The organism is Pseudomonas sp. NPDC087814, assembly GCF_044742865.1.
GTDB lineage: Bacteria > Pseudomonadota > Gammaproteobacteria > Pseudomonadales > Pseudomonadaceae > Aquipseudomonas.
In genome coordinates this window covers 1-55132 of the sequence record NZ_JBIUVK010000037.1, presented here as the reverse complement: position 1 = coordinate 55132, position 55132 = coordinate 1, and the positions used below count along the sequence as shown (strand labels likewise).

General features: G+C 61.6%; 55 protein-coding genes and 1 pseudogene (1 of these 56 cut by a window edge). 24 read left to right on the top strand and 32 right to left on the bottom strand.

Annotated elements, in window-relative coordinates:
• The 5 genes from ACIOMR_RS22640 to ACIOMR_RS22620 form a co-directional block, all read left to right on the top strand.
• On the top strand, positions 1-616 hold the 3' portion of the coding sequence (locus tag ACIOMR_RS22640; protein ID WP_003217301.1) for a DUF2333 family protein. The gene continues 452 nt to the left of window position 1, outside the view; 616 of the gene's 1068 nt are visible here — the last part of the coding sequence; its start codon lies off the left edge, out of view; the stop codon is at positions 614-616.
• A 2-nt stretch (positions 617-618) separates the two neighbouring features.
• Positions 619-1155 (top strand): NUDIX hydrolase, encoded by a 537-nt coding sequence (locus ACIOMR_RS22635; RefSeq protein WP_008439015.1) that lies wholly within the window; start codon positions 619-621, stop codon positions 1153-1155.
• Positions 1156-1452: 297 nt separating this feature from the next.
• Positions 1453-1824 carry a translation initiation factor Sui1 gene (locus tag ACIOMR_RS22630; RefSeq protein WP_003217297.1) on the top strand — a complete coding sequence of 124 codons (372 nt, stop codon included), beginning with the start codon at positions 1453-1455 and terminating at the stop codon, positions 1822-1824.
• Positions 1825-2036: 212 nt separating this feature from the next.
• A complete protein-coding gene (gene speA, locus ACIOMR_RS22625; RefSeq protein ID WP_003217295.1) occupies positions 2037-3950 on the top strand; it encodes an arginine decarboxylase in 1914 nt (637 codons plus the stop codon).
• A gap of 181 nt (positions 3951-4131) precedes the next feature.
• Positions 4132-4995 (top strand): alpha/beta hydrolase, encoded by an 864-nt coding sequence (locus ACIOMR_RS22620; RefSeq protein WP_008439014.1) that lies wholly within the window; start codon positions 4132-4134, stop codon positions 4993-4995.
• Here ACIOMR_RS22620 and ACIOMR_RS22615 read toward each other — a convergent pair.
• The 3 genes from ACIOMR_RS22615 to ACIOMR_RS22605 form a co-directional block, all read right to left on the bottom strand.
• A complete protein-coding gene (locus ACIOMR_RS22615) occupies positions 4979-6325 on the bottom strand; it encodes an MATE family efflux transporter (RefSeq protein ID WP_177039731.1) in 1347 nt (448 codons plus the stop codon). The two genes, ACIOMR_RS22620 and ACIOMR_RS22615, sit on opposite strands and share 17 nt — an antisense overlap.
• Positions 6326-6489: 164 nt before the next feature.
• A complete protein-coding gene (locus tag ACIOMR_RS22610; protein WP_023659366.1) occupies positions 6490-6792 on the bottom strand; it encodes a DUF6124 family protein in 303 nt (100 codons plus the stop codon).
• Positions 6793-7086: 294 nt separating this feature from the next.
• Positions 7087-7377 carry a hypothetical protein gene (locus ACIOMR_RS22605; RefSeq protein ID WP_003212934.1) on the bottom strand — a complete coding sequence of 97 codons (291 nt, stop codon included), beginning with the start codon at positions 7375-7377 and terminating at the stop codon, positions 7087-7089.
• 162 nt (positions 7378-7539) lie between these two features.
• Between ACIOMR_RS22605 and ACIOMR_RS22600 the strand changes: the two genes are divergently transcribed.
• The 5 genes from ACIOMR_RS22600 to ACIOMR_RS22580 all read left to right on the top strand — a co-directional run bounded on the left by ACIOMR_RS22600 (position 7540) and on the right by ACIOMR_RS22580 (position 11975).
• Complete coding sequence (locus ACIOMR_RS22600) at positions 7540-7845, top strand: MazG-like family protein (RefSeq protein WP_401196466.1); 306 nt, start codon at positions 7540-7542, stop codon at positions 7843-7845.
• On the top strand, positions 7842-8591 hold the full coding sequence (locus tag ACIOMR_RS22595; RefSeq protein ID WP_003212930.1) for a methyltransferase domain-containing protein: 750 nt from the start codon (positions 7842-7844) through the stop codon (positions 8589-8591). The genes ACIOMR_RS22600 and ACIOMR_RS22595 overlap by 4 nt, the downstream gene beginning before the upstream one ends.
• A gap of 24 nt (positions 8592-8615) precedes the next feature.
• Positions 8616-9221 (top strand): DUF4136 domain-containing protein, encoded by a 606-nt coding sequence (locus ACIOMR_RS22590; protein WP_063033315.1) that lies wholly within the window; start codon positions 8616-8618, stop codon positions 9219-9221.
• A gap of 45 nt (positions 9222-9266) precedes the next feature.
• Positions 9267-9824, top strand: a complete 558-nt coding sequence (locus ACIOMR_RS22585; RefSeq protein ID WP_003212927.1) for a DUF4136 domain-containing protein — start codon at positions 9267-9269, stop codon at positions 9822-9824.
• Positions 9825-9953: 129 nt separating this feature from the next.
• Positions 9954-11975 carry a pilus assembly protein TadG-related protein gene (locus ACIOMR_RS22580; protein WP_401196462.1) on the top strand — a complete coding sequence of 674 codons (2022 nt, stop codon included), beginning with the start codon at positions 9954-9956 and terminating at the stop codon, positions 11973-11975.
• Here ACIOMR_RS22580 and ACIOMR_RS22575 read toward each other — a convergent pair.
• On the bottom strand, positions 11972-14719 hold the full coding sequence (locus ACIOMR_RS22575; protein WP_401196459.1) for an ATP-binding protein: 2748 nt from the start codon (positions 14717-14719) through the stop codon (positions 11972-11974). The genes ACIOMR_RS22580 and ACIOMR_RS22575 overlap by 4 nt on opposite strands.
• Positions 14716-15156, bottom strand: coding sequence for a TadE/TadG family type IV pilus assembly protein (locus ACIOMR_RS22570; RefSeq protein WP_003212919.1), 441 nt, complete (start codon positions 15154-15156; stop codon positions 14716-14718). Before ACIOMR_RS22570 ends, ACIOMR_RS22575 begins: the two co-directional genes overlap by 4 nt.
• Before the next feature lie 71 nt (positions 15157-15227).
• On the opposite strand from ACIOMR_RS22570, the gene ACIOMR_RS22565 reads away from it, so the two are divergent.
• Both ACIOMR_RS22565 and ACIOMR_RS22560 read left to right on the top strand, forming a co-directional pair.
• Positions 15228-15713: a prepilin peptidase gene (locus ACIOMR_RS22565; RefSeq protein WP_401196455.1), complete on the top strand. Its 486-nt coding sequence runs from the start codon at positions 15228-15230 to the stop codon at positions 15711-15713.
• A gap of 114 nt (positions 15714-15827) precedes the next feature.
• On the top strand, positions 15828-16616 hold the full coding sequence (locus ACIOMR_RS22560; RefSeq protein ID WP_003212915.1) for a response regulator transcription factor: 789 nt from the start codon (positions 15828-15830) through the stop codon (positions 16614-16616).
• On the opposite strand, the gene ACIOMR_RS22555 is transcribed toward ACIOMR_RS22560, so the two are convergent.
• Genes ACIOMR_RS22555 through cpaB form a run of 8 tightly spaced genes read right to left on the bottom strand, consistent with a single transcriptional unit; the run spans position 16613 to position 24058 of the window.
• On the bottom strand, positions 16613-16885 hold the full coding sequence (locus ACIOMR_RS22555) for a DUF3613 domain-containing protein (protein WP_177008343.1): 273 nt from the start codon (positions 16883-16885) through the stop codon (positions 16613-16615). The two genes, ACIOMR_RS22560 and ACIOMR_RS22555, sit on opposite strands and share 4 nt — an antisense overlap.
• Positions 16886-16907: 22 nt before the next feature.
• A complete protein-coding gene (locus tag ACIOMR_RS22550; RefSeq protein WP_032899853.1) occupies positions 16908-17630 on the bottom strand; it encodes a tetratricopeptide repeat protein in 723 nt (240 codons plus the stop codon).
• 11 nt (positions 17631-17641) lie between these two features.
• Positions 17642-18526, bottom strand: coding sequence for a type II secretion system F family protein (locus tag ACIOMR_RS22545; protein ID WP_087693099.1), 885 nt, complete (start codon positions 18524-18526; stop codon positions 17642-17644).
• A gap of 1 nt (position 18527) precedes the next feature.
• Positions 18528-19412, bottom strand: coding sequence for a type II secretion system F family protein (locus ACIOMR_RS22540; protein ID WP_003212908.1), 885 nt, complete (start codon positions 19410-19412; stop codon positions 18528-18530).
• A gap of 11 nt (positions 19413-19423) precedes the next feature.
• Positions 19424-20695, bottom strand: a complete 1272-nt coding sequence (locus tag ACIOMR_RS22535) for a CpaF family protein (RefSeq protein ID WP_008438997.1) — start codon at positions 20693-20695, stop codon at positions 19424-19426.
• Positions 20692-21882, bottom strand: coding sequence for a pilus assembly protein CpaE (locus tag ACIOMR_RS22530; RefSeq protein WP_008438996.1), 1191 nt, complete (start codon positions 21880-21882; stop codon positions 20692-20694). Before ACIOMR_RS22530 ends, ACIOMR_RS22535 begins: the two co-directional genes overlap by 4 nt.
• On the bottom strand, positions 21879-23102 hold the full coding sequence (locus tag ACIOMR_RS22525; protein ID WP_008438995.1) for a type II and III secretion system protein family protein: 1224 nt from the start codon (positions 23100-23102) through the stop codon (positions 21879-21881). The genes ACIOMR_RS22530 and ACIOMR_RS22525 overlap by 4 nt, the downstream gene beginning before the upstream one ends.
• A 20-nt stretch (positions 23103-23122) precedes the next feature.
• The gene (gene cpaB, locus ACIOMR_RS22520) at positions 23123-24058 is read right to left on the bottom strand and encodes a Flp pilus assembly protein CpaB (protein ID WP_087693096.1); all 936 of its coding nucleotides are present in this window, start codon (positions 24056-24058) and stop codon (positions 23123-23125) included.
• Between the two features lie 315 nt (positions 24059-24373).
• Between cpaB and ACIOMR_RS22515 the strand changes: the two genes are divergently transcribed.
• Both ACIOMR_RS22515 and ACIOMR_RS22510 read left to right on the top strand, forming a co-directional pair.
• Positions 24374-24565, top strand: coding sequence for a Flp family type IVb pilin (locus tag ACIOMR_RS22515; protein ID WP_177122504.1), 192 nt, complete (start codon positions 24374-24376; stop codon positions 24563-24565).
• A 64-nt stretch (positions 24566-24629) separates the two neighbouring features.
• A complete protein-coding gene (locus tag ACIOMR_RS22510) occupies positions 24630-25037 on the top strand; it encodes a response regulator (RefSeq protein ID WP_003212897.1) in 408 nt (135 codons plus the stop codon).
• A 115-nt stretch (positions 25038-25152) separates the two neighbouring features.
• Here ACIOMR_RS22510 and ACIOMR_RS22505 read toward each other — a convergent pair whose 3' ends face one another.
• The 4 genes from ACIOMR_RS22505 to ACIOMR_RS22490 form a co-directional block, all read right to left on the bottom strand.
• Positions 25153-26838: a ShlB/FhaC/HecB family hemolysin secretion/activation protein gene (locus ACIOMR_RS22505; protein WP_087693095.1), complete on the bottom strand. Its 1686-nt coding sequence runs from the start codon at positions 26836-26838 to the stop codon at positions 25153-25155.
• 175 nt (positions 26839-27013) lie between these two features.
• Positions 27014-28726, bottom strand: coding sequence for a collagen-like triple helix repeat-containing protein (locus ACIOMR_RS22500; protein WP_256347372.1), 1713 nt, complete (start codon positions 28724-28726; stop codon positions 27014-27016).
• A 292-nt stretch (positions 28727-29018) separates the two neighbouring features.
• Positions 29019-29867 carry a MaoC family dehydratase gene (locus ACIOMR_RS22495; RefSeq protein ID WP_003218642.1) on the bottom strand — a complete coding sequence of 283 codons (849 nt, stop codon included), beginning with the start codon at positions 29865-29867 and terminating at the stop codon, positions 29019-29021.
• Between the two features lie 2 nt (positions 29868-29869).
• Positions 29870-31222: a 3-oxoacyl-ACP reductase gene (locus ACIOMR_RS22490; RefSeq protein ID WP_177008349.1), complete on the bottom strand. Its 1353-nt coding sequence runs from the start codon at positions 31220-31222 to the stop codon at positions 29870-29872.
• 114 nt (positions 31223-31336) lie between these two features.
• Here ACIOMR_RS22490 and ACIOMR_RS22485 point away from each other — a divergent pair, with 114 nt between their 5' ends.
• Together ACIOMR_RS22485 and ACIOMR_RS22480 are read left to right on the top strand one after the other, a co-directional pair.
• Positions 31337-32614 (top strand): acetyl-CoA C-acetyltransferase, encoded by a 1278-nt coding sequence (locus tag ACIOMR_RS22485; protein WP_087693751.1) that lies wholly within the window; start codon positions 31337-31339, stop codon positions 32612-32614.
• Between the two features lie 151 nt (positions 32615-32765).
• On the top strand, positions 32766-33665 hold the full coding sequence (locus tag ACIOMR_RS22480; protein ID WP_008438985.1) for a PA4780 family RIO1-like protein kinase: 900 nt from the start codon (positions 32766-32768) through the stop codon (positions 33663-33665).
• A gap of 145 nt (positions 33666-33810) precedes the next feature.
• Here ACIOMR_RS22480 and ACIOMR_RS22475 read toward each other — a convergent pair.
• The 4 genes and pseudogenes from ACIOMR_RS22475 to ACIOMR_RS22460 form a co-directional block, all read right to left on the bottom strand.
• Positions 33811-34020, bottom strand: a pseudogene (locus tag ACIOMR_RS22475) (MerR family DNA-binding protein); the annotation flags it as partial.
• 213 nt (positions 34021-34233) lie between these two features.
• Positions 34234-34635 (bottom strand): Cu(I)-responsive transcriptional regulator, encoded by a 402-nt coding sequence (gene cueR, locus ACIOMR_RS22470; protein ID WP_177036399.1) that lies wholly within the window; start codon positions 34633-34635, stop codon positions 34234-34236.
• The gene (locus ACIOMR_RS22465; protein WP_177047675.1) at positions 34632-36833 is read right to left on the bottom strand and encodes a cation-translocating P-type ATPase; all 2202 of its coding nucleotides are present in this window, start codon (positions 36831-36833) and stop codon (positions 34632-34634) included. The genes cueR and ACIOMR_RS22465 overlap by 4 nt, the downstream gene beginning before the upstream one ends.
• A gap of 76 nt (positions 36834-36909) precedes the next feature.
• A complete protein-coding gene (locus tag ACIOMR_RS22460) occupies positions 36910-37290 on the bottom strand; it encodes a hypothetical protein (protein WP_087693477.1) in 381 nt (126 codons plus the stop codon).
• A 147-nt stretch (positions 37291-37437) separates the two neighbouring features.
• On the opposite strand from ACIOMR_RS22460, the gene ACIOMR_RS22455 reads away from it, so the two are divergent.
• Positions 37438-37638, top strand: a complete 201-nt coding sequence (locus tag ACIOMR_RS22455) for a heavy-metal-associated domain-containing protein (RefSeq protein ID WP_003211150.1) — start codon at positions 37438-37440, stop codon at positions 37636-37638.
• An 87-nt stretch (positions 37639-37725) separates the two neighbouring features.
• The gene (locus tag ACIOMR_RS22450) at positions 37726-38919 is read left to right on the top strand and encodes a multidrug effflux MFS transporter (RefSeq protein WP_087693476.1); all 1194 of its coding nucleotides are present in this window, start codon (positions 37726-37728) and stop codon (positions 38917-38919) included.
• Between the two features lie 6 nt (positions 38920-38925).
• Here ACIOMR_RS22450 and ACIOMR_RS22445 read toward each other — a convergent pair whose 3' ends face one another.
• From ACIOMR_RS22445 to ACIOMR_RS22435, 3 genes are all read right to left on the bottom strand, one after another.
• The gene (locus ACIOMR_RS22445; protein ID WP_003211153.1) at positions 38926-39105 is read right to left on the bottom strand and encodes a hypothetical protein; all 180 of its coding nucleotides are present in this window, start codon (positions 39103-39105) and stop codon (positions 38926-38928) included.
• A gap of 145 nt (positions 39106-39250) precedes the next feature.
• Positions 39251-40264 carry a zinc-binding alcohol dehydrogenase family protein gene (locus ACIOMR_RS22440; protein ID WP_003211156.1) on the bottom strand — a complete coding sequence of 338 codons (1014 nt, stop codon included), beginning with the start codon at positions 40262-40264 and terminating at the stop codon, positions 39251-39253.
• A gap of 27 nt (positions 40265-40291) precedes the next feature.
• Positions 40292-40585: a putative quinol monooxygenase gene (locus ACIOMR_RS22435; RefSeq protein ID WP_003211158.1), complete on the bottom strand. Its 294-nt coding sequence runs from the start codon at positions 40583-40585 to the stop codon at positions 40292-40294.
• Positions 40586-40702: 117 nt separating this feature from the next.
• On the opposite strand from ACIOMR_RS22435, the gene ACIOMR_RS22430 reads away from it, so the two are divergent.
• Together ACIOMR_RS22430 and ACIOMR_RS22425 are read left to right on the top strand one after the other, a co-directional pair.
• Positions 40703-41632, top strand: a complete 930-nt coding sequence (locus ACIOMR_RS22430) for a LysR family transcriptional regulator (RefSeq protein WP_087693475.1) — start codon at positions 40703-40705, stop codon at positions 41630-41632.
• Positions 41633-41770: 138 nt separating this feature from the next.
• Positions 41771-42463, top strand: a complete 693-nt coding sequence (locus ACIOMR_RS22425) for a helix-turn-helix transcriptional regulator (RefSeq protein WP_134325675.1) — start codon at positions 41771-41773, stop codon at positions 42461-42463.
• On the opposite strand, the gene ACIOMR_RS22420 is transcribed toward ACIOMR_RS22425, so the two are convergent.
• Positions 42460-43413: an adenosine deaminase gene (locus tag ACIOMR_RS22420; protein WP_008430770.1), complete on the bottom strand. Its 954-nt coding sequence runs from the start codon at positions 43411-43413 to the stop codon at positions 42460-42462. The genes ACIOMR_RS22425 and ACIOMR_RS22420 overlap by 4 nt on opposite strands.
• A gap of 194 nt (positions 43414-43607) precedes the next feature.
• On the opposite strand from ACIOMR_RS22420, the gene ACIOMR_RS22415 reads away from it, so the two are divergent.
• Positions 43608-44696, top strand: a complete 1089-nt coding sequence (locus tag ACIOMR_RS22415; protein ID WP_003211166.1) for a calcium:proton antiporter — start codon at positions 43608-43610, stop codon at positions 44694-44696.
• Positions 44697-44851: 155 nt separating this feature from the next.
• Here the strand turns inward: ACIOMR_RS22415 and ACIOMR_RS22410 are convergent, their stop codons facing one another.
• The 3 genes from ACIOMR_RS22410 to ACIOMR_RS22400 form a co-directional block, all read right to left on the bottom strand.
• Positions 44852-46210, bottom strand: coding sequence for an 8-oxoguanine deaminase (locus ACIOMR_RS22410; protein WP_214499691.1), 1359 nt, complete (start codon positions 46208-46210; stop codon positions 44852-44854).
• Between the two features lie 146 nt (positions 46211-46356).
• Complete coding sequence (locus ACIOMR_RS22405) at positions 46357-47043, bottom strand: SDR family oxidoreductase (RefSeq protein WP_003211169.1); 687 nt, start codon at positions 47041-47043, stop codon at positions 46357-46359.
• A gap of 26 nt (positions 47044-47069) precedes the next feature.
• On the bottom strand, positions 47070-47420 hold the full coding sequence (locus ACIOMR_RS22400; protein WP_102368021.1) for a MerR family transcriptional regulator: 351 nt from the start codon (positions 47418-47420) through the stop codon (positions 47070-47072).
• Between the two features lie 83 nt (positions 47421-47503).
• Between ACIOMR_RS22400 and ACIOMR_RS22395 the strand changes: the two genes are divergently transcribed.
• A complete protein-coding gene (locus ACIOMR_RS22395; protein ID WP_003211172.1) occupies positions 47504-47896 on the top strand; it encodes a hypothetical protein in 393 nt (130 codons plus the stop codon).
• Positions 47897-48198: 302 nt separating this feature from the next.
• On the opposite strand, the gene ACIOMR_RS22390 is transcribed toward ACIOMR_RS22395, so the two are convergent.
• The 4 genes from ACIOMR_RS22390 to ACIOMR_RS22375 all read right to left on the bottom strand — a co-directional run bounded on the left by ACIOMR_RS22390 (position 48199) and on the right by ACIOMR_RS22375 (position 51941).
• Complete coding sequence (locus ACIOMR_RS22390; RefSeq protein ID WP_102368022.1) at positions 48199-48780, bottom strand: YigZ family protein; 582 nt, start codon at positions 48778-48780, stop codon at positions 48199-48201.
• 12 nt (positions 48781-48792) lie between these two features.
• Positions 48793-49452, bottom strand: coding sequence for a TetR/AcrR family transcriptional regulator (locus tag ACIOMR_RS22385; RefSeq protein ID WP_003211175.1), 660 nt, complete (start codon positions 49450-49452; stop codon positions 48793-48795).
• 87 nt (positions 49453-49539) lie between these two features.
• A complete protein-coding gene (locus ACIOMR_RS22380; protein ID WP_401196431.1) occupies positions 49540-50934 on the bottom strand; it encodes a uracil-xanthine permease family protein in 1395 nt (464 codons plus the stop codon).
• 86 nt (positions 50935-51020) lie between these two features.
• Positions 51021-51941, bottom strand: a complete 921-nt coding sequence (locus ACIOMR_RS22375) for a LysR family transcriptional regulator (protein ID WP_087693467.1) — start codon at positions 51939-51941, stop codon at positions 51021-51023.
• 125 nt (positions 51942-52066) lie between these two features.
• Between ACIOMR_RS22375 and ACIOMR_RS22370 the strand changes: the two genes are divergently transcribed.
• The gene (locus ACIOMR_RS22370; RefSeq protein WP_008430786.1) at positions 52067-53416 is read left to right on the top strand and encodes an aspartate aminotransferase family protein; all 1350 of its coding nucleotides are present in this window, start codon (positions 52067-52069) and stop codon (positions 53414-53416) included.
• A 39-nt stretch (positions 53417-53455) separates the two neighbouring features.
• Entirely contained in the window at positions 53456-54949 is a 1494-nt protein-coding gene (locus ACIOMR_RS22365) for a CoA-acylating methylmalonate-semialdehyde dehydrogenase (RefSeq protein WP_003211182.1), read from the top strand.
• Positions 54950-55132: the final 183 nt, after the last annotated feature.

Here is a 55132-nt window from a genome sequence, read left to right as displayed (position 1 = left end):
GGCCAAGGCCGAACCGCGCTTCAACTTCGACAACAAGAGCTGGGTGCTGCCGTCCAGCGAGTCGGAATACCAGGAAGGCATCAATTCCCTGAGCCGCTACGAAGCGCGCTTGTCCGACCCGAATCAAAAAGGCGCGCTGTTCTATGCACGTGCCGACAACCTCAACAACTGGCTGGGTGATGTGGCGACCCGCCTGGGTTCGCTGTCGCAACGGCTGTCGGCCAGTGTGGGCCGGGTCAAGCTCAACACCGCGCTGAAAACCGAAGCGCTGGCGCCGGGTGAAGTGCCGCAGGTCGACGAAGAAGTGGTGGAAACCCCATGGATGCAGATCGACAACGTGTTCTACGAAGCCCGCGGCCAGGCCTGGGCCCTGTCGCACCTGCTGCGCGCCATTGAAGTCGACTTCGCCGATGTGCTGGCCAAGAAGAACGCCACCGTCAGCGTGCGCCAGATCATTCGTGAGCTGGAAGCTTCGCAAGAGCCGGTATGGAGCCCGATGATTCTCAACGGCAGTGGCTTTGGCATCCTGGCCAACCATTCGCTGGTCATGGCCAACTATATTTCCCGGGCCAACGCTGCAGTGATCGACCTGCGTCAGCTCCTGAACCAGGGTTGATGATGGACGCTTCCACCAGGGAGGCAGCGCACCGCGCCGCCTCCGACGCCGAACTGATTGCCTGGGTCGACGAGCAGGACAACCTGCTCGGCAGCCTCGTACGTTCCGATCTGCGCCGGCGCGGGCTGATCGGGCGCTGCACCTTTATCTTCCTGTTCAACTCGGCCGGTGAGCTGTGTGTGCACCGGCGCACCCTGAGCAAAGCCATGTACCCGGGTTTCTGGGACACGGCGGCGGGCGGAATGGTGGCGGCCCACGAGTCCTATGCCGAATCGGCGGCCCGTGAGCTGGAAGAAGAGTTGGGCGTCAGCGGCGTCGAACTGACCGCCCACGATCACTTCTACTTCGAAGACGGCGACAGCCGGCTCTGGTGCACCTCGTTCTCGGCCGTGTGGGACGGGCCGCTGCGAATCCAGCCGGAAGAAGTCATGGAGGCGCGCTTTCTGCCCCTGGCGACGGTGCTTCAGGAGGCCGAGCAAAAGCCCTATTGCCCGGATGCCCAGGAAGGGTTGCGTCGTTATTTGGCCCTGCGTCGCTAAAGTTGCATAAATTGGCGCGATTTGGCTCTTAGCAAGGGGCGTTTTTGCCGTTACACTGCGCGACTTTTCAGGCTGAACCGCTGTTGTTCCACCCTGTAGGAGCGAGCTTGCTCGCGAAAAACGTAAGCACGACGCGTGCTGTCTGAAGGCCCGCGTTATCGTTGACGACCTTCGCGAGCAAGCTCGCTCCTACAGTGGTTTGAACATCGGCGGCTCAGTAGCGCTGCCCCTGCCTGAGTGGGGCTTCGCGGTCGATGATCCCATCGATCAGTCTTTGTCCTCCCAAGAGGATTGCCGGTGGCCAAAAAAGCCGCATCCTTCGCCGCCCTTGGTGGCCTGGTATTTTCCACCGACGCAGGTCGACACTGCCCGGACTGTCGCCAGCCCGTGGACGCTTGTACCTGCAAAACAACCCTGATTCCCGAAGGCGATGGTATTGCCCGCGTTCGTCGCGAGAGCAAGGGCCGTGGCGGCAAGACAGTGACCACCATCACTGGCGTGCCCCTGGCCGAAGAAGCCTTGAAGGAACTGGCCACCACGCTGAAAAAGCGCTGTGGCACCGGTGGCGCCCTGAAAGACGGCGTGATCGAGATCCAGGGCGACCACGTCGAGTTGCTGTTGGCCGAGCTGATCAAGCTGGGTTACAAGGCGAAGAAATCCGGCGGCTAGCAGCCTCTGTGAAAACCACCCCGATAGCCCGCTGGCTGAACGCGAACTGTCGTCTCCATGGTTTTCACAGAGCCTGTTCCTGACCGGTGTCTAAACTCTGTCCTGCAAGTGGGGTCTACCCCTCTCACAGGCAAATCGTCATTTTCATTCTTTAGACTGCGCCAGCCTCTGATCAGGCCGGTGCACTTCGACTTCATTTATAGGGGACTTCGATGTCCGTACGACGCACACGCAAAGACGATGGCAGCCAATGGACAGTTGCGGACAGCCGCAGTGTTTACGGGATTCGCCATTGGGGGGCCGGGTATTTCGCGATCAATGATGCCGGTCGCGTTGAAGTCCGTCCGAACGGCCCGAACAGCACGCCTGTGGACCTGTACGAGCAAGTCGACGAGCTGCGCAAAAGCGGCCTGTCCCTGCCGTTGCTGGTGCGCTTCCCCGACATCCTGCAAGACCGCGTGCGCCAGCTGACCGGCGCGTTCGACTCCAATATCGAGCGCCTGGAATACCAGAGCAAATACACCGCGCTGTACCCGATCAAGGTGAACCAGCAGGAAGCGGTGATCGAGAACATCATCGCCACCCAGGACGTGTCCATTGGCCTGGAAGCCGGCTCCAAGCCCGAGCTGCTGGCCGTGCTGGCCCTGGCGCCGAAAGGCGGCACCATCGTCTGCAACGGTTACAAGGACCGTGAGTTCATCCGCCTCGCGCTGATGGGCCAGAAGCTGGGCCACAACGTGTTCATCGTGATCGAGAAAGAATCCGAAGTCGGCCTGGTGATCGAAGAAGCCGCCAACCTCAAGGTCAAGCCGCAGGTGGGCCTGCGGGTGCGCCTGTCGTCCCTGGCGTCGAGCAAGTGGGCGGACACCGGCGGCGAGAAATCCAAATTCGGTCTGTCGGCGGCGCAATTGTTGTCGGTGGTCGAGCGCTTCCGCGCGGCGGGCCTGGACCAGGGCATCCGCCTGCTGCACTTCCACATGGGTTCGCAGATCGCCAACCTGGCCGACTACCAGCACGGGTTCAAGGAAGCCATTCGTTACTACGGCGAACTGCGCAACCTCGGCCTGCCGGTGGACCACATCGACGTGGGCGGCGGCCTGGGCGTGGACTACGACGGTACCCACTCGCGTAACGCCAGCTCGATCAACTACGACATGGACGACTACGCCGGCGTGGTCGTGGGCATGCTCAAGGAATTCTGCGATGCGCAGAGCCTGCCGCACCCGAACATCTTCTCCGAGAGCGGCCGTTCCCTGACCGCCCACCACGCCATGCTGGTGGTGCAAGTTACCGACGTCGAGAAGCACAACGACGACGTGCCGCTGATCGAGAACAAGGAAAGCCTGCCGGAAACCGTGCAATGGCTGGTGGACCTGCTGGGCCCGACCGACATTGAAATGGTCACCGAAACCTACTGGCGCGCCACTCACTACATGAGCGACGTGGCAACCCAGTACGCCGACGGCAAGATCACCCTGGCCGAGAAGGCCTTGGCTGAACAATGCTACTTCGCCGTCTGCCGCCGCCTGCACGACTCGCTGAAAGCCCGCCAGCGTTCCCACCGTCAGGTGCTGGACGAGCTCAACGACAAGCTGGCCGACAAGTACATCTGCAACTTCTCGGTCTTCCAGAGCCTGCCGGACACCTGGGCCATCGGCCAGGTGCTGCCGATATTGCCGCTGCATCGCCTCGACGAAGAGCCGTTGCGCCGTGCGGTGCTGCAGGATTTGACCTGCGACTCCGACGGCAAGATCAAGCAATACGTCGACGAGCAGAGCATCGAGACCAGCCTGCCGGTGCACGCTGTGAAAGAAGGCGAGGACTACCTGCTGGGGATCTTCCTGGTGGGTGCCTACCAGGAAATTCTTGGCGACATGCACAACCTGTTCGGTGACACCGACTCGGTGAACATCTACCAGCGTGACGACGGTTCGGTGTACAGCGCCGGGATCGAGACCCACGACACCATCGAAGACATGCTGCGCTACGTGCACTTGTCGCCGGAGGAGTTGATGACTCACTACCGTGACAAGTGCGCCAGCGCGAAGATCACGGCGGCGGAGCGGACTCAGTTCCTGGATGCGTTGCGTCTTGGTTTGACGCGTTCGTCGTACCTGTCCTCGTAAGGACACCGCTCCCAGGCTGCCAAAGATCTCAATGTGACAGAGATCCAGTGTGGGAGCGGGCTTGCTCGCGAAGGCGGTGTGTCAGTCGATACATGTGCAGACTGATACACCGCCTTCGCGAGCAAGCCCGCTCCCACATTTGGATCGCCGCAAGTCCTGCAGTTTTTATAGGGCCTGAATAATGTCGAAAAAGCTCCTGCAAGTGTTCACCCTGGCCATCGCGACGCTGCTCGCAGCCTGCTCCCCGATCAAAGTGCTCAACGCACTCACCCCCACCAGCACCTTCACCAAAACATCCGCCATCGCCTACGGCGATGACCCCCGCCAGAAACTCGATATCTACCGCCCCGTCACCGCCTTGCCCGACGCGCCCGTCGTGGTGTTTTTCTATGGCGGCAGCTGGAACAGCGGCTCAAGGGATGACTACGGTTTCGTCGGCGAAGCCCTGGCTTCGCGCGGCATCGTGGTGGTGATCGCCGACTACCGGCTTTACCCGCAAGTGCGCTACCCACTGTTTTTGCAGGACGGCGCCCAAGCAGTCGCGTGGGCGTATCAGCACAGTGCCGAATACGGCGGCGATCCCCGCAAGCTGTATGTGATGGGCCACAGTTCCGGTGCCTATAACGCGGCAATGCTGGCACTGGACCCGCAGTGGCTGGCCGGGGTTGGCCTGTCGCCGTCAGTCTTCAAGGGATGGATCGGCCTCGCCGGGCCGTATGATTTCCTGCCGATTGAAAACCGTGATGTGCGCCCGGTGTTCTTCTACCCGGACTCGCCGCCCGATTCCCAACCCATCAACCACGTGAGCCAAAGCGCACCCCCCAGCCTGTTGATTGCTTCGGTGGACGACAATCTGGTCAACCCCAAGCGCAACACCGGCGGGTTGGCGAAAAAGCTGCGAGCGGCGGGTGTGCCGGTGGAGGAGTTCTACTTCACCAAGACCAGCCACGCCACATTGGTGGCGTCGATGTCCCGGCCGCTGCGCTGGCTGGCGCCCGTGTTGGACCGGGTCACGGCGTTTATCACGTTCACGCCGGGCCAGTAAGCCAGCGGTCCTGCTTGTTCAGGCGCCAGGCAATTGCCCACAGCGTCAGGCTGCGCAGGGCCATGAACAGCAGGAAGGTTATCCACAACCCGTGGTTGCCAAGGCCCTGCAAGGCCCAGGCGAAGGGCAGCACAATCACCACCGTCAGCAGCATGCCGTTGCGCATTTCCCGGGCGCGGGTGGCGCCGATGAACAGGCCGTCCAGCAGGTAGCTCCACACGGCGATCAACGGCAGTACGGCGAGGTAGGGCAGGTAGATGTCGGCGGTTTCGCGCACGCTCGGGATATCGGTTTGCATGGCGATAAACAGGTGGCCGAACACGGCGAACAGGATCGCGAAGCCGATACTCGCCAGCAACGACCAACCACAGGCCACCACCAGCGAGCGGCGCAAGGCCTGGCGGTCGTGGGCGCCGATGGCGTGGCCGCACAAGGCTTCCACAGCGTGGGCCAGTCCGTCCAGGGCGTGGGCCGTCAGCAACAGACCATTGAGCAGCAGCGCGTTCGCCGCCACCGTGGCATCCCCCAAGCGAGCGCCCTGTACGGTGATCATGAAAAACACCGATTGCAGGGCCAGGCTGCGGATGAAGATATCGCGGTTCACCGCCAGCAGCGGGCGCCAGCTTTGCCACAGCTTGAGCGCGGCCCAGGCGATATGGCCGGGGTAGGCGCGCAGGGCTTTTTGGGTGAGGGCCAGGCCGAGCAGGGCGCCGGTCCATTCGGCGATCACCGAGGCGCGGGCCGAGCCGACCACACCCCAATCCAGACCCAGCACGAACCACAGGTTGAGCGCGATGTTCACGAGGTTGGTGGTCAGCAGAATCGCCAGCGGCGCGCGGGCGTTCTGGGTGCCAAGGAACCAGCCCACCAGCGCATAGCTGGCCAGCGCTGCGGGCAGGCCGAAGAGCCGGGTGTGGAAGAATTCGCGGGTCAGTTGGTTAAGTTCGGGCGAGGGCTGCATCCAGTCCAGCACCAGGCCGCTTAACGGAATGCCGATGCTGCCCAGCAACATCGCCAGGCCCAGCGCCAGCAGCAGTCCTTGCAACAGAATCTGCCGCAGCGCCGCGCCATCACCACGCCCGGCGGCCTGGGCGGCAAACCCGGTGGAGCCCATGCGCAGGAAACCCATGGCCCAGGCGAGGAAGGTGTACAGGCTGGCGCCAACGGCCACGGCGCCGAGTTGGTGGGCGTGGGGCAGGTGGCCGATGACCATGCTGTCCACCAGCGCCACCAGTGGTACGGAGATGTTCGACAGGATCATCGGCGCGGCGAGGGCCCACACGCGGCGGTGGGTAGGGCGGTCGCGCCAGTCGGTTAGCAGGGAAGTCATGCGGGCTCCTTTGGGGAGCGGTAGTGTAACTGTCCATTAGCTGCGCCGCAGGGCCAATGTGGGAGCGGGCTTGCTCGCGAAAGCGGTGTGTCAGTCGCCGGATGTATTGGCTGATCCACCGCTTTCGCGAGCAAGCCCGCTCCCACATTTTTGACCGCGTAGTGTCAGGTTTTGCGCGGGTGCAGGCATTCGATGGAGCGGTCGACGGTGGTCTTGGCAATTTCCAGCAAGTGCCAAACCGCCAGGATCTTCGCGCGCTGCGGGCTTTCCAGCAGTTCGCCGCAATCAAGCGCAGTCGCCGAGGCACTGCTGAGCAGGCTGGCGGTGTAGAGCAGGGAATCTTCGAAGCTCAGGTCTTCGTTGATGGTGTGGAAGCCTTGGGATGGCAGGTAATGTTCGAGGGCGCGATTGAAGGCGGCGCGGTCGTTGAGGAGGTCGCTGGGTGGATCGGGGACGAGCTTATGCATGGTGTAACTCCACTAGAAGGTAAGGAGCTGACACCCGCGCGACTAAACGAGGGTGGCGGCTGTACGCAGGTTAGTCGACCGGCTAGTGGAACCCGGCGCACCCGAAGGTGCCCTGCGCACAGCCGCCATGAAGCATGGCGACAACTTGCGCTCACTAATTCCGGGCGACTAAACCCGATCACTGATATGCAGTGAAGGGCCGAAGACTAGCCACCCATCCCAACAGGCACAAGGCCGAAAGATTGTCTCGGAAACGTCCCTCAAATTAAAGGGATTTACCCTGCTGGCCCTTTATTAATGCACCACCCAACTGAGCACCCACAGCCCGAGCATCAACCAGATAATCCCCATGATGATCGAAGCCCGCATAAACGCGCGCACCGCCGAGTACAACAGCATCAAGCCGATAATCAGCATGAGGATGCTGATGATCGAGGTGTCCATCCCCAAGGATCTGGACAGCCCGTCGACAAAGTCGCCGCCCGCGTGGGACAGGGTATTGAACAGCCCGCTGAACAACTCGACGATAAAGTGGATGATCTGGCCGATCTTGAGACCCAGCCATCCGAAAAAGTCTGTTTGCATGTGTGTGTCCTGATAAGACGGTGGGCGTAGCTGCCGAACCTGAGCCTTTGTTCGTTATTGGCCCAAGCTAGTTCCCTTCTAGCATAGAGGTTTACGGGCCGCAGGGATTCACTTGCCTTCGCGCGGCTTGCGCCCGAAGCTATACACCTTCAGGAGCCCCCCATGAACCTCGATCACCTCACCGAACGCCTGCACCGCATCCGCGATACCAACGACTGGAAGCAGTTCCACAGCCCCAAGAACCTGGCCATGGCCGCCAGCGTCGAAATGGCAGAGCTGGTGGAAATTTTCCAATGGTTGAGCGAAGACCAGTCGCGCGAGTTACCCGCCGACAAACTCGCCCATGCCGGCCAGGAAGTCGGTGACATCGTGCTGTACCTGCTGCTGTTGTGCAGTGAATTGGGGTTGGACATGGATCAGGTGGTAAAGGCCAAGCTGGCCGACAGCGAACGGCGGTTTGCCAAATGAGCGACCGTCATTTCGACCAGTTGGCCACCCGCTTTGCCGAGAAGATCTATGGCGGTGCCAAGGGCGCGATTCGCCTGGCGGTGCTGCAGGCCGACCTGATTGAAGCGCTGCCGGACCGCCCGCTGCGGGTACTGGATATCGGCGCGGGGCTGGGCCATATGTCGCTGTGGCTGGCCGAGCGCGGCCACGATGTAACCCTGGCCGAACCCGCCGAGCCGATGCTCGAAGGCGCGCGCCAGCGTTTCGCCGAAGCCGGGCAGACCGCCACCTTCATTCAGGCACCCTGGCAGGACCTGCTGGGCCAGCTCACCGAACCCTATGACCTGGTGCTGTGCCACGCCGTGCTGGAATGGCTGGCTGAACCCCATGCGATCCTGCCGGTGCTGCACCAGTTGACCGCGCCCGGTGGCTGGCTGTCGTTGGCTTTCTATAACCGCGACGCCTTGATTTACCGCAACCTGCTCAAAGGCCACTTCCGCAAAATGCGCAAGAACGACATGGCCGGTGAAAAGCAGAGCCTCACGCCGCAACAACCCCTGGACCCACGGGAGTTGGCGACGCAACTAGAGGGCCTGTGGCAGGTCGAAACCCAAAGTGGCGTGCGGGTGTTCCACGACTATATGCCGGTGGAGTTCCAGGCCCGCGCCGAGTTGCTGGATTTGTTGGAGATGGAGCTCGCACACCGTCGTCACCCAAGCTTTGCCGGACTTGGGCGTTATTTGCACTGGATCTGCCGTCCGGTTTAAGCGGCCCAGTCTGCGGAGGTCGAAATGAAGCGCTGTCTTGGACTGATCCTGCTGGGCCTGGGCCTGGCGGGTTGCCAAAGCCCCAACCCGTATGTGGCGGCGTCTGCCCCGATGCCGCCGGCGCCTGCCCAGGCGGCCAACACCTTTGATGCCAGCGCCTACCCGGCGCCGGTGCGCGACTACGGCGCCTACCGCAGTTGGGCCTGGCTCAACAACCAGCTGCCGGCGGGCTCGGCCTGGGCGGATTCGGCGCAGATTGCCGAGGCGGTCAGCGGCGCCCTCGACCAGCGCGGCCTGCGCCCCTTGCATGACAACCGCGCCCCCGACCTGCTGGTAAGCGCCGACGTGCGCCTGGAAAAACGCCTGCGCCAGGTCCAGGACGACTATGGCTACGGTTACGGCGGTTATAACCGCTACGGCAACGGCTACGGCATGTACAACAGTGTGCCGGTGGTACGCACTTATGAAGTGACGGTGGCCGTGGCGCGCATCAGCCTGTTCGACGCGCGCACCCGCCAGCCGGTATGGAGCACCAGCGCCGAAACCACGAGCCAGGGCAGCCTCAGCGAGCGCGCCGATTCGCTGCGTGAGGCGATGCAAAAGGCAATGACTGCCTACCCACCCAGTTAGCAGCTATTCTCATCTCAGGCCCGGATTGTCTTTTGGAGAAAAACCATGCTTCGTCGTATTGCTGCACTTGCTGTTGTTGTGTTGCTGGGCGGTTGCCAGACCAGCCAGGTCAACCATGATTTCGACGCCAGCCGGGACTTTGGCGCCTACCGCAGCTGGAGCTGGAAAGAACCCGCGCTGCAATACCGCCCGGATGACCCGCGGATCAAGAGTGACCTCACCGAACAGCGCATCCGCCAGGCCGTGGGCGAGCAGCTCGACCAGCGTGGCCTGCGTCCTGCGGCGCCGGGCACCAAGGCTGACCTGAATGTACAGACCTACCTGATCGTCGAAGACCGCCAGCAACAAGTCACCACCAATTACGGCGGCGCCTGGGGCGGCCCGTGGAATGGTTACTGGGGCGCGCCGATGTATAACGAAACCCGCAACATCACCTACAAGGTCGCGACCATCCAGATTGACTTGCTCGACGGCAAGGACGGCAAGCTGGTGTGGCGTGGCAGCGATGAGCAGATCCTCGCCAGCTCGCCTGAACCCCAAGACCGCAGTGCCGCTATTCGTGCCACGGTGACCAAGGTGCTTTCCAACTACCCGCCGCATTGATCGCCTGATCAGCCCTCCGCCAGTCGTCGATCTATGGCGACTGGCCTGCAGCCCCCGCCGCTCTTGACTACACTCCCAAGCAACACAGGAGAGTAAGCGCTCGGCAGTGTGCCGGCAAAGGAGTGCTCGATGTCTCTTCGACTTCGTTCCGGTCACCACGCCGGGCCTGCAAGGCAGCGCGGTGCGGTTGGCTTGGTGGCGGTCTTGACCCTGGGCATGGTGCTGGTATTCATGTTGCTGGTGGTTGATAGCAGCCGTTTGTACCTGGAAAAACGCCAGTTGCAGGGGATTGCCGATATGGCGGCACTGGAGGCAGTGCAGCGTAAGGGGGATTGCCTGCCCGCCACCAATACCGCGCCCACCTATGCCGGTGCCAGCGCAGTGCGCAACGGTTATGTCATCCCGCCAGCAAACGCCCTGATAGTGAAATGCGGCGTGCTGACCACCGGCGCCACCAACCAGCGGGTGTTCTCCGCAGACGCGACCAAGACCGATGCCATCCAGGTGACTGCCTCGCGCCCGATCATGACCAGCGTTGCCGGGGGGGTCTGGGCGTTGTTCAGTGGTAGCGGCTACAACTTCAACACCCAGTTGTCTGCCGTCGCGGTGGCGGCGCCGAAGATCCTGCCGCCTCAGGCGCAATTGACGATCAAATCGACCCTGGTCACTGTGGACTCGAGCAAATCAGCAGCACTGAACCTGTTGTTCGGCCAACTCTTGGGCGGCTCACTAAACCTGAGCGTGGCAGGCTGGCAGGGCCTGGTAGACACCAACATCAACTTGCTCAGCTACCTCAATCAGTTGGCGTTGAACGTGGGCGTCACGGCCGGAGCCTACGATCAACTGCTGACCAAGACGGTCAAGATCAGTCAACTGGTCGACGCAGCCATTACGGTGCTCAGTGCCGGAGGCAATACGGCCAGCGTGGCGGTCAGCGGTCTTACCAGTATCAACGCGATAATCGGCAACCTTGATGTCACCCTGGGCAGCCTGCTTCAGCTGCAAACGGGGGCGGTGTCGGCGGGGCTGAACACCAGCCTGAATGTGTTCCAGCTGGCCGAAGCCTTTGTGCAATTGGCCAATACCAAGAACGGGGTGGTGGCGACCATCCCGGTGAATATTCCGGGCCTGGTGAATGCAGGTGTTCAGGTCAAGGTGATTCAGCCACCGCAGTTGTCCGCTATTGGCGATCCGCGGTTTGCCGTGGATAAAACTTCAGCAACCCGCATTTACGTAAAAACGGCTCAGATCAGCGTCGGCCTGACGTTAGGGTTGCCACCGCTGGATTCTCCCGCGGTGCAGGCCGCCCTGAACGGCTTGGTCGGGCCGCTTTCGGACGTTTTGAACAACTTGTTGAGCTTGAACCTGGGAGGCACCATCAGTTCGGTGCTGTGTGTACTGGGTGGTTATTGCCAGATGACGAATTTGCAGGTGCTGTCGTCATCCTCAAACCCGCCGGCCGCCAGGATAGATGTGGTCCTTCAACTGGGCACGGCTGAAAGCTATGTCACCGGGTTTACCTGCGTCAGCGACGCTACCAAGACCCTGACCACCCAGACCAATGCCTCGATCGTTACCGTGCAAATTGGCCAGAGCCCGCAACTGATCAACGCGTTTAACAGCAACACCACCCTTAATCCGATTCCTCCAGTGCCGGTGGTGGATATCGGATCCATTACCTGTTTCAAACCCTTGCTGGGCCTGGGGCCTACCACTTGTGATCCGTCCACCCGCAAACCGTTTTACGGGGGTGGCCTGGGCTTGAGCGTCAACAGTCCGGTGGGCGCTGCGACAAGTGCCTTGCCCCCCCATACGTACCTCCAACCGCCGGAAATCAACCTGCCGCCGCAGTACTACGCCTCATCGACAGCCAGCCTTCTCAGCGCGATCAGTAACGCGTTGAGCGGTATCCAGTTCCAGGTCTACAAGCCAACGGGGTTCAATCTGCTGGGAGGGTTATTGACGACGGCGGGCACAGTGCTAAACGGGCTCAACAGCACCTTGGGCACCGTGATTGGCGGAGTGCTCAGCCCTATTCTGGACCCGGTGGTGAACAGCCTGTTGTCGAACCTTGGGGTTAACCTGAACGCGGTGGAAGTGGGCGCCAACCTCAGTTGCCGGCCGCATGGGCAAGCGGCCCTGGTGAATTAGGCTTCAACCACCGGCAACTCCACACAAAACTTCGCCCCATGTTCACTGTTGGCGACGCTCAACCGGCCGCCCATGTTCTCGACAATGCCGTAGCTCACTGACAACCCGAGGCCGGTGCCCACGCCAATCGGCTTGGTGGTGAAGAACGGTTCGAAAATCCGCTCCAGCAGCCGTGGGTCAATCCCGCCGCCGTTGTCCTCGACCCAGATGCGTACGTGGCGGCTGTCCTGCTCGATCTGCACCGAGATCCACGGTTGCAGGTCGCGGTCGTGTTCGCGTTTGCTCAGCAGGGCATCGCGGGCGTTGACCATCAGGTTGATCAGCACCTGCTCCAGCTGGTCGACATAGCCTTTGACCTGCACCGTCACGTCTAGCTGTGCCACGCGCAGGTCCACGCCTTTGCCGCGCATGCCTTCACTGAGCAGCGACAGGGTGCCTTCCACCGCCTGCGCCGGGTTGAAGGGCTGCTGTTCGACTTCCGAACGGCGGCCGAACACCCGCATGTGGTCTACCACGCGGGCTGCGCGCTGGACCTGGGAGTCGATACGCTGGAGTTTTTCCGTCAGGTAGTCGATCTGTGCATCGCCGTTGCTCAAGCGCTTGAGCACGTTGACGATGGCCATGCGCATCACATTCAACGGCTGGTTGATCTCATGGGCCAGGCCGGTGGCCATTTCGCCGAGGGTGGCCATTTTGGCGCTTTGGGTCAGTTGCTGCTGGGAGCGGCGCACTTCGGTGTTGTCGCGGCCCACGGCCTGCACTTCCTGCAATTGGCCCTGTTCGTCGAACACGCCCCGGTCCGACCACACCCACCAGGCATGTGTGCGCCCCGGCAGTTGCAGGCTGATTTCGGCGGTGCTCACCGGGAATTCCGGGGTGAGCTGGCGGATGCGCAGTACAAACGCCTCGTGTTGTTCGTCCGACAACCATTGGCTGAGGTTCATGCCCGGCAGCTGTCCAGGCAGGCATTCCATATAGTTGGCCAGGGGCGTGTTGCCGAAGGTCAGGGTCAGGTCCGGAAGGTAGCGGCAGATCATGGCCGGGGAGTCTTCCACGAGGATTCGATAGCGCTCCTCGCTTTCCTTGACCCGTTGCGCCGCCAGGGTCGTCTCGGTCACATCCAGCCACAGGCCCACGGCTTCCACGGGCAACCCGAGGTCGTCGCGCAGCAGCCGGGCTTCATCCAGCAGCCAGTGGTAATTGCCCTGTGTGTCGAGCACCCGGTAGCGACTGCGCACGCTGCCTTCGCGCAGCAGTTGGCGGGTACGGTCGAAGTAGAGGTCGCGGTCTTCGGGGTGGATCCACTGGTTCAGCGTCGCCGGGGTGAAGTCGGCCAGGGTGCGGCCAAGCAGCGGCAGCAAGCTGTCGCTGAAGAACACCGGTTGCAGCGTGCCCTCGACGTAGCGCTGCACATAGATCACAGCCGGGGAACTGGCGATCAGGTTATCCAGGCGTGCGTGGGCGGCGGCGGCCTGTTGCTCCTGGTTTTTTATGTCGCTGATGTCGAGCATGAAGCCCACCAGGCGGCGATGCTCACCCGAGCCCAACGCTTGCCCCTGCACGCGATACCAGATGGGGTTAAGCGCCGCGTCGGCACGTTGCAGGCGCACGCTGGTGGACAGCGGTTTGCCCAGGGTCTTCAGGTCTTGCAGGCGGCTGGCGAGTTCTTCCCGGTCGGCAGGGTGAATCAGCTTGAGCCACATGGGTAGCGACAGCTGTGTGATGGCCTCGCCTTGGCTCAGGGTGTGCAGCAGCGGTGGGGCGAGTTCGAGGTCTTCAGTGTGTGGGGACAGCTCCCACCAGCCGGTGCCGAGCAATCCTTGCAGCGCGTCGAGGCGTTCCAGCTGCTGTTGATGGCGCAGTTCGCGCAGGCGGCCGAGCAGCGGTGCCGCGAGGGCGGCGGTCAGTTGCAACCAGTCACGGTCGCTGGTGTGTTCCTGACGGTGATACACCCCGCACAGCAGCCATGCGCCCACGCCCAGTCCGTCGCGGTAGGGCACCAGAAAGCCATCGGTATTGCCAAACAGGCCTTGCAGGCGTGGGTGTTCGCTGTGGCCACGGTTTACCTCCAGGCTCACTGGCGCCGTGCCGCCCAGGCTGTCGAGGCTGGAGCCCAGGGCTTGGCCGTTGCTCCAGAGTACCGGCGCATCGTGGGCGGTGTAACAGCCCTCGATGCACCACGCCTGGCCCTGCTCATCCAGCAAGGCGATGGCGACGCAGGGGATGTGCCAGTGCTGGGAAATAGCCTGCAGAGTGTCTTGCAGTACTTCGGGCAGGCGCACCAGGCTGCAGACCCGCAGTTGCTCGCTGATCTGGTCGCTCACCCGTTGATTGTGTTCGCGCACCTGGGTGAGTTGGCGATGGGCAATCAGGTCGCCGATGTCCAGCAATTGCAGGAGCCAGCCCTTGCCATCGGGTTGAACCCAGCCACGGGTATGCAGGGTTTGCCCGGCGAGCCCCTTGAGCTCCAGGTCCAGGCTTTGCCCCTGCCAGTCGCTGGGCGTGCCCTCGATCACCAGGCGGCTCGCCGCAGTGAGGTAGTCGAGCAGCGAGGGTGCCTGTTGCTGTTGCGCAGCGGGGTGTTCGAGTCGATGGCGAAGCGGGCCATGGACATCCATTACGCGGCCCTGGGCGTCCAGGTAGAACAACAACGCGGCGGTTGCCGGGATCGCTGCCGGTGCGTCAGCAGGCAGCTGGTTGCCGCGTCCGAGCAGGCGGCCGAAGAGTTTATCGCCTGAGGTCAAAACTGCATGCTCGACTGGGCGGACAGCATGGGAGGCAGGGCGGGGACGGTACCGATGCCTGGCAGTACCAGGAACGGCAGCACACTTTGGAGGCTGGACGTCGGGTAGTTGATGTACACCGTCAACACGCCTGACGAGTTGTAGACGGCCGTCACGTACCCGGGAAGGAATTTGAACTGGGAGGGGATCCACGCCAGTTGTGCCTGCGCCGCACTGACGGCCTGCAGCGGCAGTGCCGTGACGTAGCCAGGCGTGGCGGGGTCCAGCGCGACGCTACGTCTTACGCCTTCGGCGGCGGCCTGGGTAAAGGACTGCATCAGCAATAACGGCAAGCTGTAGCTGACCAGGCCATAAAAAATGGCAAAAAAAATCATGAAGACCATCGCGAACTCCAGCGCGGCGGCACCTTTTTGCTTTTTAGCGAGGCCTTTTTTCATGACTCGTCTACCCTGACTACTACTACCTGATATCAGCATAGAATCATTCAGCAAAAAGGGATTTTTTTTACGTGATTCAAAGCCTCGTCCTGGTCGTTTGGCTCGCGCTGTGCGCTGTGCAAGATATCCGTCTACGTCAGGTCTCCAACCGTTTGACCCTCGGCGCAGCCTTGCTGGCGTTGGGTTACCTGTTCTGGAGCGGTACGACCTGGCTCGGTGCACCGGCTGTCGAGGGCGGCGTGGCCTTTGTCCTGGCGTTGTTGTTCACCCTGCCGGGGTACGCGCTGGGCCGCCTGGGCGCCGGTGACGTGAAGCTGATCGCGGCATTGGGGCTGGCAACCGACTACCTCTACGTACTGGGCACTTTTATCGGCGCCGGCCTCGCGAGCGCAGCCTGGCTGTTGCTGGCGCCCAGGGTGTGGCCGCTGATGAATCAAGGGCTTAGGAATACCTTGCAGTACCTTGATCCGGCACATTCGGCCAGGCAGCCGTTCGTGCCTTTTTTACTGATTGGTTTTTGCATGTCCTGGTTTTGGATCCCATTAGTCGCCACGTAGGGTAACGCTATGTACATAGTAGGAAAGTACGTCTACGTTTATGGGTAAGTTGTATGGGAAAAATGGTCGGAATGGATACATCGGTCCTTTTGCTTGCCAGGCATGGAGTAGCGCGTGAACAAGCTTACCTCTCAAGTGAAAGTGCTCGTGGTGGACGATCAGCCTTTGATCGTGGAAGAGCTTTGCGAATTTCTTGAAAGCAACGGTTACCGTTGCGTCCCTTGCGCATCCAGCCAGGAAGCCATCGAGCGTTTTCGCGACGATGCCGAGATCGGCCTGGTGCTGTGCGATCTGCATATGCCCGAGATGGATGGCATCGAACTGGTCCAGGCCCTGCAACACCTGGCCGGCAAGCAACGGGTCTTTGAGGCCATCATGCTGACCGGGCGTGCAGACAAGCAGGACGTGATCAAGGCCTTGCGCGCCGGGATTGCCGATTACTACCAGAAGCCGATCAATTTGGGCGAGCTGCTCGAAGGGTTGCAACGCCAGGTGGTCGCGCTGCAGGACCGGCAGAAAGATCTCGACCTGGGGCACCTGAACCAGAAGCTGCAGTTTCTCTCGGCGTCCATCGATGACCTTTATCATGACCTCGACAAGGTGCGCAGCAGTCCGCAATCCGGCCTGTCGACTGAAGCCGAGGGTGAAGTCAGCGACACTGACCGGGTTGAAATACCGGCGATCTTCAATCAGTTGTCGCCCCGCCAACTGGATGTCGCAAGGCTGGTAGGCAAGGGCCAGACCAACTACCAGATTGCCTGTGAGCTGGGCATCACTGAAAACACCGTGAAACTCTACGTGTCCCAAGTGCTGCGCCTGACCCATATGCACAACCGAACCCAGTTGGCGCTGGCGTTATCGCCGAACAATTCTGCGGCGCGCCAGCGCGTCACTGCGCATTAGTTGTTGCTGCCTGGGGTGTTGCCGCCCAGTTTCTGGTCGTAGTACTCAGGAATAGGGTATTTGTAACTGTCCAGCAGGCGTTGCATGGCCTGGTCGCGTTCAGCGGGCGTGGCCTTCTGCCGGATGGGAGATGCGCGTTCGCCACTGACCTGCAGTTGCAGCCAGCCTTCGGTCTGTTTTTGCTGTGGCGAAGAAGGCCCCGGCTCAATAGCCAGCACCGTCAGCGGCAGGCTGGCGAACAGCAGCGTGGCGAGCAGTGTGAATTTCATCGTGTGTACTCCCTTTAGAGACCTATTTGACCGGCGCTTGCAGCACGTCGCCTACGGTTGCGACCTGATCTTTTGGCGCTGTCGTCGGTGAGACGGGCGCCTTGAGTTGCTGCGCCCGGGCCTGGGCTTGCGTCACTTGTTCCGGGCTCAGGCCCATGCGGCTGGCCACTTGTGCGGCTTGTTCCCAGTTGTCCTGGTAGATCATCAGCGTCACCAGATTGATCGCCGCCAGTTGATCGCTCTGCTTGAGCTCCATGGCCGTCAGGAATTCGAAGCGTGCATCTTCCACGCGCCGTTGATTGAGGTACACCACGCCCAGGTCGTTGCGGATTTTCTCGTCGGTGGGCGACATCCTGGCCGCGCGTTGCAAGTGCGCCATGGCCTGGCCGTTGTCTCCCCTGGCCGCTGCCAGCTGGCCGAGCCCGTGCTCGCCTTCGGCAGCCATGCAGGTGCCGAGCAGGCTGCGGTACAACGGTTCGGCTTCGCTGCGGCCCAGCAGGCGGTACACCTTGGCCTGGCGCTGGCGCACCTGGGGCAGGTTGTCCGGCAGGTTTTGCAGGTTGGCCAGGCTGGCGTGCAGCTTGCCCTCGTTGGCCATGTCGTCGGCCAGGTTCAGCGATAACTCCTGATTGGAGTTGGGCTTGGCACAACTGCCCTGCGCGCTGAAACCCGCCCACGGCAGTTGCCCGTTACTGGCGCAACCACTTAACAACAACAGGCTGCAGGCGACCATCAATGTCTTCATTGCATGTCCTCTCAAGGCACGAAGGCTTTGGCGATGGCGATAAAGCCAGGGCCGGCCAATACGATCAGTAATGCGGGAAACAGGAACAGCATCATCACCACGGACATTTTGGCGGACATCTTGGAAATGTATTCCTGCAGGCGGGTCAGGCGCCGGTCATCCAGCAACTGCTTGAGCGATTGCAGCGACTTCATCGCCCCGCCGCCCTGATGCAGAAGCTGCTGGAGGATCAGGCACGTGTCGCTGAGTTCATCGACGTCCAGCATCTGGCTGGCCTTGTTCAATTCCTCCCCCAACTCCAGCCCGGAATCGACGCGTGCCAGCACCAGGCGCAGTTCGGCGGTCAGTACCGGCAGCAACTTTTGCGCGTCGTAGGCCATGACCCGCAGCGCCTGCTCCACGGCCATGCCTGACTCAAACAGAATGCGCACCAGGGGGATGAAGGTCGCTACTTCCCGGGAGATTTTCCCCTGGCGCCTTTTGGCGAGTGCCACCAGTATTCGCTTGGGCAGCAGGTAGCCGATGATCAGGCCCAGCAGGGAGATCACAAACTCATGCTCGGTGCCGGGAAAGAACAGCTCCAGTGTCATCGCGGTCAGCCCCAGCAAAACTATCGGTGAACCGATCTGGCAAGCGGCGAACATCGAGCGTTGGCTGGTTTTTCTCCAGCCCATGCGGTTGAGCAGGATTTGGGTTTCGTTATCGAGGCTGATGGTGCGCTGGCCGATCCGGGTGCTGCCCAACTGGTGCAACCACTCACTCATTTTGTCATTGCGGCTTGGCTCGCCCTGCAGCCGCTGGGCGACCACGCGTTGTTGACGACGACTGCTCAGGATATTCGCCAGCAGCAGTGATAACGCGGCAAGAAACAATACGGCACTGATCAGTATCGCCATCTCAGATACTCCGCAACATGCGCCACAGCGCCACGCATCCGATGACTTGCAAGGCGAACGCACCGAGCATCAGGCGTTGGCCGCTGTGGTCATCCCACATGGCCATCAGGTACGTCGGATTAACGAGCAGGAAGTAGCCCGCGACACTCACCGGGAGCACCGCCAGCACCAGCGCGGTCACCCGGGTTTCACCGGTCATGGCGCGTAATTGCCGTGCGCCCTGGTCGCGCTCGCGGATCATCTTGATCAGGTTTTCCAGCAGCTCACTGGCGTTGCCGCCGTAGCGGTGGTTGACCTTGAGGCCCAGGGCAAACAGGCGCAATTCATCCTGTTCATAAAACTCGGCATAGTCATGAGCGGCCTCCGGCAGGCTGACACCCAATTGCACATTGCGCTTGATACGGCCCATGGACTTTTTCAACGGGTCGTCACTGGCATCGATTCCGCTCAGGATGGCGTCCGCCAGGGTGCGTCCGGATTTCAGGCTGCGTACGGCGTGATCGAGCAATTGCGGGAGTTGTTCGATCATCCGGCGCAGCCGCCGCTGGTAGCGTACGGCGATGTACAGGCGCAGTGCCAAGGGCGGTGCCGCCACCATCACAAACAAGCCTATCCACTGGCCCACGAGCCCCCCCAGCAGGGCGCCAAAGGCCCACAGGGTCAGCCACAGGCCGAGGCGCTCGGTTGGCCGGCCGAGGCCTGCACGGATAAACGTGCGTTCCAGGCTGGTGGTCACCGCGTTGTCTTTCATGGCCTGGGGTTGCCCTTCGGCCAGGCGTTCCAATACCCGGTCGGTCTGGGCCTTGCGCAAACCGTTGCGCATCAGGCCTATCCCCAGCACCAGAAGGGCCACGGCGAGCAGGGCGAGCAGAATCGGACCGATCATCGGGTTGCCTCCTACACCGGCAGGTGACCTTCGTGACGCAACTTGTCACCGGCCGGGTTGACCGCTTCGCGCAGGAAGCCAAAGCCGGTGCGCTTGTCGTGGCGAAACAGGGTGTTGGTGACGTACACGTCTTCGCGGATGCCCACCACTTCCACCACTTCGCTGACACAGCGGCGGCCATCGGGCAGGCGCGTCAGCTGGATCACCACATCCAGCGCCGCGCAGATCATTTGCCGCAGGGTTTTTTCCGCGACGACCCGGCCGGTCAGGCCCACCAGGGTTTCCAGGCGCAGCAAGGCGTCCTGGGCGTTATTGGCGTGCACGGTACTCATCGAGCCGTCGTGGCCGGTGTTCATGGCGGTCAACACATCGATGACCTCCACGCCCCGGATCTCGCCGAGGATGATCCGGTCGGGGCGCATCCGCAGGGCGTTGCGGATCAAGTCACTGGCCTTCACTTCCCCATGCCCCTCGGCATTGGGCGGGCGGGTTTCCAGGCGCACAACGTGGGGATGGCCCAGTTGCAACTCGGCCACGTCTTCGATGGTGACCAGGCGCTCGCGGGGGTTGATCAACTGGCTGAGAATGTTCAACAGTGTGGTTTTACCGGTGCCGGTACCGCCGCTGATCAGGATGTTGCAGCGCTTGCCGACGGCTTCCTTGAAAAAATCGAAAATGGCCTGGTCGATGGTTTGCATGGCCACCAGGTCGCTGCTTTTAAGCATGTCCTTGCGAAACTTTCGAATCGACAGGCACGGCCCGTCCAGGGCAATTGGCGGAATGATCGCATTGACCCGGCTGCCATCGGGCAGGCGCGCATCGACCATCGGCGACGACTCATCCAGCCGGCGTCCCAGGGGGGCGAGGATGCGCTGCATGACCCGCTCGACATGGTGGTCGTCAATGAAGCGCAAGTCACTTTGTTGCAGCAGGCCATCGCGTTCGACGAATACCCGGTGCGGGCCGTTGACCAGGATCTCGGTGACGGTCGGGTCGCGCAGCAGCACTTCCAGCGGGCCGAAACCGGTCAGCTCATCGACGATCTCTTCAGCCAGGCGCTCCATCTCATAGCGGGAAATCGCCAGGTGCATACGTGTGATGTATTCGGCCACCTTGTCGATCACAAACTGCGCCAGGGACTGGCGTGTGCCTTCCAGCAGATTTTTTCCCGAATCCTCGATGGCATCGATGATGTAGCGATGCAGCACCAGCTTCAGGCCGTCGTGATCAGTGTTGCCGACGTTGCCGCGCGGGGCGACGCCAAACAGCTTCTCGCCGTTCATTTGGTCCTCAGAAGGCGGTTGAGCCAATTGGTGGAGGGTTTTTCCAGGCCCTCGGAGCGTTTTGCCAGGCGCTCACCCAAGCCGCGCAACGTCTGTGTCAGGGCTTCCCGTGGGGCCAGGGAGAACAGGGTCTGGGCCTGGTTCTTGGCACTCAGGCGCACTTCCGGGCTCCAGGGCAGGACGGCGATTACCTCCAGCCCGAAGCTATTGCCCAGTGCCTCCGAGTCCGGGGCGGCCCCCTTTAGGTAGCGGTCTACCAGCAGGCGGGCATGGTCGAGTTTCATGCCTTTTTCCCGCCACAGGTTGAGTACGGCCAGGTTGCGGCGGCAGTCCGGCACGCTTTGGTCGGTGCACCACAGCAGTTTGTCGCAATGGCTGACAAAGGTGCGCAAGGCTTCGCTGTCGGGTTGGCCGGTCAGGTTCACCACGATGTGCTGGAAGTGCTGGCGCAGGGCGCTGAGCAACATGTACAACTCGGCCGCGCTGGTACGCTCCAGGGGCTCGTCGTTGTTGTGGTAGGCGAGGATGCGCAGACCGGCTTCGGCGGTGGTGAAGGCGCTGTTGATCAGGGTTGAGTCCAGGCGCCGCAAGTGACGCAGGGCGTCGCCGAAATGAAAAGAACTCTCCAGCCCCAGCAGTGCGAGGCTGTCAGCGAGTGGCAGGCCCAGGTCGAGCAACAGCGTTTGCTGCCCGCTTTTTTGCACCACCAGCGCCAGGTGGCTGGCGATCAGCGCGCCGTCGGCATTGCCTTGGGTGCCGTAGAGCACGGTCAGTCCGCCCAAATGGGTATTCGGGGTGACCGCCGGCAAGCGTTTGCTCAGGCGCCGAACCAGGCCGGCAACCTCACTGGAGCGCGAGCCGTAGGCCACGAAATCCCGTGCGCCGGCGCGCATCGCGTTCAGTACAAGCTGGTTGTCCATGCCATCGCCCAAGGCCACGATGGCAAGCATCGGCTTGGCTTCCAGGGCACCTTCGATCAGGGCGCACTGGGTGGTGACGTGTTCCCGGTCCAGGCCGATGAACACCAGGTTGGCGAACGTCACGTCTACCAGTGCCAACAGTTCGTCGAGGCTGCCGGCACCGGCGCTGACCACTTGCCCCAGGGGCGCGAGTGCGCCCTGAAGCCATTCCAGATCCGTGGTGTTGCGGGTAATTGCCAAAAAGGTCTGGCTCAGGCTCTCACTCATTCGGACAGTCCACTGCGGCGGTCGAAATTGCCGTTTTCGAGGAAATACAGGCGGTACCAGTTAGGGTCGTAATTGCGCAGCTTTTCCCCTGGCAAAGAAGGCAGTTGGGCGTTGGCCGCCAAGGGCTGCACGAGGTGCGGGGTGACGATCATCAGCAGCTCTTTTTCCTGGCGATTGATGCTGGAGTCGCGAAAGAATGCACCGAGGATCGGGATGTCACCCAGGCCCGGGAATTTGCTGACGCTGGAGGTGTTGTTGGTGCTGATCAGGCCGCTGATCACGAAGCTTTCGCCGTCGGCCAGGGAGATGCTGGTGTCGGTGCGCCGGATGGTCAGCGCCGGCACGGAGATACCCTGGATGTTGACCGCGTTGGTGTAGTCCAGCTCACTGACCTCTGGCGCGACCTTCAGGGAAATCCGCCCATGGTCGATGACGGTCGGGGTCAGGGTCAGGCGAATACCGAACTCTTTGTATTCGATGGAGATGGTGTTGCTGCCGCTGCTGGGCACCGGGATCGGTACTTCACCACCGGCGAGGAAGGTCGCACTTTGGCCACTGAGCGCCACCAGGCTCGGCCGGGCCAGGGTGTAGGCAAAGCCGCTGCTTTCCAGGGCGTTGATCATGGCCGAGACACGGCCGCCGCCAAAGCCGATGTTGAAGGTGTCGTTGTTCACCGGGAGCCCACGGAATCCTGTGGCCGCCGCGTTGGCAACATTGTTCGGGGCGCCGAACAGAAAGTTGCCGCCCCGGCCAAAGATCGAGGTACTGGCCTCCTTGAGTTTGGTGCGGCTCACTTCCACAAAGCGGATGTCGGTTTGCACCTGGCTGGGCAGGGTCGGGTCATCGGACGGCGACAGGGCCAGGCTGGTCAGGGCCGACGTGGCCTTGCCCTTGACGAACACCATGCTTTGGCGCGGGCTGCTGGAGCAGGCCGTCCAGACCATCAGGCTGGTGGTGCCCGAGGCGATGCCGGTGAGCAGGAACGCCTGGTTGCCGTTGACCTGCACATCGGCCACTTTCGGATCGCCAATGGCCAGCCGCGTAATCGGCACCGGCGACTGGATAGCCTGTTGAGCGCCTTCACCCACCTCCAGCACTGCCGGCAGCTGGCCCAGGCCCGTGCAGTTGCCGGGTGCTGCCAGTGCAACGCCGACAGGCAGGCTCAGGGTGAGAAGTGCCCAGAAAATTCGCGAAAAAGACCACACGAAACGACTGCTCATTCAAGGCATCCTTAGCTCTTTCAGGGCGTTTGTTGGGTAACCTGATTGCCACGTATTACTTCGACGCCTGAACGCCTTGGCGCACCATTGCCGGCGGGACTCAGGCCGTTGACGGGCGCTGTGCTGAAGGCCAGCTGGTTGAACTGGTAGAGCTCGCGCCGGGTGTTTTCCAGGTGGGTCGCGGACTCCGTTTCACCGGCCCAGTATTGGCTCAGCAGTTGTTCGTCTGCACTGCGTACAGCCAGGCGCAGTACGCCGGACTGGGCTGCGAGCATCAGCCGGCTCAGGAGCTCCTCCGGTACGGCGAGGAGTACCGTGCGCGCGCTGGCGCGACTCTGCTGCGCCTTGAGTTTTTCGTCGGGGGTGGTCGGTGGCACGGAGCCGGGCGTGCCGTCGTTGGTCAGCCCCAGTTGGTCGCCGACGCCCAGCAGGCGCAAGGCGGGCACCACGATTTGTGCGGACTGCTGCGGGTTGCTGGCTTCCTGGCGCAGGAAGAGCAGGACGTCCACATAGTCCCCCGGGGAGAGTTGCCCGCTGGCGCCGATCACTTCATCCACGGCGACGGCAAGCGCGCGTTCGTTAGGGCGGATCATTCGCGCCACGGTGCCGCCGGAGTTGAAGCTCTCCTCGGTCAGCCAGGTCCCGGCCGACAGCGGCCGCCACGGGATCTTGCCCACGGCCTGGTCGAGGCTGGTGAGGCTGCCGGCGGGAACCGTGCGCAGTTTTTCCAGGGTCAGGTCGGCGGCGGTGAGCGCAACAAAAGGTGCGACGTCATGGGCCAGCACCACCACGGGTTGGCGTGTCTGGTCTTCGGCTACGGGTTGCACGACTTCAGGTGTTTGGGGCACGGGCGGTGCGACAGGGGCAGGGCGGCTGAGTACCAGGCCCCAGTAGCCTGCAATCAGTGCACCTACCAACAGCAGCCCGGCGAGGATCAAGCTAATCCGACTGTTCATGAAGGCTCTCCCTTTCCTGCTGCATCCACTGCTGTTTCCACTAATGCTTGCGTATCCGGATCGCTTCAAGCTTCTAACTATTTCGCTATTTGAAGGTAGTTCAGCTAAGACAAAACGCCATTACCGGGCGAAAAATATCTCCAGAAACCTCTGCGAAAGTGGGATTTTTGGCGTCAGCCGGCCGACTAATACTTTGTGATTAATCAGTTCTTACAGTTGTTGGTCTGGGGTTTGTTGACAATGCTCTAGTGGCACACCGAAATCATTTTTGTGATGCCGCGATACCAGCGCCGTGGGCGCAAAGGAGAAGTCATTATGTTCCTTGATCTTATTCGCATGGGTTTCATCAAAGTCCAGATTTTTTTCTATTCCAAAGAGGGCGCATCGGGTATCGAATACGCACTGGTTGCGGCGATGGTCGCTGTGGCGCTGGCTGCTTTTATTACACCTATCCGGACCGCCATAACCGGCGTCTTCAACACGATACAGGCCGGCATTCATACCTGACTCCGGTACTCGCCTAAACGTGCAGGTTCCGCTGAATGATCTATTGCGTATCAGGCATTTCCACATGAACTCCTCTTCGGCTCCCCGGCAACAAATCCTTTTGGTGGATGACGAAGAGGACGCCCTTATTGAACTGGCCGAGTCGCTGGAGAATGAAGGCTTTGTCTGTTTTACCGCGACCTCGGTCACCTTTGCCTTGCAGGAGCTGACCCTGCACCCCGATATCGCACTGGTGATTACCGACCTGCGCATGCCCGAGGAAAGTGGTATTTCCTTGATCAAGCGTCTGCGCGAACACACCGCTCGCCAGCACTTGCCGGTGATCGTCATGTCCGGCCACGCCGAGATGGATGATGTCAGTGACATGCTGCGTCTGCAGGTGCTGGACCTGTTCCGCAAGCCGATCTACCTGGTGCGCTTGATCGATACCCTCAACAACCTCTTCCCCATCCCCAAGATCAGATTGATGTAGGAGTGAGCTTGTGTGGGAGCGGGCTTGCTCGCGAAAAACGTCAACGATAACGCGGGCAGTCTGGTTCCCCGCGTTGGCTGGACGTTCTTCGCGAGCAAGCTCGCTCCCACAGGGTTCAGAGTTGGTAGCTGAAACTCAGGGTATACCGCGGCCGCCGATTGAAGCTGTCCAGGGCGATATCCGACATTGGCTTGGCCGCTTCCAGCGCGATGTTGTAGTACTTGTTATCCCCGAAGCGCAGGCCCACCGCTGCCGATGACATGTTGTTGCCCTTGGCCGGCAGTTCGTTGAACCAGGTCTTGGCCTTGTCGAGCACCACGTACGGCTGCAGGATTTTTACCCACTCACCGCTGCGGTTGAAGCTGTAGTTGACCTCATACGCCACGCCCCAGCCCTTGTCGCCCGAGCCCTGGTCATCCGGGTAGCCACGCCCGAAATTCTGCCCGCCGAACGTCGCGCGTTCGCTGTCGGGCAGGGTGTCGTTGCTCCAGTAGAAGGCACCCGATGCCACGCCTTGCCAGTTGTCGAAGAACTTGTCGCTCTGTACGCCCGAGACGCGCAGGCGGAAGAAGTCGATGTCGGGTTTTATACCCTCGAAGTCACTCCGGGTGCTGGCGCCCAGGCCGTCGATGCCCTGGTACAGGCCGGCGCTGAGAATGCGCAGTTGGCGCGTGTCGGATTTGCGCCAGTCACCTTCGAACGCCAGGGCGCGCAGGTTGGTTTCCAGGTCGAAACGTTGCGGGAAACCCACCAGTTGATAACGGGTGGTCTGGTCCACGGCATAGAGTCGAGTGCCCAGGGTCAATGACTCGGTAGGGGAGGCAATCAGCGGATGGCTGAGGCCGACGGAGTAGCGGTCAACCTCCTGGTGTGGCTTGAGTTCAAAACCGCCGTCCAGCTGCACGTTGCTGCGCGGATCGGCGCGGTAGCGCTCGGCGTTGACCACCAGTTGAGTGCCCTCGGCATTCACGAACTGGCTGTAGCCCAGGCGGTAGTAGTGCTCCTTGTCCTCGCCGGGCGGGAACAGGCCGCTGACGCTCAGTTGTTCGCCCATGGATGTCTGGGAATTGCTGGTGCCGGTGATCAGGGCTTGCAGGCCGCCACGGCTGTCGTCCGTCATGCTCATGCTGCTGGTGAAGGGTTTGCGCGAGGCCTGGATCTGCATGCGCGTGCCGCCATCGGTGGTGCCCGGCGGCGGTACTTGCGCCTGCAGCGTTACACCTGGAATGCGGCCCATCAAGGTGGTGTAGCGTTCGAAGGTCTTGCGGGTCAGCGGGCGCTCGGCCAGCAGCTTGGCCGCCAGTTTGTCGACGTAGGCCGAGACCGAGCCAATGTCGCCCTGCACGTTGTAATCCTTGATGTAGCCCTCCACCAGCACCACGCGCACCAGGCCGTTTTCGAAGCGCTGGTCGGGCAGGTACGCGTAGGACAACAGATAGCCGTCCTGCTGGTAGCGGCGGGTGATGCCGCGGGTGGCTTCGATCAGTTGTGCCAGGTTGGTTTCATGGCCAATCAGCGGTTCGAAAACCTTGGCCACATCCTGGAGCGGGTAGATCGTCCCACCGTCGATTTGCAGCTTGCGGATGGTCACTTTGGTGTCCATCAACAATGGCTGGCCCTGGGTTGCCGCCGGCTCGGGCAGTTGGGTCTGTGGGGTGACCGGGCGATAGGCATCGGCGGGGAGGTTGGGCACCGGCAGGTTGCGAATGGTGTCGTTGCTGTTGAGGTAGCTGGGCAGGGTCTCGGCATGGACGCTGGCAGCAATGAGGGTGAGCAGAAACAAAGGCGTCAAGGCGCGCATAGGACACTCCATGGTCAAAACTGCTGCAGCGTTTTCGCTAGGCCCGCCGGGTTCTGGGACACGGTTCGCAAAGCCATTCATTGGCCAATAAAAAAGACGAGAGACTCGTTGGAATCTCTCGTCTCAACCAAGCGTAGGCGCTGTAGGGGAGGCCGTCTAATGGCCAGGTGCAATTCTATTTTTTGCCGGTCAGCCCACCGAGCAGACCTCCCAGGCCGCCGCCTGTGTTTGCATTTGCATTGGCAGTGCCCGTAGCGGAGGCACCGGCACCCACGTTCAAGCCACCGAGCAGACCGCCACCGTTACTGCTGGTGCCGCCGGTTACCAGGCCACCCACCGAGCCGACGGTATTGCCGACGGCATTCAGGGTACCGCCCACAGCGTTAGTCACCGGATTGGCATTCGCCGCCGTCAGGTTGGTGCCCAGGCTGCTGACTGCGCCGCCGACCTGGGTAACCAGACCATTCACCGGTGCGCCGATACCGGTGCTGGTGCCGATGTTTTGCGTCAGATTGGCAACACCCGAGGTCACTGGGTTGAGTGCGGTGCCAACATTGGTCGCCAGGCCTGCAACGGGAGCCGTGGCTGCAGTGTTGGCCACGCCATTGCCACCGATCAGGGTGCCGAGCGACGCGACGGTGTTACCCACTTGGCCGCCGGTCACACCGGCTGCACTGACAGTGCCGTTGGTGTTGCCGGCATTCAGGCCGTTGCCGACGTTGGCGACAAGACCGCCGACGAGTTCAGGCAGGCCCGATTGAGGGGTCGTGGTGGCCGGGTTGACGTAACCGCTCGACTTATCAAGGGTGGTGCCAACACCAGTCAACACGCCACCGACGAGCGTCCCGACAGGGTTGCCTGCGCCGCCGGCGCTGGCCACCTGGCCGCCAAGGCCGGTGACAGTGGAGCCGACTTTATCCAGTACGCCGCCGACCGGGTTGCCCAGGCCTGTTTTATTGCCCAGGTTGCCGGTGGTGTTTTCCACCAGGGAGACCACCGGTACCAATACGCTTTTACCCACCGTATTGGTCACGCTGCCCAATGGCCCGGTGGTGCTGGCAGTGCTCAAGGTATCGCCGAGCATGGTGACGGCCTGGCCGACCTGATCAACCACGCCACCTGCCGCACCGCCCACGCCACCGGTCAAGCCGCCGACGACGGGAATGCCGCCGAGGGTGGTGCCCAGGGATTTGCCGGTGTTGGAAACGCCGGTGCCCAGGTCGGCAACGCCATCGGCCACACCGGCAACGGTTGTGCCCACGGAGTTGCTATTGGTACCCAGCGTGCCCAGGCCGTTGCTCAAGCCGCCGCCGATACTGTTGACGGCGGTGCCTGTCGCGGTGACCAGCCCGCCGGCAGTGGTGCCGACAATGGGAACCGTGGTCAGGGTTGTGCCCAGGTTACCTACCGTGGTGCCGACATTACCGACGACACCGCCCACAGCGCCTACTACCTGGCCGGTGACCAGGGGAGTGGTCGAGCCAGTGCCGCCGCCAGTGCCTCCACCGGTGCCTCCACCAGTGCCGCCGCCGGTGCCACCACCGGTACCTCCACCAGTACCGCCGCCGGTGCCACCACCGGTGCCACCACCGGTGCCGCCGCCAGTACCACCGCCAGTGCCGCCACCGGTACCACCGCCGGTACCTCCACCAGTGCCGCCGCCGGTGCCACCACCGGTACCTCCATCAGTGCCGCCGCCAGTGCCACCACCGGTACCGCCGCCGGTGCCTCCACCTGTTCCACCGCCAGTACCGCCGCCAGCATCCGGAGAGGAGGCTGCGACGCTACTGTGATGACCACCACCACCGCTGCTGCAGCCTCCGAGGCTTACTGCCAGAATCAGGGCCAGCGCGGTACTTGCTTTCCACAACACGACTTGAGTTTTCATGATTGAGTTCCTTGCACCTGGTACAGCCTTTGTTGTTTTCGAAGTTCGCTGTTTCTAGGGACAGCGATACATTCGTCCGTTATGGCTATAACAGTCCCAGGTGCGCGCTCTCGCAACGCTCAACTTGGTATTAACGATTTATATACACGAAGAGTTAGTTTGCTTAACGACTAATACCAAGGGTGTAGAAGGCAGCGGTGTTTAAGTTGTAAGTTTATTAAAATCAATGAGTTGATAAGAGTAGCGAGCTATCGATAGCTCGCTATAACTTAGGATGTATATATACAATTTATCAGGCGATGGGCCGCCAGCGGCCGACCATGTGTTCAATGTCCCCGGCGCCTTTAAGTTGCAGCTCACCGCTGGAGCCGGGGGCGCTCGTGAACAACGTTACCTCACTGGGCAAGCGCACCGGCTTTTTAAACTCGACATCTATCTCGAGATTGGCGGCTGGCAAATGCTCACTCAGTGCCGCCAGTGTGCGGGCCTTGTTCCACAGCCCATGGGCGATGGCCTGGGGAAAGCCGAATAACCTGGCAGTGAGGGCGCTCAAGTGAATCGGGTTGTAGTCGCCGGACACCCGGGCGTAGCGGCGGCCAACATCGGCGGGGGCTTTCCAGCGGGTCAGTTCGGCGACAGCGGCAGGGGGTTGCAGCGGGTTGTCCGTTGCTGCGCCATCGAGTTTCACACCGCGACAGAGCATCCGGCTTTGCGCTTCCCACAGTAGCCCCAGTGAATCTTCGACCGTGGTCACAATATCGAATGTCGCGCCCTTGGCATGGGGCTGCAAATTCTGCGCGTAAACGCCGACCGTCAAGTCACTCACACCGCCCAACGGGCGCAGGATGCGGATCCGGTTGCTCAGGTGGATCAATCCCAGCAGCGGGAAAGGAAACGCCTTGTCAGTGAGCAATTGCATCTGCAGGCCGAATGCCAGGATATGCGGATAGGTGGCCGGCAAGACCGGGCTGTCGGCAAACCCGCAGACCTTGCGATAGGCCGCGACTTCCCTGGGGTTCACACTGACCCGGCAGCGCAACCCTTGCTCGGGCAGCGTGGTGCCGGTGATCTTGCGCTTGAGTGCCGCGCGCCAATACAGCGGCGGCAGGAACGGGGTGCTGCCTAATGTGTGCCACTCCATGCTTACGCTCCCAATAGACTTTGCCCGCATACCCGAAGTGCCTGCCCGCTGACCGCGCCCGAGCCCGGTTGACCGAGCCAGGCTACCGCTTCGGCGACGTCCTGGGGCAAGCCGCCCTGGCCCAGGGAGCTCATACGGCGCCCGGCCTCACGCAGGGCGAAGGGAATGTGTGCGGTCATCTGGGTTTCGATAAAGCCTGGGGCCACGGCATTGATGCTGATCCCGCGCTCACCGAGCAACGGCGCCCAGGCCTGGGCCAGGCCAATCAGCCCGGCCTTGCTCGCGGCGTAGTTGGTTTGCCCGCGGTTGCCGGCGATGCCGCTGATGGATGCCAGCAGCACCACGCGACCGTTGTCGTGCAGGGTGCCGCTGTCCAGCAGCGCCTTGGTCAGCACTTGCGGCGCGTTGAGATTGACCGCCAAGACTGCGTCCCAATATTCCGGCGTCATGTTGGCCAGGGTTTTATCGCGGGTGATGCCGGCGTTGTGCACCACGATGTCGATGCCGTCCGGCAGGTGTTCGATCAGTTGGGTGGCGGCGTCTTCGGCGCAGATATCCAGGGCGATGCTGCGGGCGCCCAGGCGCGCGGCCAGGGCATCGAGGTCGGCCTTGGCTTGTGGCACGTCCAGCAGGATCACCTCGGCACCGTCGCGGGCCAGGGTTTCGGCGATCGAGGCACCGATGCCGCGGGCGGCGCCGGTCACCAGGGCCTTGTGCCCGGCGAGTGGGCGCGTCCAGTCCGCGACCTGGGTCGCGCAAGGGTTCAGGCGAATGACCTGTCCGGAGATATAGGCACTTTTCGGCGAGAGGAAGAACCGCAACGCACCCTCCAATTGATCCTCGGCCCCGTCGCCCACGTACAGCAATTGCAGTACGCCGCCGCTGCGCAGCTCTTTGGCCAGCGACCGGCTGAAGCCTTCAAGGGCCCGTTGGGCACTGGCGGCAAACGGGTCGCCGAGGCTTTCCGGGGCACGGCCAAGGATCACCAGGTGCGCGCTGTGATCGAGATTTTTCATCAGCGGCTGAAAGAATTCCCGCAGCTGTTTGAGTTGATCGGTGTGCTGCAGTTGGCTGGCGTCAAATACCACGGCTTTGAGCTTGGGCCCGTGGCCGGGAATCCAGGTGGTTGCCGTCGACGGTTCGGTGCCGTAGCTATAGATAGCGTCGGTCAGTTTGTTGGCGAATGGCAGGATTTTTGTCGCCAGCGGGCCGCCGCCGATCAGCAGTGCACCCTCCACCGGGCGCAGGCGTCCGGCCTGCCAGCGTTCCAGGCGTACCGGTGACGGCAGGCCAATGGCGGCGACCAGGCGATGGCCGAGGCTGGAGTTGGCGAAGTCGATATAACGGTCAGACATGGAACGCTCTCCGAGTGCTGGGGTTCAAACGGTGGACCATCAATAGGTGAAAGTCGTTCGATTGAGCCTAGGCTAGGCTCAGAGATTCACCCCATAACCTCAAGGGAGCTTTCCATGACTCAATTGCGCCGTGTAGCGATCATTGGCGGTAACCGCATCCCCTTCGCCCGCTCCAACGGCCCTTACGCCACGGCGAGCAACCAGGCGATGTTGACCGCTGCCCTCGAAGGCCTGATCGAACGCTACAACCTGCACGGCCTGCGTATTGGCGAGGTGGCCGCCGGGGCGGTGCTCAAGCATTCCCGCGACTTCAACCTGACCCGCGAGTGCGTGCTGGGCTCGCGCCTGTCGCCGCAAACCCCGGCCTACGATATTCAGCAGGCCTGTGGCACGGGGTTGGAAGCCGCGTTGCTGGTGGCGAACAAGATTGCGCTGGGGCAGATCGAAAGCGGGATTGCCGGCGGCGTCGACACCACGTCCGACGCGCCTATCGGGGTGAATGAGGGCCTGCGCAAAATCCTGCTGCAAGCCAATCGCAGCAAATCCATGGCGGATAAACTTAAAGTCTTGTTACAACTTCGTCCCCATCACCTCAAGCCGGAGCTGCCGCGCAACGGCGAACCGCGCACCGGGTTGTCCATGGGCCAGCATTGCGAGTTGATGGCGCAGACCTGGCAGATACCCCGCGCCGAGCAGGATCAGTTGGCGCTGGAAAGCCACCAGAAAATGGCCGCGTCCTACGCCGAAGGCTGGCAAAACGATTTGCTCACGCCCTTTCTTGGCCTGACCCGCGACAACAACCTGCGCCCCGACCTGACCCTGGAAAAACTCGCCAGCCTCAAGCCCGCCTTCGAGCGCAGTGAGAAGGGCACCCTCACCGCCGGTAACTCGACACCGCTGACCGACGGCGCCTCGTTGGTGCTGCTGGGCAGTGAAGCCTGGGCCAAGGAGCGCGGCTTGCCGATCCTCGCCTACCTGCGCGATGGCGAAGCGGCGGCGGTGGATTTCGTCAACGGCGCCGAAGGCCTGCTGATGGCGCCGGTGTACGCCGTGCCGCGCCTGCTGGCGAGGAATGGCCTGACCCTGCAGGACTTCGATTACTACGAGATTCACGAAGCCTTTGCTGCCCAAGTGTTGTGCACGCTGAAAGCCTGGGAAGATCCGGAATACTGCAAGACCCGCCTGGGGCTGGATGCACCGCTGGGCTCTATCGACCGCAGCCGCTTGAACGTCAAGGGCAGCTCATTGGCCGCCGGCCATCCGTTTGCTGCCACGGGCGGGCGTATCGTCGCCAACCTGGCCAAGCTGCTGGACGCAGCCGGCAAGGGCCGGGGCCTGATCTCGATCTGCGCCGCCGGGGGCCAGGGCGTCACCGCGATTATTGAGCGCTGATCTCAGCTATGATCGGGCCGCCGGTCAATTTGGCATATTGGATGCATTCTTAAGCGGTCAAAGGTCGGTACCCTCTCCCCGCGGCGAGAGGATTGCCGTATAACGAGTGCCATACGCGTGTTTGGTAATAAAGGACCCACAATAAAAGCTGATGAAGACTCCTAAACGCATTGAACCCCTGATCGAGGACGGTCTGGTCGACGAGGTGCTGCGCCCACTCATGAGTGGTAAAGAAGCAGCTGTTTACGTGGTGCGCTGCGGCAACGAGTTACGTTGCGCCAAGGTCTACAAGGAGGCGAATAAACGAAGTTTTCGTCAGGCGTCCGAATACCAGGAAGGCCGCAAGGTCCGCAACAGCCGGCAGGCCCGGGCCATGGCCAAGGGCTCCAAGTTCGGCAAGAAAGAAACCGAAGATGCCTGGCAGAACGCTGAGGTAGCGGCGCTGTTTCGCCTGGCCGGTGCGGGTGTTCGCGTGCCCAAGCCGTACGACTTCCTCGAAGGCGTGCTGCTGATGGAGCTGGTGGCCGATGAATACGGCGACGCGGCGCCACGTTTGAACGACGTGACGCTGGAGCCGGACCAGGCCCGTGAATACCACGCCTTCCTGATTACCCAGATCGTGCTGATGTTGTGTACCGGCCTGGTGCACGGTGACCTTTCCGAGTTCAACGTGCTGCTGACGCCGACGGGCCCGGTGATCATCGACCTGCCTCAGGCGGTGGATGCCGCGGGCAACAACCACGCGTTCAGCATGCTGGAACGGGATGTGGGCAACATGGCTTCCTACTTCGGGCGCTTTGCCCCGGAATTGAAGAAGACCAAGTACGCCAAGGAGATGTGGGCGCTGTATGAAGCCGGCACTCTGCACCCGGCCAGTGTGTTGACCGGCGAGTTCGACGAACCGGAAGAGCTGGCTGACGTGGGCGGTGTTATCCGCGAGATCGAAGCGGCGCGGCTCGATGAAGAGCGTCGCCAGGCGATTCGCGCGGCAGACGATGCGCCACCGAGCAAGGCGTCGGAAGAGCCGCCACCGCCGCCCTGGATGCAGTGATCCAACGGCGAGTGGATATCCAAATGTGGGAGCGGGCTTGCTCGCGAAAGCGCTGGTTCAGTCAACTGATGTATTGACTGACACTCCGCATTCGCGAGCAAGCCCGCTCCCACATTAGGTTCCGTGCATGCCTGGTTAAACTTGCTCAGGCGCAACAACTGCCCGACGCCAACTCCCTGAGAATCGGGCAATCCGGCCGATGGTCACCCTGCCAGTGTTCCACCAGGTCCTGCAACGTATCGCGCAATTGCCCCAGCTCGAGGATCTTCTGGTTCAGCTCATCGATATGCTGGCGGGCCAGCGCCTTCAGGTCGGCACTCGCACGGCCCCGGTCCTGCCAGAGGGTCAGCAACTCGTGCGGCAGACGATGCGCCACCGAGCAAGGCGTCGGAAGAACCGCCACCGCCGCCCTGGATGCAGTGATCCAACGGCGAGTGGATATCCAAATGTGGGAGCGGGCTTGCTCGCGAAAGCGCTGGTTCAGTCAACTGATGTATTGACTGACACTCCGCATTCGCGAGCAAGCCCGCTCCCACATTAGGTTCCGTGCATGCCTGGTTAAACTTGCTCAGGTGCAACAACTGCCCGACGCCAACTCCTTGAGAATCGGGCAATCCGGCCGATGATCGCCCTGGCAGTGTTCCACCAGGTCTTGCAACGTATCGCGCAACTGCCCCAACTCGCGGATCTTCTGGTTCAGCTCATCGATATGCTGGCGGGCCAGCGCCTTGACGTCGGCACTCGCGCGTCCCCGGTCCTGCCACAGCGTCAGTAGCTTGCCGACTTCCTCCAGGGAAAACCCCAGGTCCCGCGAGCGCTTGATAAACGCCAGGGTGTGCAAGTCATCGGCGCCATAAATGCGGTAGCCGCTGTCGGTGCGATGGGCGGCTTTCAACAAGCCGATGGACTCGTAGTAACGAATCATCTTCGCGCTCAGGCCGCTTTGGCGTGCTGCTTGGCCGATGTTCATGGACGCTCGTCCTCCAGGTCCTTGGGTTTCCAGGTTTTCAACAGCAGTGCGTTGCTCACCACGCTGACACTGGACAGGGCCATGGCCGCGCCAGCCATCACCGGGTTGAGCAGGCCGAACGCCGCCAGCGGAATGCCGATCAAGTTATACACAAAGGCCCAGAACAGATTCTGTCGAATTTTCGCATAGGTCTTGCGGCTGATTTCCAGGGCTGCCGGCACCAGCCGTGGGTCGCCGCGCATCAGGGTAATACCTGCCGCGTGCATCGCCACGTCGGTACCGCCGCCCATGGCGATGCCGATGTCGGCCGCGGCCAGGGCCGGTGCGTCGTTGATGCCGTCGCCGACCATTGCCACCACGCCGGTCTTTTTCAGCTCGGCGACGGTAGCCGCCTTGTCCGCAGGCAACACCTCGGCGTGCACGTCATCGATGCCCAGGGCTTCGGCGACCACGCGGGCGCTGCCACGGTTATCGCCGGTCAGCAGATGGCTGCTGATATGCCGAGCCTTGAGTGCTTGTATCGCTTGCAGGGCGCCCGGTTTAAGCGTGTCACCGAAGGCAAACAAACCCAGCACGCGGGGCTGCGGGCCTTGCTCGATCAGCCAGGACAAGGTGCGGCCTTCGGCCTCCCACGCACTGGCCGAATCGGCGAGATCACCGGTGCTCAAGCCGGTTTCTTCCAGCAGGCGACGGTTGCCCAGCGCCAGTTGCCGGCCATCTAGGGTGCCTGCAATGCCACGCCCGGTAAGGGACTGGCTGGCGCTGACATCCGCGACGTTCAAACCTTGTTCGGCACAGGCATCCAGCACCGCCTTGGCCAATGGGTGTTCACTGCCGCGCTGCAGCGCGCCGGCCTGTTGCAGGAGCGCCCCTTGATTGCCGTCAATGGCGGCCAGGTGCGCAATTTTTGGTGCGCCGGAGGTCAGGGTGCCGGTCTTGTCGAACACCACGGCGCTGACTTCATGGGCGCGCTCCAGGGCTTCGGCGTCCTTGATCAGGATGCCGTGGCGGGCGGCAACGCCGGTACCGGCCATGATGGCGGTAGGTGTGGCCAGGCCAAGGGCGCAAGGGCAGGCGATCACCAATACGGTCACCGCATTGATCAGCGCGACCTCCAGCGGTGCGCCATACAGCCACCAGCCGACCAGCGTGGCCAAGGCCAGCACCAGCACCACCGGCACGAACACCTGGCTGACTTTATCCACCAGTTTCTGGATCGGTGCCTTGGCGGCCTGGGCGTCTTCCACCAGGCGGATGATCCGCGCCAGCACGCTTTCCGCGCCGAGGGCCAGGGTACGCACCAGCAGCCGGCCTTCGCCGTTGATGGCGCCGCCGGTGACTGCGTCGCCAGGCTGCTTCGGCACCGGCAGGCTTTCACCGCTGATCAAGGCTTCGTCGGCGTGACTTTGGCCTTCGACCACTTCGCCGTCCACCGGGAAGCGTTCGCCGGGTTTGACCAGCACCAGGTCATTCAGCTTGAGGGCGGTGATGGCGACGTCCTGCTCGCGGCCGTCGATCACCTGAATCGCCCGTTCCGGACGCAAGGCTTCCAGAGCGCGGATGGCACTGGCGGTCTGGCGCTTGGCGCGGCTTTCCAAATATTTGCCCAGCAGCACCAGGGCGATCACCACCGCCGAGGCTTCGAAATACAGGTGGGGCATTGTGCCGGCGGACGCCGTGAGCCATTCATAGATACTCAGGCCGTAACCGGCGCTGGTGCCGATGGCGACCAGCAGGTCCATATTGCCCGCTCCGGCGCGCACGGCTTTCCAGGCCGCGATATAGAAGCGCGCACCGAAGATGAATTGCACCGGGGTGGCCAGGGCAAATTGCACCCAGGCCGGGAGCATCCAGTGCAGCCCGAACGGTTGCACCAGCATCGGTAGCACCAACGGCGCGGCGAGCAGGATTGCCAGCAGCAGCGACCAGCGTTCATGGCTCAGGCGTTGTTCCTGGCTGGCCTGGGTGGCGGTTTCGCTTTGGGGCAGGGTGGCGGTGTAGCCGGCCTTGTCGACGGCGGCGATCAGGACGCTGGGGTCCATCTGGCCGAGCACTTCAATGTGGGCGCGTTCGTTGGCCAGGTTGACGCTGACACTTTGCACCCCGGGCACTTTGCCCAGTGCCCGTTCAACCCGCCCGGCGCAGCTGGCGCAGGTCATGCCGCTGATCGGCAGGTCGAAGGTGGTGGATCCGTTCATGGGCAGTACTCCAGGAGAGATTGCCCCTAGGATCAACCTTGACCTGTGGGGAAGGTCAAGGCGTTAGATCAATGTTTCAGTATTCCAGTGCGGCCGGTTTCAGGTACATGCCGTCCGGCCCTTGCGCGATACGCAACTTGCGCACGTCACCCGCCTTCAACGTAATGTTTTGCGCCGGTGGTGCGAGCATGCCCGGCAAGCAACCCTGGGATTGCCCCGGCAACAACTTCAGGCGCAACGACACATTCCCGGCCGGCAAGTTGAAGGAGGTGGCCTGCTCCTGGAACAGCCGCCCGGCCAACTGGTCCTGGATGTACAAGCCAATCTCGCAGTTGGTCGGCACTTCCAGGCGCTCCCGGGAAATGATCAGCACCGCATAATCTTCATCTGCGCTGGCCGGTGGCACAGCAGCAAAAAAGCCCATCAGGCTGACAAGGCCAAAAAATGACCAGCGCATGGCGAATTCTCCGAGGTTCACATCGTGGATAAGTGCAGCTTGGCCGAGGGCGCGAATGAATGCCAGCCCGGCCGATGTTCTCAGAACTTGACCTTGCCATCGTGGCAAGGTCAACACTGCGGGCAACCTCATTAAAGGAGTCATGTCATGCAAGTATTCAGCGTTGAAGGAATGACCTGCGGCCACTGTGTCCGCTCGGTAACCCAGGCGGTGCAGGATAAGGACCCGGCGGCCAGCGTGCGCGTCGACCTCGCGACAAAGGAAGTCGGCGTGGAAAGCAGCCTGCTGTCGCCGGCGGAGGTGATCAACCTGATCAGCGAGGAAGGCTACAGCGCCAAGCTCGCCTGACTTTTTGAATAGTTAGCGAGCTAACTTAATGTTCAAGGCACCCGAGCCCGGCTAGACTGTTGGGCTGCCGACTCACCTGGGTGCCTGATGAACCTTCGTATAATCCTGATCTTGGGGGCCTTGAGCGCGTTCGCGCCGCTGGCCATCGACTTCTACCTGCCGGGTTTCCCGGCCATGGCCGTGGCATTCGGCACCGACGAAAAACATATTCAGCTGACCTTGGCCGTGTACTTCACGGGCCTGGCGATCGGCCAGTTGATCTATGGACCGCTGGCAGACCGTTTTGGCCGGCGCGGGCCGCTGCTCAGCGGCGTCACCCTGTTTACCCTGGCGTCCTTCGCCTGTGCGTACGCGCCGTCCCTGGAATGGCTGATCGGCGCGCGTTTCGTCCAGGCCCTGGGCGGCTGTGCGGGCATGGTGATCTCGCGGGCGGTGGTCAGCGATAAATGCGACGCGGTGGGCTCGGCCAAGGTGTTTTCCCAGCTGATGCTGGTCACCGGGCTGGCGCCGATCCTCGCGCCGCTGGCGGGCGGGGTGATGGTTGGCGTGTGGGGCTGGCAGTCGATCTTCCTGGCGCTGACGGTGTTCAGTGTGATGGCGGCCATTGCGGTAGCAGTCGGGCTGCCGGAAAGCTTCCCGGCCCATCAACCGCGCCAGCCGCTGTCAGGCGCACTGCGCCAGTACGGCCGGTTGCTGTCGGACCGGGTGTACCTGGGCTATGCCTTGACCGGCGGCATCTCGATTGCCGGTATGTTTGCCTACATCGCGGGCTCGCCCTTCGTCTTTATCAAGCTCTATGGCGTGCCCGCCGAACACTATGGCTGGGTATTCGGCTCGAATGCCGCGGGCTTTATCCTGGTGGCACAGGTCAATGCGCGTTTGCTCGCTTCGCGTGGCCCGGCATTTTTGCTGTCGCGCACGGTGTGGGTTTACCTGGCGGCGGGTCTGTCGTTGCTGGCAATTACTGCGCTGCGCACGGACGCCTTGTGGCCACTGCTGGTACCGCTGTTTATCTGCATCGCCAGCCTGGGCTGCATTTTGCCCAATACCTCGGCCTGCGCCATGAGCGGGCAGGGCGCTCGGGCGGGCAGCGCGTCGGCGTTGCTCGGTTGCATTCAGTTTGGTGTGGCCGCAGGCGCAGCGTCGTTGGTCGGCGTGCTGCACGACGGCACGGCGATGCCGATGGCAATGGTCATCAGCTTGTGTGGCGTATTGGCCGTAACGTTCGCGATGCTGACCCGGCGCCTGCAGCGCCAACGGGCACTGCAAGCGGCGGACTGATCAGGATCAGCCAGCAGAGCGCTGCTGGCTTTCGGGGAATCGGTGAGGCGCCTGGATACGGGTTTGCAGGGTGTCGGCAAACGCGCGGGCCTCGGCCTCACTGCGGAAGGTAAAGGCGTTCTGGTCGAGACGGACCTGCCATTTGTTGCCTTCGGATCTTGCTAGCGCTTTTATCAGGATCTTCATTGCTGACTTCCTCACGTAAATTGCGTGGCAAAGGCGGCCAATATAAACCCGAATACGCTCACAAATATGACAAGGATCAAGTCTCTGACTAGCGGTGTCGTCCATTACTCACATGAATAACAGACGACACTGACAGAACCTTTCGTTAGAACCCTTCCAGCACGATCTTGCCCTTGGCCTTGCCGCTTTCCAGCAGTTCGTGGGCACGGCGCAGGTTAGCCGCGTTGATCACGCCAAAGTGCTCGCCCACGGTGGTTTTCAGAGTACCGGCGTCGATCAGTTCGGCGACGCGATTGAGCAGGTTGTGCTGCTCGATCATGTCGCTGGTCTCGAACATCGAGCGGGTGTACATGAACTCCCAATGCAGCGACAGGCTCTTGCGCTTGAGCTTGCTTACGTCCAATGCCTTGGGATCGTCGATCAGCGCCAGTTTGCCCTGGGGAATCAGCGCTTCCACCAGTTGGTCCAGGTGCTGGTCGGTCTGGGTCAGGCTGGCGACGTAGTTCACCTGCGGATGGCCGGCGTTTTTCAGCTCTTCGCTCAACGGTTTGCTGTGGTCGATCACCAGGTCGGCGCCCAGGTCCTTGGCCCATGCCTGGGTTTCAGGACGGGAGGCGGTGCCGATGACTTTCAGGCCGGTGAGCTGTTTCGCCAGTTGGGTCAGGATCGATCCCACACCACCCGAAGCACCGACAATCAGCAGGCTCTGGCCTTCATCGGCCTTGCCTTCACGCACTTGCAGGCGTTCGAAGAGCAATTCCCAGGCGGTGATGGCGGTCAGCGGCAGTGCAGCAGCGTCGGCAAAACCCAGGGTTTTCGGCATATGGCCGACGATGCGCTCATCGACAGTGTGCAGTTCGCTGTTGCCGCCGGGGCGTACCAGGGAGCCGGCGTAGAACACCTTGTCGCCGACCTTGAACAGGCTGACTTCGCTGCCCACGGCCTTGACCACACCGGCCACGTCCCAGCCCAGCACTTTGGCCGCGCCGTTTTCCGGGGCGACGTTTTGGCGCACCTTGGTGTCCACCGGGTTCACCGAGATGGCTTTGACTTCCACCAGCAGGTCGCGGGGGCCGGCGACCGGTTCGGGCAGTTCGATGTCTTGCAGGGATTTTGGATCGTTGATCGGCAGTGCGGCGTAGTAGGCGATGGCTTTCATGATGGTTTCCAAAAAGGGGGCGGTTGATCAGGCAATAAACTTCAGGCGCTTGAGTTCGAAATGCTCAAGCACGTCGGCAGCCTTGGTGCGGAAATTCTGGATATGCGCGCTCTGGTCGTGGTCGGCCAGCGCGGCGTCGTCACTCCAGCGTTCGAGCATGTAGAAGGTCTCGGGGTGTTGCAGGTCCTGGTGCAGGTCGTACTGCTGGCAGCCGGCTTCGATGCGGGTCGGTTCCAGCAGCTCGCGCAGCAGGGTTTCCAGGGTGGCCTGTTGGCCGGGTTTGGCGATCAGCGTGGCGATGACGTTAAAGGCAGCAGACATATTCGACTCCAGACACGTGATGAACGGGATGGACAGATGATTGGCTATTTCTCTGGAAGATAAAACCCGCTAAAAGAGCAGTCTCTTTCAATGCTTTTTTGATAATGGGCGGTCGGCGTGCTGCGTTTTGATGACTTGCAGTTGTTTGTGCGTGCGGCAGACCTGGGCAGCCTTTCGGCGGCAGCACGGGTGATGGACATGTCGGCGGCGGTGGCCAGCGCGGCGTTGAAGCGCATCGAGCAGCAGTTGGGCGCACGGTTGTTGGCGCGTTCCACCCGCAGCCTGCGCCTGACGGCCGAGGGCGAAGGCTTCCTGGAGTACGCCCGGGCCGCCTTGAGCAGCCTGGATGAAGGCCGGCGGTTGTTGGCCAGCGGCCAGGATCAGGTCAGCGGGGTGCTGCAACTCTCGGCGCCGTCGGACTTTGGCCGTAACCAGTTGTTGCCCTGGCTCGATGAGTTCCAGCGCGAATACCCCGACCTGAGCGTACGCCTGTTGTTGGGCGACCGGATTGCCGACCTGTTCCGCCAGCCGGTGGACATCGCCCTGCGCTACGGCGAACCCGAAGACTCCAGCCTGATCGCGTTGCCCATCGCCCCGGACAACTGCCGCGTGCTCTGTGCTGCTCCCAGCTATCTGGCGCGGCACGGCGAGCCGCGCCACCTGGAGCAACTGACCCAGCACAATTGCCTGCTGTACATGCTCGGCAGCCGGGTGCATGACCATTGGGGGTTTAACGATGGCAAGCGTGATGTCGGCCTGACGGTGACCGGTGACCGCTTCAGTGATGATGCCGATGTGGTGCGACGCTGGGCGGTGGCGGGGGTGGGTATCGCCTACAAGTCCTGGCTGGATGTCAGCTCCGATGTGCTGGCGGGGCGCCTGCGGCTGATCCTGCCGGAGCTGCGGGGCGAACGTACGCCGCTCAATCTGTTGTGTGCCCATCGCGCGCAACTGAGCAAGCCGATCAATCTTCTGCGGGAAATGCTCGTTGCCCGTTGTGCGACATTGACTGCGCAATTGCCGGAGCGATCAGCCTCTACACCATAACCCCGGGGATATCGGGAAATTTCCTTCAGCTTCTGTCCTTGGTTGCGCTGTAAGACGGCACGGAACCCGGCGTTTTCACGCTTATACTTTTCCGCCAGACGCAGCAGACAAATGATTCAACAGGGAGTGAATGAGCACATGGAACAGGCACCTTGCATCAGTCAGATCGCCACCTTGCTGGCCGACCCGAAACGCACCGCGATGGTGTGGGCATTGATGGACGGCTCGGCCAAACCCTCCGATGAGTTGGCGGCACTTGCCGGGCTGTCATCGGCCTCGGCGAATGCGCATCTGACGCGATTGACGGCCGGTGGCCTGTTGCGTGTCGAAGCCCGCAGCGGCAAACGCTTTTTCCGGGTGGCCGCCGCCGATGTGGCGGCCGCCGTGGATGCATTGGCCTGCACCACGATGGCCAGCGTCGCCCGCAGCACGCCCATTCATTCGCGGTCATTGACTGCGCCTGCGGCTTTACGGCGAGCGCGGCTGTGCCATGGTCACCTGGGGGGCGAGCTGGCAGCGGGTTTGTATCAACGGATGATGGCGGCCGGGTGGATCGAGCGCGCGGAACAGCGTACGGACGTGACGCCGTCAGGTGCGCGCAAACTCGCAGCGCTGGGGATTTTTACCCAGGCACTGGCTCAGCCGATCGTGTGCGATTGTTTTGATTGGAGCGAACAGCAGCCACACCTGGGCGGTGCGTTGGGGGCCGCGTTGTTGCAGTTGTGCCTGCAGTCGAACTGGGTCAGCGTGATCAATGAGTCCCAGGCGTTGCAGGTCAGTGAAGCCGGGCAACTGGAAATTGCCCGGCTCGCCAGACCGGTCGCTGATTAAGGCTTGACCAACCGTGCATCCAGGCTGTTTTGCGCCAGGCGTTTGGCCTGGTCCTGGGTCATGCCCAGCGACGTGTACAGCGCATGGAAGTTCTCGGTGACATAACCGCCGAAGTACGCCGGATCGTCCGAGTTCACCGTCACTTTCACCCCACGCTCAAGCATGTCGAGGATGTTGTGCTGGGACATGTCGTCGAACACGCAGAGCTTGGTGTTGGACAACGGGCACACCGTCAGCGGGATCTGTTCGTCGATGATCCGCTGCATCAGGCGCTCGTCTTCAATGGCGCGTACGCCATGGTCGATACGCTGGATCTTCAGCAGGTCGATGGCTTCCCAGATGTACTCCGGCGGGCCTTCTTCACCGGCGTGGGCGACGGTCAGGAAACCTTCGTGACGGGCACGATCAAACACGCGCTGGAACTTGCTCGGTGGGTGGCCCATTTCCGAGCTGTCCAGGCCCACGGCAACAAACGCATCACGGAAGGGCAGTGCCTGGTCGAGGGTTTTTTCGGCCTCTTCTTCGCTCAAGTGGCGCAGGAAGCTCAAGATCAAACCGCTGGTGATGCCCAGTTGTTGCTCGCCGTCTTTCAAGGCGGCGGCAATGCCGTTGAGCACCACTTCGAACGGTACGCCGCGGTCGGTGTGGGTCTGCGGGTCGAAGAACGGTTCGGTGTGGATCACGTTCTGCGCCTTGCAGCGCAGCAGGTAGGCCCAGGTCAGGTCGTAGAAATCCTGGGAGGTGCGCAGTACATCGGCGCCCTTGTAGTAGAGGTCGAGAAACTCTTGCAGGTTGTTGAAGGCGTAGGCCTTGCGCAGGGTTTCGACGTCGTTCCACGGCAGCGCGATCTTGTTGCGTTCGGCCAGGGCGAACAGCAGCTCAGGCTCCAGCGAGCCTTCCAGGTGCAGGTGCAATTCAGCCTTGGGCAGGGCGTTGAGCCAATCGTACATTTATAAATTCTCATCAGGTGCAATGGCGGCATTCTACAGGCGCACGCCGAAATAATCGGCAAAACCTGACCAAGCGGTGAGCATCCACAGGCACCGTGCAAGCAGTGCATGAACTAAGGTGTAACGAAACGTTAGCGGCGCGGTGCAGTCTGTACCCCATCAATGACGGATTCGCCGCGTTCAAAAGGCCTGCAATGCTCACATCTATCAAGCAAGAAAAATTCATGCTGCTGGCGCTGATTGCCGCCATCGCTGCCTACCCGCTGGAGCACTGGATGCTGCACAGCGGGCAGATGGTGGCGCTGTTGGCTGGCATAGCGCTGATCGGCTTTATCGTCGTGGCCTCGATGCGCGTGGCCCATCACGCCGAGCAACTGGCGGAAAAGGTCGGCGACCCCTACGGCACCATGATCCTGACCCTCGCCGCCGTGCTGGTGGAAGTAGTGATCCTGGCGATCATGATGAGCAACGAGCCCTCGCCGACCCTGGTGCGCGACACCATTTATTCGGCGGTGATGCTCGATATCAACGGCATCCTCGGCCTGGCTGCACTGATGGGCGGGATCAAGCATGGCGAACAGTCCTACAACGACGATTCGGCGCGGACCTATAGTGTGATGATCCTTACCGCCATGGGTGTGTCGATGGTGGTGCCGGAATTTATCCCCGAGGCCGACTGGAAAATTTACTCGGCCTTCACCATCGGCGCGATGGTAGTGCTCTACACGTTGTTCCTGCGGATGCAGGTGGGGCCCCACAGTTATTTCTTCAGCTACAGCTACCCGGAAAAACGCCGCAAGAAACAGCCGGAAGAAGAGTCGCCGCCGATCAACCTGGCGTTTTCCATCGGGACGTTGGTGTTTGGCGTGATCGTGATTGGCGCGTTGGCCGAGGTGATGTCCAAGACCCTCGACCTGGGCCTGGAAGGAACGGGTGCCCCACCTGTGATCACGGCGATCATCGTGGCCGCGATTTCCGCCGCCCCGGAGATTTTGACCGCGTTGCGCGCAGCGCTGGCCAACCGCATGCAGTCGGTGGTGAACATCGCGCTGGGGGCTTCACTGTCGACGGTGATTTTGACCGTGCCGGTGATGGAAGCCATGGCCTTGTACACCGGCCAGCCGTTTCAGATGGCGATGACGCCGGTGCAGACCGTGATGGTGTTTATCACGCTGATTGTCAGTGCGATCAACCTCAACGATGGCGAAACCAACGCCATCGAAGGGATGACCCATTTTGTGTTGTTTGCGACGTTTATCATGCTGTCGCTGCTTGGACTGTAACCAATCCTGAAAACACCGCAGAAATAATTGTGGAAACCGGGCTTGTGTGGGAGCGGGCTTGCTCGCGAATACGGAGTGTCAGTCGCCAGATATGTTGACTGACCCAACGCATTCGCGAGCAAGCCCGCTCCCACATTTGAAAAGTGTTTCTTCAGTTAAGTCCGGTTGATCAGTTCCCGCGCCGCCTGGCTGTGATCGGCAATCAAGCCTTTCAGGTCCAATCCTTCGACCTGCCCGTCGATCACCCGCCATTTGCCGCCGACCATCACCCGGTCCGCTCGGTCGGCGCCACACAGCAGCAGCGCCGAGATCGGGTCATGGCTGCCGGAGAAGCGCAGTTCATCGAGCTTGAACAACGCCAGGTCGGCCTGTTTGCCTACGGCCAGTTCGCCGATGTCGCTGCGACCGAGTAACTGCGCCGAACCTTTTGTCGCCCAACCCAACACCCGTTCCGGGGTGATCTTCTCTGCCCCGTAACGCAGGCGCTGGATGTACAGGGCCTGGCGCGTTTCGAGGATCATGTTCGACGCATCATTGGACGCCGAACCGTCCACCCCCAGGCCAATCGGTGCGCCGGCGGCCAGCAGGTCCAGCGTTGGGCATATCCCGGAAGCCAGGCGCATGTTCGAGCTCGGGCAATGGCAGATGCCGGTACCGGCAGCTCCGAGGCGTGCGATTTCCTCAGGGTTGAAGTGAATTCCGTGGGCCAGCCACGTGCGCGGGCCTAGCCAGCCGACGCTGTCGAGGTAATCCACGGTGCGCAGGCCGAAACGCTGCAGGCAGAAGTCTTCTTCGTCGAGGGTTTCCGCCAGGTGGGTATGCAGGCGCACGTCGAGGTTGTTGGCCAGCTCGGCGCTGGCTTCCATGATTTCCGGGGTGACGGAAAACGGCGAGCAGGGCGCCAGGGCGATCTGGATTTGTGCGCCGTCACCGCGCTCGTGGTACTGGCGGATCAGGCGGCGGCTGTCTTCCAGAATCACTTCGCCTTGCTGCACGGTTTGTTGCGGTGGCAGCCCGCCGTCGGCCTCGCCCAGGCTCATGGAGCCGCGGGTGAGCATGGCGCGCATTCCCAGTTCGCGCACGCTGTCGACCTGCACGTCGATCGCCTGTTCCAGGCCGTCCGGGAACAGGTAGTGGTGGTCTGCCGCCGTGGTGCAGCCCGAGAGCAGCAGTTCGGCCAGGGCCACTTTGCTCGCCAGCGCGAGTTTTTCCGGGGTGAGTCGGGCCCAGACCGGATACAGGGTTTTCAGCCAGGGAAACAGCGGCTGGTTGACCACCGGCGCCCAGGCGCGGGTCAGGGTTTGATAAAAGTGATGATGGGTGTTGATGAGTCCAGGAAGGACGACATGCTCGCGGGCATCGAATACTTGTCTACAGGGCACGGAGGGTTCTTGGCCCCAGCCCAGCACTTCGGTGATCACACCGTCTTGCAGCACCAGGCCGCCACGGGCGTCGAGGCCATTGGCAGTGAAAATCGCGAGGGGGTTTTTTAACCAGATACGGGTCGCAGGCATTGGCCGGCTCCTCTGAATGATGGGTTCAGGTTTGCCAGCTCAGTGTTGCCCTGTCTGCTGATCCAGGGTCGCCGGGGAGGGCGAGGTGCGCAGTTTACGTGTGGATCGTTATCGACGGCAATCGGCCGATAACGATCCCGGTTTTTTTACCAGGCGATGGTGTCGCCCTTGTAGTCCACAAAGTGATGGCCGCCCTTGCCGGTGTAGGCATTCACCTGGTCAACCAGGCCGCGCACGCTGGTGGGCACGTCGATGTGGGCGTTTTCGCCACCCATGTCGGTTTTCACCCAGCCCGGGTGCAACGACAGCACGGTCAGTTTCTGATCGCCCAATTGGGTGACGAAGCTGTTGGTCATGGAGTTGAGGGCGGCCTTGCTGGCCTTGTACAGCGCCAGGTCCGAGCCGTCGGGAATGGTCACACTGCCCAGGATCGAACTCATGAAGGCCAGCACGCCGGTGCCTGGGCGGATCTGCCCGACAAAACGCTGGGCCAGGTTGATCGGCGCCACGGCGTTGGTGAAAAACAGTTGGCCGACTTCAGCCAGGGTGGCGTGGCCCGGTTCCTGGTTGGCCGGGCCTTTGACACCGGCATTGACGAACAGCAGGTCGAAGGTTTTTTCCTTGAGACGCTGGCTGAGGGCGATTACCGCCTGCTGGTCATCCATGTCGAGCTTTTCGATTTGCACCTCGCCCAAGGCCTTCAAGGCATCGGCCTTTTGCGGGTCGCGCACGGTGGCGGTCACCTCCCAGCCGTCCGCCAGCAGTTGCTTGGCCAGGCCAAGGCCCAGGCCCCGGGAGGCGCCGATAATCAGTGCGGTTTTTGAAGTGGACATGAATGGCTTCCTTTGACGGTGGAGGTTCACGGGTTCAGTGGACAACGCTGGCCGAGCCTTTGCTGCAACTCTTGGCGCAGTTGGTCGAGTTCGGCGATGCGGGTTTCGATCAGGTGGAGCTTGTCTTGCAGGAGCTGGGTCACGGCGCTGTCGGGGTCTGGAGCTTGCCATAATGCGCCGACGCTGTTGCCGATTTCACCCAGGCTGAAGCCCAGGCGCTGGGCGGTCTTGATGTACAGCACCAGTTGCACCATGTCGGCGGGGTAGTCACGGTAACCGTTGGCACTGCGTTGCGCGGCAATCAGCCCGCGTTGCTCGTAGAAACGCAGGGTGTCGCGACTGACCTGGCTGGCCTGGGCTAATTCGCCGATACGCATGTAGAGGGCTCAAGGGGGCTTGACCCTGGAGCATACTCCAGGCTTTAGCCTGCTGGCTTCTTGAATTTAAGGAGCTTACGGCTATGTGGACCGCACACCAATACCGTCGACTGGTTCGGGCCAGCGGTTGGTACGACCTGATCGTCACCGCCGCACTGGTCACACCCTGGACGTTTGTCCTGCTGCATAACGCCCTGGTGGCGTTGAACCTGCCCGGCGAGCTGCCGCCGTTCGCGCCTGTGCATATGTTGATGGCGAACCTGATGGGCTCGATTGTCTGCGTGTGGTCGGTGCTGCGAATCCGCGACCCACAAGCGATCTTTGGCCGCTACGACGCCGCCGGCCGAGTGCTGTTTGCCACCTGGCAGATTTACGCGCTGGCCCATGGTGCCAGTACTGTATTGGTGATTGTCGTGGTGTTTGAAGTGCTGTGGGCGGTGGCTCAGTTGATACCGGTGCGCCGAGTAGCAAGTTGATCAAAAAATGCTCAGTTGTGCCGGAACGTTGCAGGCTCTGCTGCGGGGTCACTCTTGCACGGGTTATCCACAGGTTGCTCCACAGTAATTGTGCGCAAGCGTGACCGGTGGATATAAGCGCTGTGGCCCTTTGTTCTAAAGGACATAACCCGCCTAACCGACTGTTTTTGAGCTGGATTAATACTTTCGTGCAGTGCCTTGAACAAAAACTGTACAACCGCCTGAAACCCTTGTGACAGAAGGGTTACAGGCGAGTGTGCTCAGGTTATCCACAGGCAGGTGCACAGTAGATGTGGGCAGTTTCAGCGCTCCAGCAGAATGCGCCCGCGACTCAGGTCGGCGAGCTGCGCTTGCAGGGTGTCGATATGTGCCTCGCCGAGGGCCAGCTGCAGGTCGACGCCATTGGCGGTGAAGGTTTCTTCCATCACCAGCCCACCCAGTTCGGCCACTCGCAGCTTCACCAACTGCAGCTCGGCAAAACCACAGGAGCAGCTCAGCGGCACCCGTTTGATCAGCTCGACGCGTTCGGCGGCTTGCAGGCATTTGTTCGCGCCGCCGCCATAGGCGCGGGCCAGGCCGCCGGTGCCCAGTTGGATGCCGCCGTACCAGCGGATCACCAGCACCACGACCTGGTCGCAATCCTGCGCTTCGATCGCGGCCAGGATCGGGCGCCCGGCCGTGCCGCCGGGTTCGCCATCGTCGTTGCTGCGGTATTGATCGCCGAGTTTCCAGGCCCAGCAGTTGTGCGTGGCGTTCAGGTCGCTGTGCTGGTCGATGAAGGCCTGGGCGTCCTGGGGGCTGCTGATCGGGGCGGCGAGGGTAATGAAGCGGCTTTTGCGAATTTCTTCGCGAAACTCGCAAAGGCCGGTAAGCGTGAAAGGCATGGGTAACTTCGTTTAGAGGGCCGGCTTGATGCCACAGCCTTTGAGAATGATGTGGATAAGGTTGGTGCCGGCGTCTTCCATGTCCTGCTTGGTCAGCTTGGTGCGCCCGGTCACGCGGCAGATCTGGGTGGCAAAGTCGGCGTAATGCTGGGTGCTGCCCCACAGCAGGAAGATCAGGTGCACCGGGTCGATAGGGTCCATCTTGCCGGCGTCGATCCAGGCCTGGAATACCGCCGCACGGCCGCTGAACCAGGCGCGGTAGTCCTGGCTGAAATATTCGGTCAGGCACTCACCGCCGCTGATGATCTCCATCGCGAAGATCCGCGAGGCTTGTGGCTGGCGCCGGGAAAATTCCATCTTGGTGCGGATATAGCGGGTCAGGGCGGCCGCCGGGTCATCCTCGGCGGTCAGGGTGTTGAAGGTGCTGTCCCACAATTCGAGGATGTTGCTGAGCACCGCGATGTACAGGCCCAGCTTGTTGGTGAAGTAGTAGTGCAAGTTGGCTTTCGGCAACCCGGCACTCGCCGCGATAGTGTTCATGCTGGTGCCTTTGTAGCCATGACGGGCGAACTCGTCTTCGGCGGCCTGCAAAATCGCTTGTTCGTTCTTTTGGCGAATGCGGCTTGCAGGTTTTCCGGCGTGGTTGCTGTGGGCAGGAACTTCGAGGCTCATGGAGGTTTCCGTGCAGATCGATGAAGGCGACGTGTGCACAGATAACCCACCCTCAAGCCCCAGACAAGTCCCGATACGATAAAACCCTTAAAGCGGCTCCAGAGTGTCGCTTTCCAGGGGCCGGTTTGCGGCATCCACGGGAGCCTTGGCTTCAGGTAGCAGCAGGCACAATACGATGGCGGTCAGGCCGCCGCTGGTGATGGCCGAGTCGAACAGGTTCTGCACCAGGGTTGGCATCAGGTGCAGCAGGTTCGGTTGCGCCGCGATCCCCAGGCCGACGCCGAACGAGGTGGCGATGATCAGCATGCTGCGCCGATCCAGCGGGGCCTGGGCGAGAATGCGCACGCCGGCCGCCGCTACGCTGCCGAACATCACCAGGGTTGCGCCGCCCAGCACCGGCTTGGGGATTTGCTGCAGCACCGCACCAATCAACGGAAACAGCCCGAGGCAAAACAGTACCGCGCCGATGTACAAGCCGACGTAACGGCTGGCCACGCCGGTCAGCTGGATCACGCCGTTGTTCTGGGCGAATGTGGTGTTGGGAAAGGCACTGAAGGTGGCGGCGATCATGCAACTGATGCCATCTCCCAGTACGCCACCCTTGAGTCGGCTTATATAGGAAGGGCCGCTGATGGGCTGGCGGGCGATCATGCAATTGGCAGTGAGGTCGCCGACGGTTTCGATGGTGCTGATCAGATAAATCAGTGCTACCGGCAGGAAAGCGCTCCAATCGAAGTTGAAACCGAAGTGGAACGGTGTAGGCAGGCTGATCAATGGCAAATCAGGCAAGGCTTGGGGCACCAACTTGCCGCTGAACCAGGCGGCGAGGCTGCCCAGTGCGAGGCCGATGATAATGGCGGAGAGCCGTACCCATGGCGTGTTCGAGCGGTTCAGCAGGATGATGGTCAGTACCACGAACAGGCCGAGTGCCAGGTTGGTTGGCGCGCCGAAGTCCGGGGCATTGAAGCCGCCTCCAAGGTCAGTGATGCCGACCTTGATCAGGCTGATGCCGATCAGTGTGATGACGATGCCGGTCACCAGCGGCGTGATTACCCTTTTGAGCTGACCGATGAAACGGCTCAACACGACCTGCACTGCGGCGCCGAAGAAGCAGATACCGAAAATCATCGCCAGGATGTCTTCCGGGCTGCCGCCGCGTTGCTTGACCAGAAACCCGGCCGACAATACGGCGCCGAGAAACGCGAAGCTGGTGCCCTGCAGGCAGATCATCCCGGCGCCAATGCCAAACGGCCTGCGCGCCTGGATGAAGGTGCCCACACCGGAAACCATCAATGCCATGCTGATCAGGTAGGGCAGGTGGGCGGTCAGGCCCAGGGTAGAGCCGATGATCAGCGGCGGGGTGATGATGCCGACGAAGGCAGCCAACACATGCTGCAACGCGGCAAGCAATGCAGGCAAAGGTTTGGGCCTATCGTTGAGGCCGTAGATCAGGTCGCTGGGGGTGTTGGATTCTGGCGGCATGGCGGGGAACTCATGGCTGACGGTTCGAGATCCCCTTGTCTTGCAAAAAGCTGTCCAGTTGCTCAGGTTTTTCTGTAAGGCCCGTGTTAGCGCGTTGCGGCCAGGCTTTCGAGGAAGCTTTCCAGCACCAAATGAGGGCGACGGCCCTTGCGCGTGACCGAAGCGAGGCTCAAATCGTAAAAACGTGTAGCCGGTTTCAGCGCGCGCAGTCGGCCTTGTTGTACCCACAGGCTGGCGTAGTGGTCGGGCAGGTAGCCGATGTAGCGGCCGGTCAGGATCAGGAAGGCCATGCCCTCGCGGTCCGAGGCGCTGGCGGTGCAATTGAGTGCCTGGTAGTGCGCCTGGATATCCGCGGGCAGGCGGAAGGTCGGGGCGATGGCGTCCTGGCTATTGACGCGGTCGTCGTCCAGTTGCTTGTCGTCGGCGTAAAACAGCGGGTGGCCCACTGCGCAATAGAGCAGCGAGCGTTCGCTGTACAGCGGCTGGTATTCAAGTCCCGACAAGGCGCTGGCCTGGGGGACTACGCCGACATGCAGGCGGCCGTCGAGCACCCCTTGTTCGACTTCATTGGGGGCGATCATGCGGATCTGGATCTGTACATCCGGGCCGCGTTCCTTCAACTGTGCCAGGGCGTGGGTGATGCGCATGTGGGGCAGGGTGACCAGGTTGTCGGTCAGGCCGATGATCAGCTCGCCGCGCAAGTGTTGGTGCAGGCCGTTGACCTCGGTGCGAAAACTTTCCAGGGCGCTGAGCAGTTGTAGTGCCGACTGGTAAACCTCGCGTCCTTCCTCGGTCAGGGAAAACCCCGCCCGCCCGCGTTGGCACAGGCGCAGGCCAAGGCGCTGTTCAAGATCGCTCATCTGCTGGCTGATGGCCGAGCGGCCAATCCCCAGTACGGTTTCCGCCGCCGAGAAGCCACCGCACTCCACCACACTGCGAAAGATGCGCAACAGGCGGATATCGAAGTCGCTGACTTGGGCCAGAGGGTCGGGTCGACGGCTACTCATAGTTTAGTGAAGGCCTGACTGAAGGTTAGAAGAGTTGGATTTCACCGACTTTATCCCCGTGGCAATTTAGCTGCAACAACGCTTTTCAATCCCGACGCTGCCTTTTGCCTTGCGAGGTTTTGCTCATGAACATGCCCGAAAACGCTCCGTCCACCCTGGCCAGCCAATTGAAGCTGGACGCGCACTGGATGCCGTACACCGCCAACCGCAACTTTCATCGTGACCCGCGCCTGATCGTGGCGGCCGAAGGCAGCTGGTTGACCGATGACAAGGGGCGCAAGGTGTATGACTCGCTGTCGGGTCTGTGGACCTGCGGCGCCGGGCACACTCGCAAGGAAATCCAGGAAGCGGTCTCCAAGCAGTTGGGTACGTTGGACTACTCGCCGGGCTTCCAATACGGTCATCCGTTGTCGTTCCAGCTGGCAGAAAAGATTACCGACCTGACCCCGGGTAACCTGAACCATGTGTTCTTCACCGACTCCGGCTCCGAGTGCGCCGATACCGCGGTGAAGATGGTGCGTGCGTACTGGCGCCTGAAAGGCCAGGCGACCAAGACCAAGATGATCGGCCGTGCCCGTGGTTATCACGGCGTGAACATCGCCGGTACCAGCCTGGGCGGCGTGAACGGTAACCGTAAGATTTTTGGTCAGGGGCTGATGGATGTTGACCATCTGCCTCACACCCTGCTGGCGAGCAATGCGTTCTCCCGTGGCATGCCGGAGCTGGGCGGGATTGCCTTGGCGGACGAGCTGCTCAAGCTGATCGAGTTGCACGATGCGTCGAACATCGCTGCGGTGTTTGTTGAACCGATGGCGGGCTCTGCCGGCGTGCTGGTTCCGCCGCAGGGTTACCTGAAGCGTCTGCGTGAGATCTGCGATCAGCACAACATCCTGTTGGTGTTCGATGAAGTGATCACCGGCTTCGGTCGTACCGGTTCGATGTTTGGTGCTGACAGCTTCGGTGTGACCCCGGACCTGATGTGCATTGCCAAGCAAGTCACCAACGGCGCGATCCCGATGGGCGCGGTGATTGCCAGCACCGAGATTTATCAGACGTTCATGAATCAGGCGACGCCTGAGTACGCGGTGGAATTCCCGCACGGCTACACCTACTCGGCCCACCCGGTTGCCTGCGCGGCTGGCTTGGCGGCACTCGACCTGCTGCAGAAGGAAAACCTGGTGCAGAGCGTGGCCGAAGTCGCACCGCATTTCGAGAATGCGCTGCACGGTCTGAAGGGCAGCAAGAACGTGATCGACATTCGTAACTATGGCCTGGCCGGTGCGATCCAGATTGCCCCGCGTGATGGTGATGCCATCGTGCGTCCGTTCGAAGCGGGCATGGCCTTGTGGAAAGCCGGCTTCTACGTGCGCTTTGGCGGCGACACCCTGCAGTTCGGCCCAACCTTCAACAGCAAGCCGCAGGACCTGGATCGCTTGTTCGATGCGGTCGGCGAAGTGCTGAACAAGATCGACTGATTCCTCCTTCTATATAGAACAACTTTTCAGGAGCCCTGCATGAGCCTCATCCAGCATTTGATCAACGGCCAATTGGTCACCGAAAACGGTCGCACTGCCGACGTGTACAACCCGTCGACTGGCCAGGTGATTCACCAGGTGCCGTTGGCCAGCCGTGAAACCATTCAAAGCGCCATCGATTCGGCCAAGGCAGCTTTCCCGGCCTGGCGTAACACGCCACCGGCCAAGCGTGCCCAGGTGATGTTTCGTTTCAAGCAATTGCTTGAGCAGAACGAAGCGCGTATCTCCCAGCTGATCAGCGAAGAGCATGGCAAGACCCTGGAAGATGCGGCTGGTGAACTCAAGCGCGGGATCGAGAACGTGGAGTACGCGTGCTCGGCGCCGGAAATCCTCAAGGGCGAGTACAGCCGTAACGTTGGCCCGAATATCGATGCCTGGTCTGACTTCCAGCCGTTGGGTGTGGTGGCCGGTATTACGCCGTTCAACTTCCCGGCGATGGTGCCGTTGTGGATGTATCCGCTGGCGATCGTCTGCGGTAACTGCTTCATCCTCAAGCCGTCGGAGCGTGATCCAAGCTCGACGCTGCTGATTGCACAACTGTTGCAGGAAGCTGGCTTGCCTAAAGGCGTGCTGAGTGTGGTGCATGGCGATAAAGGGGCGGTGGATGCGTTGATCGAAGCGCCGGAAGTCAAGGCGTTGAGCTTTGTCGGCTCGACGCCGATCGCCGAGTACATCTATTCCGAAGCCACCAAGCGCGGCAAGCGTGTACAGGCGTTGGGCGGGGCGAAGAACCATGCGGTGCTGATGCCGGATGCGGATCTCGATAACGCTGTCAGTGCCTTGATGGGCGCGGCGTATGGTTCTTGCGGTGAGCGTTGCATGGCGATCTCTGTTGCCGTGTGTGTCGGCGACCAGGTGGCTGACGCATTGGTCGCCAAGCTGGTGCCGCAGATCAAGGCGCTGAAGATTGGTGCGGGCACCACGTGTGGATTGGACATGGGGCCGCTGGTCACTGGCCAGGCGCGCGATAAAGTCAGTGGCTATATAGAGGACGGCGTTTCTTCGGGTGCTGAGTTGGTCGTCGATGGTCGTGGCCTGAGTATTGCCGGTAATGAAGATGGCTTCTTCCTGGGGGGCAGTTTGTTCGACCGCGTGACCCCGCAGATGCGCATCTATAAAGAAGAGATCTTCGGGCCGGTGCTGTGTGTGGTTCGGGTGAACAGCCTGGAAGCGGCCATGCAGTTGATCAACGATCACGAGTACGGCAACGGCACCTGTATCTTCACCCGTGACGGTGAGGCGGCGCGGTTGTTCTGTGACGAGATTGAAGTGGGTATGGTTGGCGTCAACGTGCCGTTGCCGGTGCCGGTGGCTTATCACAGCTTTGGTGGCTGGAAGCGCTCGCTGTTTGGCGACTTGCATGCCTATGGGCCGGATGGGGTGCGGTTCTATACGCGTCGCAAGGCGATTACCCAGCGCTGGCCGCAACGGGCCAGTCATGAGGCGTCGCAGTTTGCCTTTCCTAGCTTGTAGGTTCGGTAAGTAGAAGGCCGGCCCCTTGGGGCCGGCCTTTGCTTTTCAGGGCTTTTTTGACCGATATGACAGTATTGTGAAAAAAGGTGTTGACGGCAGATTCTGGAAGTCTATAATTCGCCCCACTTCCGGCGCAGTCGAAACGGAAAACTCCTTGGTAAACAAAGAGTTATGTAGGTTTCG

Bases quoted from the DNA above. Each gene is read 5' to 3' on its own strand.
- ACIOMR_RS22635 (WP_008439015.1), top strand. From the start codon at position 619: ATGGACGCTTCCACCAGGGAGGCAGCGCACCGCGCCGCCTCCGACGCC.
- speA (WP_003217295.1), top strand. From the start codon at position 2,037: ATGTCCGTACGACGCACACGCAAAGACGATGGCAGCCAATGGACAGTT.
- ACIOMR_RS22620 (WP_008439014.1), top strand. From the start codon at position 4,132: ATGTCGAAAAAGCTCCTGCAAGTGTTCACCCTGGCCATCGCGACGCTG.
- ACIOMR_RS22615 (WP_177039731.1), bottom strand. From the start codon at position 6,325: ATGACTTCCCTGCTAACCGACTGGCGCGACCGCCCTACCCACCGCCGC.
- ACIOMR_RS22610 (WP_023659366.1), bottom strand. From the start codon at position 6,792: ATGCATAAGCTCGTCCCCGATCCACCCAGCGACCTCCTCAACGACCGC.
- ACIOMR_RS22605 (WP_003212934.1), bottom strand. From the start codon at position 7,377: ATGCAAACAGACTTTTTCGGATGGCTGGGTCTCAAGATCGGCCAGATC.
- ACIOMR_RS22600 (WP_401196466.1), top strand. From the start codon at position 7,540: ATGAACCTCGATCACCTCACCGAACGCCTGCACCGCATCCGCGATACC.
- ACIOMR_RS22595 (WP_003212930.1), top strand. From the start codon at position 7,842: ATGAGCGACCGTCATTTCGACCAGTTGGCCACCCGCTTTGCCGAGAAG.
- ACIOMR_RS22590 (WP_063033315.1), top strand. From the start codon at position 8,616: ATGAAGCGCTGTCTTGGACTGATCCTGCTGGGCCTGGGCCTGGCGGGT.
- ACIOMR_RS22585 (WP_003212927.1), top strand. From the start codon at position 9,267: ATGCTTCGTCGTATTGCTGCACTTGCTGTTGTTGTGTTGCTGGGCGGT.
- ACIOMR_RS22580 (WP_401196462.1), top strand. From the start codon at position 9,954: ATGTCTCTTCGACTTCGTTCCGGTCACCACGCCGGGCCTGCAAGGCAG.
- ACIOMR_RS22570 (WP_003212919.1), bottom strand. From the start codon at position 15,156: ATGAAAAAAGGCCTCGCTAAAAAGCAAAAAGGTGCCGCCGCGCTGGAG.
- ACIOMR_RS22555 (WP_177008343.1), bottom strand. From the start codon at position 16,885: ATGAAATTCACACTGCTCGCCACGCTGCTGTTCGCCAGCCTGCCGCTG.
- ACIOMR_RS22550 (WP_032899853.1), bottom strand. From the start codon at position 17,630: ATGAAGACATTGATGGTCGCCTGCAGCCTGTTGTTGTTAAGTGGTTGC.
- ACIOMR_RS22545 (WP_087693099.1), bottom strand. From the start codon at position 18,526: ATGGCGATACTGATCAGTGCCGTATTGTTTCTTGCCGCGTTATCACTG.
- ACIOMR_RS22540 (WP_003212908.1), bottom strand. From the start codon at position 19,412: ATGATCGGTCCGATTCTGCTCGCCCTGCTCGCCGTGGCCCTTCTGGTG.
- ACIOMR_RS22535 (WP_008438997.1), bottom strand. From the start codon at position 20,695: ATGAACGGCGAGAAGCTGTTTGGCGTCGCCCCGCGCGGCAACGTCGGC.
- ACIOMR_RS22530 (WP_008438996.1), bottom strand. From the start codon at position 21,882: ATGAGTGAGAGCCTGAGCCAGACCTTTTTGGCAATTACCCGCAACACC.
- ACIOMR_RS22525 (WP_008438995.1), bottom strand. From the start codon at position 23,102: ATGAGCAGTCGTTTCGTGTGGTCTTTTTCGCGAATTTTCTGGGCACTT.
- cpaB (WP_087693096.1), bottom strand. From the start codon at position 24,058: ATGAACAGTCGGATTAGCTTGATCCTCGCCGGGCTGCTGTTGGTAGGT.
- ACIOMR_RS22515 (WP_177122504.1), top strand. From the start codon at position 24,374: ATGTTCCTTGATCTTATTCGCATGGGTTTCATCAAAGTCCAGATTTTT.
- ACIOMR_RS22510 (WP_003212897.1), top strand. From the start codon at position 24,630: ATGAACTCCTCTTCGGCTCCCCGGCAACAAATCCTTTTGGTGGATGAC.
- ACIOMR_RS22505 (WP_087693095.1), bottom strand. From the start codon at position 26,838: ATGCGCGCCTTGACGCCTTTGTTTCTGCTCACCCTCATTGCTGCCAGC.
- ACIOMR_RS22500 (WP_256347372.1), bottom strand. From the start codon at position 28,726: ATGAAAACTCAAGTCGTGTTGTGGAAAGCAAGTACCGCGCTGGCCCTG.
- ACIOMR_RS22495 (WP_003218642.1), bottom strand. From the start codon at position 29,867: ATGGAGTGGCACACATTAGGCAGCACCCCGTTCCTGCCGCCGCTGTAT.
- ACIOMR_RS22490 (WP_177008349.1), bottom strand. From the start codon at position 31,222: ATGTCTGACCGTTATATCGACTTCGCCAACTCCAGCCTCGGCCATCGC.
- ACIOMR_RS22485 (WP_087693751.1), top strand. From the start codon at position 31,337: ATGACTCAATTGCGCCGTGTAGCGATCATTGGCGGTAACCGCATCCCC.
- ACIOMR_RS22480 (WP_008438985.1), top strand. From the start codon at position 32,766: ATGAAGACTCCTAAACGCATTGAACCCCTGATCGAGGACGGTCTGGTC.
- cueR (WP_177036399.1), bottom strand. From the start codon at position 34,635: ATGAACATCGGCCAAGCAGCACGCCAAAGCGGCCTGAGCGCGAAGATG.
- ACIOMR_RS22465 (WP_177047675.1), bottom strand. From the start codon at position 36,833: ATGAACGGATCCACCACCTTCGACCTGCCGATCAGCGGCATGACCTGC.
- ACIOMR_RS22460 (WP_087693477.1), bottom strand. From the start codon at position 37,290: ATGCGCTGGTCATTTTTTGGCCTTGTCAGCCTGATGGGCTTTTTTGCT.
- ACIOMR_RS22455 (WP_003211150.1), top strand. From the start codon at position 37,438: ATGCAAGTATTCAGCGTTGAAGGAATGACCTGCGGCCACTGTGTCCGC.
- ACIOMR_RS22450 (WP_087693476.1), top strand. From the start codon at position 37,726: ATGAACCTTCGTATAATCCTGATCTTGGGGGCCTTGAGCGCGTTCGCG.
- ACIOMR_RS22445 (WP_003211153.1), bottom strand. From the start codon at position 39,105: ATGAAGATCCTGATAAAAGCGCTAGCAAGATCCGAAGGCAACAAATGG.
- ACIOMR_RS22440 (WP_003211156.1), bottom strand. From the start codon at position 40,264: ATGAAAGCCATCGCCTACTACGCCGCACTGCCGATCAACGATCCAAAA.
- ACIOMR_RS22435 (WP_003211158.1), bottom strand. From the start codon at position 40,585: ATGTCTGCTGCCTTTAACGTCATCGCCACGCTGATCGCCAAACCCGGC.
- ACIOMR_RS22425 (WP_134325675.1), top strand. From the start codon at position 41,771: ATGGAACAGGCACCTTGCATCAGTCAGATCGCCACCTTGCTGGCCGAC.
- ACIOMR_RS22420 (WP_008430770.1), bottom strand. From the start codon at position 43,413: ATGTACGATTGGCTCAACGCCCTGCCCAAGGCTGAATTGCACCTGCAC.
- ACIOMR_RS22415 (WP_003211166.1), top strand. From the start codon at position 43,608: ATGCTCACATCTATCAAGCAAGAAAAATTCATGCTGCTGGCGCTGATT.
- ACIOMR_RS22410 (WP_214499691.1), bottom strand. From the start codon at position 46,210: ATGCCTGCGACCCGTATCTGGTTAAAAAACCCCCTCGCGATTTTCACT.
- ACIOMR_RS22405 (WP_003211169.1), bottom strand. From the start codon at position 47,043: ATGTCCACTTCAAAAACCGCACTGATTATCGGCGCCTCCCGGGGCCTG.
- ACIOMR_RS22400 (WP_102368021.1), bottom strand. From the start codon at position 47,420: ATGCGTATCGGCGAATTAGCCCAGGCCAGCCAGGTCAGTCGCGACACC.
- ACIOMR_RS22395 (WP_003211172.1), top strand. From the start codon at position 47,504: ATGTGGACCGCACACCAATACCGTCGACTGGTTCGGGCCAGCGGTTGG.
- ACIOMR_RS22390 (WP_102368022.1), bottom strand. From the start codon at position 48,780: ATGCCTTTCACGCTTACCGGCCTTTGCGAGTTTCGCGAAGAAATTCGC.
- ACIOMR_RS22385 (WP_003211175.1), bottom strand. From the start codon at position 49,452: ATGAGCCTCGAAGTTCCTGCCCACAGCAACCACGCCGGAAAACCTGCA.
- ACIOMR_RS22380 (WP_401196431.1), bottom strand. From the start codon at position 50,934: ATGCCGCCAGAATCCAACACCCCCAGCGACCTGATCTACGGCCTCAAC.
- ACIOMR_RS22375 (WP_087693467.1), bottom strand. From the start codon at position 51,941: ATGAGTAGCCGTCGACCCGACCCTCTGGCCCAAGTCAGCGACTTCGAT.
- ACIOMR_RS22370 (WP_008430786.1), top strand. From the start codon at position 52,067: ATGAACATGCCCGAAAACGCTCCGTCCACCCTGGCCAGCCAATTGAAG.
- ACIOMR_RS22365 (WP_003211182.1), top strand. From the start codon at position 53,456: ATGAGCCTCATCCAGCATTTGATCAACGGCCAATTGGTCACCGAAAAC.